We start from the raw sequence: 57671 nt of genomic DNA, 5'->3' as shown, positions 1-57671 counted from the left end.
ATGAAGTGGTACTTACGGATCTTGTGCAGAAAGCTTTGGAGGCTGGCAAAGAAAGTATTTATGACAGTCTTAAAACCATGAGGTCGATGGACATTATAGAGAAGGATGCTGGTCAATATATGTCTAGTTTCGAAATTACTACTTCGTTGGAACAAGCTGTAAAGAACTCTAAATTAGTTATCGAGGTTGTACCCGAAAGGATGGATATTAAAAAACAACTTTTCGAAACTTTAAATAAGCTATGTGATGAGGATGCCATTATAGTGAGTAATACGTCTTCATTGCCCCTTCCGGAGATGTTTCCGGATTTTCGGCCAGGAAAGTTCTTTGTAGCTCACTTTTTCAATCCCCCCCAGATTATTCCTCTTGTTGAACTGGTAAGGAATGAAAAAACAGATACAGAAGCAGTTGAATGGCTAAAGAAAGAATTAGAAATGTGCAGCAAAACACCCATAGTTGTCAATGGATTTATCAAAGGATTCTTGGTGAATCGTATGCAGTTAGCTATGACCAGAGAGGCCCTGTATCTTCTGGATAAAGGCGTAGTATCTGCGGAAGATTTGGACAAAACTAGCATGGCGGCAATTGGCTTCAAGTCAGCTTGGCAAGGGATGTTCAATACTATGGATTTTGTAGGACTTGATACGGTAGCTTTTGTGAATAATATAATTTTCCCGGATCTCTGCAACGATACCAGTACACCTAAAATAGTTACAGATAAAGTGAGGGAAGGAAAATTAGGTATCAAAAGTGGTGAAGGATTTTATAAGTACGATCAAGGGAAAGGAGAAGAAGTGACACAGAAAAGGCAGACAGTTCTGCTTGAGCAACTTAAGCTTTGGAATAAATACAAACCTTGTGATCAATAAGGGGAGTGACAGGTATGAACACCAAAGAATCTTCGGTTGTACTTAAGGAAAAGTTCAAAATGACGGACAGTCAGAAAAAAATGTGGCCGATATTGATTCTTGGAATATTCTTCGAAGGGTTCGATGACGCAGCCCTTAACTTTGTTCTGCCTTATATTACAAAAGAATTTCATCTGACAACCGAAATAGTAGGTTATGCTTTATCTTTAGTCGGGATAGGTGCATTATGGGCGTTCTTTATTGTCCGAATGGCGGATACGGTTGGGAGACGTCCGATTTTTCTTGGTTGTGTGTATCTGTACTCTATCTGCAGTCTATTGACAGTATTTGCACCAAATATTTATACAATTATCGCTGTACAGTTATTAGCAAGAGTATTCTTAATTGGTTGCTGGTCGGTTGGGTATACCATTTTAGCTGAGGAATTTTCCACAGAAAACCTTGGAAAAGTAAGCGGTATGTACCAGATGACAGCGGTTTTAGGAGCACTGACTATAGCCTTGCTTCTTCCCTTAGTCCTTAAGCTCGGTTTTACCTGGAGGGCTTTGTATCTTATAGGCGCCCTTCCACTAATTCCCGCAGTTATCTTTAGAAAGAATCTAAAGGAAACCCAGGCTTTCCAGGAGCTTCAGGAACAGAAAAAAGCGGGAATAAAACAGCCCAAGGAAGATTTTTTCGCCGTATGGAGAAAGCCTCATACAAAATATGTTTTGGTCATGGCTTTAGTATGGTTATTCATGTATTTTGGAATCAAAGGTTCATTAAATTTCTTAACCATGCGTTTGGTGATGGAACTTTCCTGGACACCCAGCATGGTTAGCATAACGATATTGTCCCAGACATTAGCAGGTATGGTTATTATTAATCTAAATGGAAGACTATTGGATAAGCTGGGTAGAAAAGGCGCTGCTCTAGTCATTATCACCGTAGGAGTAGTTGCAACTATCGTGCAGTTCAATGCTCAAAATTTCTACACAGTAATTATTTTTGGAATGATTGCTGCAGGTTTTGTTAACTCATTTCTTATAGTGGCTTCCACCCTTACCAATGAATTATTCCCTACGGAACTACGTGCTAATGCAACGGCTTGGAGTAACAATATTATCGGACGATTAGGTCAGATTCTTGTACCTAGTATGATAGGGTTACTAGCGGTGAGTATGTCAATTGGTCATGCTGTAAGTATTGCCATGCTTATGCCGTTAATATCTCTTATGTTTATCCTTGTATTCTTGCCTGAGACCAAAAAATGGAACAACGGACTGGTCAGCAGGAAGTAAAGATGTAACCAAATAATTAGCTTGAACTATTGTCTTAAACAAAATTAAGGAGGTTCTATCTATGAGTAACAAATGTAGAGCAGGTGCCCTCGTATCAGAGGTATTTAACAAAGAAGGGGTTAAATATCTTTTCGGAATCCCTGGTGGACATATCTACCCTACAATGGAGAGATGCGAAGAACTGGGAATTAAATTCATCGGCGTACGTCATGAAATGACAGCATCCTTTGCAGCTGAAGGGTGGGCGTTGACTACCGGTAAAATAGGAGTATGTACAGGAACAGCAGGTCCTGGGTTTACTAATATGGTGACTGGCATGGCTAACTCATTTGTCGGAGCAATTCCCGTAATGCATCTGGCAGGAAAGGCCAGAGTTACAGAAAATGACCGTAATGAACTCCAGGATTTTAACCAAATGGCAATTGTAGCAAGTATGACCAAACATGCCAGAGCAGTAACAGAACCGGAACGAATACCTGAATATGTAGGAAGAGCAATTGCTCATGCCACGAATGGCAAACCTGGACCAGTTTATCTAGAGATTCCGAGAGATCTGATGGATACAGAAGTTGACTTCTCCACAGTGGAATTTCAGAAAAACTACTGCCTAGATAGTAAACCGCAGGGAGATCCGGCAAGCATTAAAGGTGCACTGGAACTGATTCAGCAGGCTAAAAAGCCCATGATTATTGCAGGTTCTGGAGTTTGGTTTGCACAGGCTCACAATGAACTAAAAAAATTCGTTGAAAAATCAGGCCTACCATTCGCAACTCGTAATGCAGGAAGGGGTTGTGTCCCTGACAGCCATCCCCTGTTCGTAAGCCCTGGGTATAATCACCCTATTCTACAAGCAACCATGGTCGAAAGTGATCTGGCTATAGTAATTGGCACAAGACCTGGCTTCACCTTGAGTCGTGAAATTTTCCGTAAAGATATGAAAATTATCCGCATAGATATCGATGCTGCCGAGCTCAGCAATCAGCTAGATATTACCATCGGCATAAACGGCGATGCCCGAGAAGTTCTTAAACAGCTCACTGATAGAATCAGTCAAGGTGGTTACCCAGAATGGATTGGATATATTAATGCTGTAAAACAACAGTTTGCAGGTTTTTTTGTCCAAATGTGTGATGCAAAGCATACGCCCATTCATCCTGTACACCTGATGAACCAAATTGCACAGAGAGTTGACGAAAACACAATAGTGGTAATCGATGGAGGAGATACAGCTACTTGGGCAACCTTAGCTATTCCAGCCTATGGTCCTGGACAAACGCTTTCGATTGCAGGTACAAGTTATGGCCCGTTGGGAGTTGGCATGGGATATGCTATTGCGGCTAAACTGGCTCATCCAGAGAAGAAAGTAATCATGGTCACCGGCGATGGCGCATTCGGTTATGGAGCAATGGAATATGATACCTGTATGCGTTATCGTCTTGATATCACCACTGTAATCCTTAATGACGGTATGTGGGGAATGATTAAAAGAGGAGAAGCAAAAAAGTCAAATGGAAAATCAAAATTCGTTGGTGTACATCTCAGAGAACAAGTACACTATGAGAAAATCGTCGAGGATCTTGGTGGCTATGGCGAATTCGTAACGAACCCAGACGAAGTAGGAAACGCTATAGATAGAGCGTTGGCTTCCGGTAAGCCTGCCTGTGTGAATGTTGTCACAGATCCAGAAATTGGACCACCAAGATAAGGAAGCTATAATCAAAGAAAGAAAATATTACATAATAGACTGGAAAATGGAGGATTTTAAGTTGAGCGTAAAAGATGAGATATATGCATTTTGTGAGAAAATGAATGCGGATCCAGGTCATATGGAGTCAAAAGATTTAGCATTCCAGGTGAATCTAAAGGAAAGTGGACCCATACAAATGGTCATAAAAGATGGTAGTATTACAGTATTTGAAGACAATCCGTATACACCAGAAATAACGTTAATAATTTCTGATAATAATTACTCAAAATTGCTGAAAGGTGACTTGAATACTACAATGGCCTTTATGACAGGTAGTGTAAAGGTTGAAGGTAAATTAGATAAGGCGTTTAGGCTTCTAGAAGTAGTGAAGCAATATCAATAATAGTTTTGAGGGGCGTCTATTTTTCTCAACTGAAATACAGAGGTAATCTCTTTGGTGCACCCGTGATTGGTTGTCTATTGAATATCCGTTGTTTCCTCAATTGGAGCCCCCTGGAAGTAAAACTTGAATTTCGTATGATTTTCGGAATAAACCTCCATAATAAAAGAGAACCTCTGAAAGAATGTATATTCAGTGTTGACCTCTAAAAAAAGGTTAACATATTGAGGTTCCTGGCTTATTTTAAAGGAGGTTTAATCCATGCGTTCTAATGAAACGATATTACCAGAGGGAGTAAATAATAGTCCCTTATCTAATCTAAATGATTTAGGGCAAATTAAAATTCCTGATGCTACTGAAAGAATTTATTGTTTAACCATCATTGGACAAATTGAAGGGCATCAAATTTTGCCTCCCCAATCTAAGACTACAAAATATGAGCATATCATTCCACAACTGCTCGCAGTTGAGCAAAATCCAAAAGTCGAAGGGATTCTTGTCATTTTAAATACTGCCGGTGGAGATGTTGAAGCCGGGTTGGCGATTGCAGAAATGTTATGTAGCCTAAGTAAACCATCTGTTTCGTTAGTGCTTGGCGGAGGTCATAGTATTGGAATCCCAGTTGCAGTCAGTTGCACAAAGAGTTTAATAGCACCTACGGGAACGATGACTGTTCACCCGATTCGGTATACTGGGTTGGTGATCAATGGACATCAACAGTTTGATTATTTGCAAAAAATGCAACAACGGATTGATCAATTTATCTACTCGCACTCGGAAATAAGTAAAGAAAAATTAGAACAGTTCATGTTCAAGACTGGAGAATTAGCCCAGGATATTGGAACAATCCTTATAGGACAAGAAGCGGTTGATGCTGGATTAATCCAGGCTGTAGGAGGGGTGAAGGAAGCCTTTAAAGAACTCGATAACTTAATAACCTTAGGTATGGTAGAATAATTTCTCTATTGGAAAAAGCGGCGAAAGCCGCTTTTATCGTGATTAAACGTCGCTAAGTTTTTTGCGCGTATTTTTTTAAAAAAAAAGGTAAAACAGTCTCTTTTGTGGAATTTATACTATATAACTAAAAAATAATGTTTGGGGGATTGTTCTGTGGCGATCACAAAAAAACGCCGCAAGAAGAATGTGCTGGTGAATACGAGAGCAAGCACTTTAAAAGAGACCATACGCAATGAAGTCATTGGAGTTTTTGTGGTTGGAATGGCTTGCTTAGGGATAGTCGCGCTATACTCCGATAAAAGTGGCGTGGTCGGTGGAGAAATTAAACGGCTTTTGACAGTTCTGGCTGGGGGTGGAAAGGTTTGGATTCCCATTATGATAGGAGCTTGGGGTCTTGCTTATCTTAACCAGCGTATTCCCCGTTTGGGAGCCAAAGTTGTGGGGGCAATTTTGCTTTGGCTTGTTTTCCTTGGGATTCTTCATTTACAGTTATCAGGTATAGAGGGATTTTCTAGGACTGATATCTTTAATGAAGGAAAGCTTGGACACGGTGGTGGCATTGTCGGTGCTGGGGTGTTGGCTCTATTAAAAACAACGATTGGTATACCTGGGAGTTATGTTGTTTTAATTATGGGTGCTTTTATGGGAGCCCTAATGATCACAAATCGCTCCCTGATCCGTGGTGTACAGGAAGTTAGTCTTGTGGGAAAAGAATCAGGACTATGGATGAAACTCCAAATGCATGATTTCATTGATGTATTAAAGAATACTGAAGATGATGACAGTGGTGAGAAGGACTCTATTTCGCAGGTCAATCTTAAAGTAGAGGATAAAAATCCTAAGAAAATGACGACCCCATCAAAGGGGCAAACCCGTGCTCTAGACCCTGATGTTGTCGAACGACCGCTGGTCATCAAAACCCTTGAAGATCATCCTGATCTTCCGGCGGAAACTACCGCTCCGAAGGGTCAGTTAGGGTTTGAAAAAATGTTCGGAGGATCGCAAGCTAATACGATTGTTCCGACAGGAAAAGTGACAAGTACACCCATTTCTCGTCAGACCAGGGAAGATGGGAATTTTCAGCTTCCTCAAGTCTCGTTATTGAATAAAGCCTTGAAGCTGAAAAATCCCAGACTTAATAAGGACTTAGCCGATAATGTAAAAATACTAGAAGAGACGTTGGCTAGTTTTGGTGTGAAGATAAAAGTGACACAGGTTACTCAAGGCCCTGCCATTACACGTTATGAAGCGCAACCTGCTCCAGGTGTAAAAGTAAGTAAAATAACAAATCTGGCGGATGATATCGCTCTAAGCTTAGCTTCTGCAGATGTACGGATTGAAGCACCCATTCCTGGGAAATCAGTCGTAGGTATTGAGGTGCCCAATAAAGAAGTAGCCATGGTTCACTTTCGAGAAGTTTTAGAAACTCCGGAGTTTCAAGGGACTACGAGTAAGTTGGCGATGTGTTTAGGTAAAGATATTACGGGGACACCTGTGATCGCAGATTTAACGAAAATGCCCCATCTGTTGATTGCTGGGGCTACAGGTTCTGGAAAATCTGTGTGTATTAATACTTTAATTCACAGTATCCTGTTTAAGGCGCGCCCGGATGAAGTGAAGTTTTTGTTGGTTGATCCAAAAAGAGTTGAATTGGCTAATTATAACGGGATTCCTCATCTGATAGCACCGGTTGTGACAGATCCCAAGAAAGCAGCAGGTGCGTTAAAGTGGATTGTGACAGAAATGGAGACCCGTTATGAATTGTTTGCAGCAGCTGGCGTTAGAGACATCGTCCGATACAACTTTTTGCGCACTCAAGAAAAGAAGGAGGATCAGCCTCCGATACCGTATGTCGTAGTGATCATCGATGAGTTAGCTGATTTAATGATGGTTGCACCGGGGGATGTCGAAGATGCGATATGTCGACTAGCTCAAATGGCTCGTGCAGCAGGGATTCATCTGATTGTTGCGACTCAACGCCCTTCAGTTGATGTAATCACTGGAATTATTAAAGCAAATATACCTTCCCGAATTGCCTTTGGGGTCTCGTCTCAAACGGATTCAAGGACCATTCTGGATATGAACGGAGCGGAAAAATTATTAGGGCGAGGGGATATGTTATACTACCCGATGGGCTCGAGTAAGCCGCTGCGCGTACAGGGATGTTATTTAGGTGATAAAGAAGTGGAAAATGTCGTCACATTTTTACAGAATCAGGCCAAACCTGAATACCGAGAAATTCCTGACATAGAGCTAGGAAACGCCAAAACAGAAGATATGGAAGATGAACTCTTTTATCAGGCTGCTCAACTTTTCATAGAAGGTGGAACTGCCTCTGTCTCTCTTTTACAACGCCGCTTACGTATTGGGTATACGCGTGCAGCACGTTTGATGGACTTTCTCGAGGAGAAAGGGGTTGTTGGGGGATATGAAGGCTCTAAACCACGAGAGGTTCTTATGACAAGAGGGCAGTTTGAAATAAAGTTTGGCCAATGGGCCGATGAACTTACTCACTAGTTGCATAATCCTGCTGTAGCATTTATGATAGATATGTAGAATAATGCCAAATCGGAAGGAATTAAGCATGATTAAGGAGATCAACGTTCAAGATCTTAGAACTTTAGATAATCCAATTCTTGTCGATGTGCGCTCAGAGGGGGAATTTGCCGAAGCAACACTTCCGGGGGCGGTCAGCCTTCCTCTGTTTGATAACGTAGAACGTGCTCAGGTTGGTACCACATATACACAAACGACCCCTACTCTGGCTCGTGAACTTGGCTTGAGTATCATTAGTCCGAAACTTCCGCAATTAGTAAAAAAGGTAGAGGAACTATCAAAAAAGGGTCCTTTAGTGCTTTTTTGCTGGAGAGGTGGGATGCGGAGTAAGTCTCTGGCGACAGTTGTTGAATTAATGGGCATTCCTATATATCGCTTAATAGGGGGGTATAAAGCATACCGTAGCCAAGTTGTTGATTTTTTTGAAACTAAACTTCCCTATCAGGTTGTGGTGCTTCGTGGAAATACAGGGGTTGGAAAAACTGACCTTTTGAGACAGTTGCGGGCGGAGGGATATCCTGCGATTGACCTTGAAAAACTTGCCAATAATAGAGGATCAGTCTTTGGTGCAATGGGGCTAGGAGATCCTCCGTCCCAGAAAAAATTCGAAGGATTATTATATGAGGAACTTCTCTTGTTAAAAGAATTCCCTTATATTATTGTAGAATGTGAGAGTAAACGTATCGGTAGAGTTACAATACCCGCCAATTTCTTTGCAGCAATGCAAGAGGGAATACAAGTCCTTCAGTGCGATTCTTTGAAAAATAGAGTACAACGGCTGTTGAAAGAGTACACAGCTGTCCCCAATGCGCTTCATGAGATTAGGTTAGCTTTGGAAAGACTGATTAAAACTTTGGGCCATGTTAAAGTTCGAGAATTACGCATCTTGTTAGAAACAGGTTGCTTAGATGTCTTTACAGAGCGACTACTTGTTGAATACTATGACAAACTCTATGCCTATCCGAATGGACCAAGCTCAGAGTATGCTTTTTATTTAAATTATCAAGAGCCTGACAAGGCTTTAAGGGAGTTTGAATGCTATCTTGATGAAAAGGTGGCCCAACCAAGCGGAGAATCTGCTGTATCTGGAGTACGATATTCAGCAAGATAAACCGGGATTGCTTGGAGCAGTGACAACACTGATTGGGATGCTGGACCTTAATATTTTATCGGTCACAGGAATTGGGCAGACCCGAAGAGGACTTCTTTTGCAGGTTCAATCTAAGACCAAAGTAAGAGCGTTGCATGAAGCTCTGATAGAAGTGGGAGCGATAAGGGTAACGGCCTTCCGTCCGCCTACCTTGTCAGATCGTATCGCGTTACGCCATGGCAAGCGGTTGGACATGGTAGAGACGAATCCCCCAACCTATCGGTTCGTTCGTGAAGAACTAGGTGTGTTGGTTGACTTTTTAGGAGATACTTTAGTACAAGGCGGAAATCATGTTATCGGAATACGGGGAATGCCTCGTGTGGGAAAAACAGAAGCTGCTATTGCTGCCTGTGTATATGCCAATAAACGATGGATATTATTGTCGTCGACGATTATTCGTCAAACCATACGAACTGACTTATTACTTGACGAGTCAGAGAATTGTATTTTTCTGATTGATGGCATTACAAGCACAACGAGGGGAAGCAATGAACATTGGGCTTTACTAGAGAAAGTATTACAAATGCCAACTCTGAAGATTATTGAACACCCAGATGTTTTTCTTCGAGATGGACGTTTGGAAGTTGACTTTGACTTTATTATTGAAATCCGCCATCATGAGGATGATGTGATTCGCATAGAGGATATATCCATGAGTTTCACCGCATTTGATTTGAGCTGATGGCGAGAAAAGGGGGGGGCTTATCAATGGCAGGAGAAGGACAAATACTCCAGGCCGCTAGGGAAGAAAAAAGGTGGAGTTTTACGTATACTGAGGAAATAACTAAAATCCGTGTTCGCTACATTCAGGCACTTGAAGAGGAAAAATATGATATACTCCCTGGAACGACGTATGTAAAGGGGTATTTAAGAACGTATGCCAAACAATTGGGTTTAAACTCGGATGAAATTATCGATCTCTATAATGCCTCGGCAAAGCCTGAGACGATCACCGTTTTTGAAACACCTAGTAAATATGTGAAAGTCCGGCCTCTTTGGGTTAGGCCAGCCATCATAGCTAGTATGGCTGTTTTGGCAATCGTGTTGCTAATTGCTATTAAGGCTTTTAGTCAGTCAGGAAACAAACTCGATCCTCCGTACGTTCCAGCAGCCTTGCCAAGTGCACCGCAAACTGAGCAGACTACGCCACCACCCAATACCCCGGTAGTTACTGATCCAACGAATGTTGTAGCGAATACACAGGAGGGTTTAACCGCACAGCTTGTTTTCACTCAACCTTGTTGGATTGAGGTACGGGTAGATGGACAGCCTACTTTGCAAGGTACCTTTACAGCGGGAACCACTAAAGAGGTCAAAGCTACAAGCAAAATTGAACTGGTCTCGGTTGGAAATGCAGGAGGCCTTTCGATTACTTTGAACGGCAAAGCCTTGCCGAGTTTGGGAAAAGCAGGCCAAGTTCTTCGCAATGTCGTTTTAACCAAAGAGAACCTGAATTAATGATTAAGAAATTTATGGATAAAGGAGCGTTTTATTTTGGCTAAAGATTGTTCATTTGATATTGTTTCTAAGGTAGATATGCCGGAGGTTGATAATGCAGTTCAGCAGGCTCAGAAAGAACTCGCGAACCGATTCGACTTTAAGAACAGCAAATCGTCCATTAAACTTGAGACCGATAAGATCGTCTTAGTTTCAGATGATGATTTCAAGTTGACCAACGTTGTCGACATTCTGGAGAGTAAACTCGTTAAGAGAGGGGTATCCTTGAGAGCCTTAGAGTACGGCAAGGCGCAATCGGCTGCAGGGGATACAGTTAAGCAGGAAGTTAAACTGGTACAGGGGATTGCCCAAGAGAAGGCCAAGCTCATTAACAAGGTTCTGAAAGACAATAAAATAAAAGTAGTAAGTTCCATACAAGGCGAGGAGATTCGAGTGTCTGGTAAGAACAAAGATGATCTCCAAGCGGTTATTGCGCTTTTACGCAAAGAAGATTTTGGTATTGAGTTGCAGTTTATCAACTTTCGATAAGGGAGTTGCGACTCTTTCCTCTAGGGGTGGAATGGCTAAAATGCTTGGCATAGTTGCCAAGCATTTTTATGGAACGAGATAGCATCTCAAAGAAATTATGCTTGCAATAAAACGAGAATATTGCAGATAAATGTCGAACAAATATAGAGTGGTTGCTTAATTATCCGGTATTAGAAAGGACAATTCAGAATGGAAAAGTCAACCTATATTGGTTTGATACTAGCAGCAATTGCTGTCGGAGTGGGGATGGTTTTGAAAGGCGCTAGTCTTGCATCCCTACTGAACCCTGCTGCATTGCTAATTATTTTTGTGGGTACTGCAGCAACATTATTTATTGGTTTTCCAATGAACGAATTAAAAGCAGTTCCAAAGCTTTTTAAGATTCTGTTTACTACCCAATCATCAATCTCTAAAAGTGAACTTATTAACCAAATTGGAGATTGGGCAACAGTTAGTCGTCGAGAGGGCTTGCTTGCCCTAGAAAGTAAGGCGGAGGAGATTGAAGATGAATTCCTAAGAAATGGGATGCGCATGGTCATTGACGGGAATGACCCGGAATTTATTCGTGATGTGCTCACGGAGAACATTTCTGCTATGGAGGAACGTCATCGACAGGGTGCGCTCATCTTTACTCAAGCAGGTACTTATGCACCAACTTTAGGTGTACTGGGTGCTGTTGTTGGTTTAATTGCAGCCTTAAGTAATCTTAACGAGGTAGAAAAATTAGGACATTTGATTTCTGCCGCTTTTGTGGCAACCTTACTAGGGATCTTTTCCGGTTACGTCTTATGGCACCCCATGGCCAACAAATTAAAACAAAAATCTAAAAGAGAGTCACTATTGAAGACAATGATGGCAGAAGGCCTTCTAGCGATTCAAGGAGGCGAACCTGTATTATCGATTAACCAAAGGCTAGCCGTTTTTCTTTCTCCTTCGGAACGCAAAATCATGGAGGAAAAAGAGCTTGCGAAAACATAAGAAAGAGCATCATGAAGAACATATCGATGAAACTTGGTTGATTCCCTATGCAGACTTGTTAACGTTATTATTGGCATTATTTATTATATTATTTGCATCCAGTAAAGTAGATGAAAAAAAATATGCCCAGGTTATGCAGGGTTTGAACAGTGCCTTTAATGGAGGCGTAAGTGTTTTTGAAGAATCCGATACTATATCATTAGATGATGTTTCTGTTAATGATACAAAGAAAATGCAAGAAAGTATGCAAGACCAAAAGTTAAAGGACCAGATAAATAAAGAAAAACAGGATATGGAAGCGATTAAAAAAAAGCTTGATGTTTATATTAATGACAATGGACTGTCCCTGCAACTCCGGACAGTGGTCACAAACGATATGTTGAAAGTTACGATTCAGGATTATGCTTTATTCGATTCAGGAACGGCTGTAGTAAAACCAGAGGCCCAAAAACTTGCTGCGGTCATTTCGAACATGTTAAGCATGTATCCAGATTACAAAGTAGAGGTTGCTGGGTATACTGATAATATCCCTATTAGAACGAATGAATTTGATTCTAACTGGGATTTAAGTTCGAGACGGTCTTTAAATTTTATGAAGTATCTGTTGAAATTGGAAAGCATTAACCAAGCTCGATTTCGGTCTATTGGATATGGTGAGTATCAACCAATTGATACCAATCTAACGCCTGAGGGACGGGCGAAAAATCGGCGTGTAGACGTGAATATTATTCGGAATACAATCGAAGTCAAAAGTACTATTCCATAAGAGTGGTATTTGTATCTGCTACTAAAATAGTCAGTCATGTTTATCAATTAAGATTATATGATAAGCGTTATTTAAACTAGAAAGGTGAGATTATGCGTAAACGAAGTTTTTTACCTATGAATAGAGCAGACATGGAGGTTCTTGGTTGGGATGAACTAGACTTTCTTCTAATTACTGGAGACGCTTATGTAGATCATCCAAGCTTTGGAATTGCTATTATCGCCCGTGTCTTGGAAAAACATGATTTCCGGGTGGGAATTTTGGCTCAGCCTGATTGGAAGGATCTCCGGGATTTTCGAGCTATGGGAAAACCGCGTTTGGCGTGTTTGATCTCAGGCGGGAATCTCGATTCCATGGTTAATCACTATACGGCGGCCAAAAAGAAACGTCATAAGGACTCTTATTCTCCTGGAGGAAAGCCCGGGCTCCGTCCAGATCGGGCCACTATCGCCTATTCTAATCGCGTACGGGAAGTGCTTCAAGGTGTTCCTGTTATTATTGGGGGAATTGAGGCGTCCTTGAGGCGTTTTGCCCATTATGATTATTGGAGCAATGATGTTAAGCGATCCATTCTACTCGATAGTCAAGCGGACTTGCTGGTCTTTGGGATGGGAGAAAAGGCAATTGTGGAAGTTGCCGAACGACTAAATAGTGGTGAGTCGATTGATCAGATAACGGATGTTAGGGGAACTATGGTGCCTTTGACTGGGGATGTAGTGCCTCAAAATACTTTGGTTCTGGCAAGTTTCGATGACGTTACAACTGACAAGAAGAAGTATGCTGAGGCTTTTTGGGTGCAATATAATCAGCAGGACCCCTTTCGAGGAAAACCAATGTATCAACCTCATGGGCGTAAAAGTGTGATGCAAAACAAGCCAGCACTACCTTTGACACAAGCAGAAATGGATGCCATCTATGCCCTACCATTTATGGGAACATATCATCCGTCTTATGAAGACCTTGGAGGAGTCCCGGCTATTGAAGAAGTGGAATTTAGTCTTACCAGCGTCAGAGGATGTTATGGAGCATGCTCATTTTGTGCTTTAACGTTTCATCAGGGACGAATTATTCAAAGCCGAAGTGCTGAATCGATTATTCGAGAGGCTGAGAAGATGACTTGGAATGATCGTTTTAAAGGATATATTCATGATGTAGGGGGCCCTACAGCTAACTTTCGTCGACCGGCGTGCAAGGAACAATTAAACAGGGGGGCTTGTTCCCATAAACAGTGCCTTTTTCCTGAACCGTGTGATAAGCTTGAAAATGATCATGAGGAATACTTGGACCTTTTGCGCAGCTTGCGTAGTTTGCCAAAGGTCAAGAAGGTGTTCGTCCGTTCAGGAATCCGTTATGATGTCGTTTTAGCGGATCGAGATTCGGGGTTTATACGTGAGCTTTGTGAGCACCACGTGAGTGGCCAATTGAAAGTCGCTCCAGAACATGTCAGTAACGAAGTACTTCGTCTGATGGGCAAACCCGGTAAAGTCGTCTACGAAGAATTTGTGCAGCGGTTCCATGAAGCCAATGAAGAACTGGGGAAAGAACAATATCTAGTCCCCTATTTGATGTCTTCTCATCCAGGAAGCACTCTGAAAGAAGCAGTCGAATTAGCAGAATATGTTCGAGATATGGGGGTCAATCCTGAGCAAGTCCAGGATTTCATCCCGACGCCAGGAACACTCTCCACCTGTATGTATTACACTGGCTTAGATCCTCACACAATGAAGGAAGTATATATTCCCCGTAGCATGCATGAGAAGGCCATGCAGAGAGCTCTAATTCAGTATCGAAGTCCAAGAAATCATGCGTTAGTAGAAGAGGCCTTACGTTTAGCTCATCGGGAAGATTTGATCGGGTATGGACCTAAATGTCTTATTCGACCTAGAAAATATGTGCGATCAGATTCGTTAGAACAGGATGGTAAGCCAATGAAGTCAAGTAAGGGACCAGTGAGACGATCAGGTATGAAGAAAAAGGATACGCCTGGCAAAGAAACATCGTACAAAGGTGCACAGGGTAAAGAATTTCGGCCAAAAGAGTCTCAACGCGAAGATGCGACTCAAAAGGGTATGCAGAGTAAAGAACCACGTTACAAAGGGGTGCGAAGCATAGAAGCGCCGCACAAGGCTATACAGGGTAAAGCATCACGCTACAAGGATTCGCGAAGTTTAGAAGAAGCACCTAAAGGCGCGCCGGGCAAACCAGGTCGCTATAAAGATGCGCGAAGCGGTGAAAAAGCACCTTATAAGGGGGCGCCAGGTAAGGCGGGTGGCTACAGGGATGCGCGAACAGTCGAAAAAGTGGCGCGCAAGGGTGCTCCAAGTAGCGAGGAACGCTTCAAGGATACGCGAAGCATAGAAACACCAAAAGGTGCGCCCACAAAAGAGGGACGCTACAAGGGTTCTCAGGGTGCAGAAAAACCCCCTTACAAGGGAGCGCCAGTCGAAGAGGGTCGCTCCAGAGCTGAGCGGAGCCTAGTGACTCCTTACAAAGGTGCTCTTGGCAAAGCAGCACCACCATTTAAGGACGCACGAGGGAAAGAAGCGGCACCGTACAATGGTGGACAAGGTAGAGCGAGCGTTTATAAGGGTGCACGAAGTGTAGAAGCACCGTATAAAAGCGTACGGGACAAAGAAGTAGCGCATACAAGTCCGCAAAGCAAAGAGGCACCGAGCGAGGGTATTCAGGAAAAGGAAAAGGGACGATTTTGGAGAGGTGCCGATAATCAAATCCATAAGGGTAAGAGAAAACATCGCGGGGGTAAGAAAAAATAAGTAAGTAGGCGAAGGGTTCCTAACTTTCATAAATCCAAGAGAAATCGGAGAACTGCTTTAGTGCCAGTTCACAAAGAAGATAATAAATCACGGGCTATCCAAAATACAAAAATGAATTGTCCCTAGTACGTGAAGTCCAACAATCAGCATACCTGGTTGTTGGGCTCTTTCGTAATGGTACATAAACTCTAAGAAAGAACCCAACCCCGAATGTACTCTTATGTGTAATCTTGAAGATGTGATAATGCTGGATCAGTCAAGAAGTCATTCTCGCGATTTAAGTAATTTCGCGGCAGGTTATTTTTGTCTAAGTACGTAGTACCACTCGCAATTGAAGTGGGAGTCTATGATAGATAAATAAACTAGGGGCGTAGCGAAACTGAAGTTTCGTTACGCCCCTAGTTTATTTAGGAAGTATTCCCGTGCTTAGCGTTTATTGAGGAGGATGTTAACGTGGTATTGATTTGAATCCGTATCGAGGAATTTATGTTTGTTGTGGGGTTTTTTAGATAGGATGGTCTTGTATTATAGAGGATCAGTTAAGTTAGAGTGAGTAACAAAATTTTGCAAGAGCCTGGTTAAAGAGACGGATATGGACCTTTTCATCCAGAATAATGCGATAGAGTATGGCCTGGATGTATGGATCAGCGATCGAACGGATATGTTTTTGGTATTCTTCTATCGCTTTATATTCTGCGTTGATATCAGCTTTTAATTGTTCACAAAGATTTGTCCCATAATATATATAATTTCCTGTCCAGAACTTTCCTGCGGTACTATACGAACCTCGAATGACTGGGTTCCCGCCAAGTTTCTTGATGAGTTCGGCTAGGATTTCCATATGTAGCATTTCTGTGATTGATACATTTTCCAAGAGCTCTCCTAGTTGCTGATCGATATCTTTAAAGAAAAAATGATGGTAAATGTATTGGCTTATGGCCGTAAATTCACTGACAACACCGGCATAGTCATCCATTAACAGTTCGGCATAGTGAATATTAGGACCCTGAACTTTGATTTCGGGGTAGGGAGAGGGATCGGAATAACCTTCTCTTTTATGCATTCCGTGATTGGCTTCACTCATTAAAAATACCTCCCCAAATAGTATTCTTATACATGTATATTTGGCAAGAGGTATTTAATGAGTAATTAATATAAAACTTGCACATATCCTGTCACACAGCGCCTTTGTGTTTGAGTCTCAAACAGTCCCTCGTCGTAGCGTAGGATTAGTAACGCCGAAGGCGCAAACCCACACGAATAATTCTTTCTACTCCCATTCACCAAACTCGTCTGTCAGAGTATCTTCAACTTCGTCCAGAGATATGCGTCCTATTTCTTTAAGGTGTCCGTCTTCTGACCATACAAGAAAATCTTCGTAGATTAATTCTGGTTCATGATAGTAAAATTTCAGAAAAGAAAACCATACCCCCTCGGTGTGTCTGTTCTCCTCGTAACGAAGTAGGTAATATTCAGTCTCTTCGAGCGTGCTTTGAAAGAAAATCGCATGGCCGGGAACGAGTAGCACTACACGAGCATCTGCATACTCACGACCTCCAAATTGAAGGGTAAATGCCTGTAGGTTACTTTGATTATTTGCCTGTTGCAGTGGGTCGAGGGATTGCTCTCCAAGGGCAATCCAAGTGTAAACAGCGTCTGTCGCTTGGGTGTTTTCCATTTCTTCCGAAATATTGTCGAGGCGGCGCGCTACAATCGGGGGGAGTGTGTATTCTTGGCAGCTTTTAGAACGACAGTGGTAAATAGGTACATTTGCTATGTGCCCCACACCATGGACCAAGTCAACAGGGACGGTTCGAGTTGTCAGATAACCAGTATCTCCACAGCCGCACGTGTCCAGAGGATCTAACGTTTGATCAAACACAAATGACACCTCACTAATCTTTATCTACGTTCAGGAAATTCTATAAGTAGGAGTTCTATGTTTTGTTTCGGTAGGGGGTAAGGGATTAATTCTACAAGCAGTGAATATTTCCTTTTTATATTAATCTTTATACATTAAATGTAGCCAATTAACACAAACTTTACACAGAGATAATATAGGCTTAACGTTTGTATGGTACATTGGGTATAGAAAATAAGAATTTGATAGGGGAGAATTTAATGTTTGCTAAAAAAAGTAAATTCTTAACTGGCATATTGACAGGTGTGTTGGCACTTTCGCTGGTAGGGTGCGGTACGAGTACACCAAGTGAAGAGAAGGCTGAGAAGGTTAACCTCACTGGGGCAGGAAGTACCTTCGCTTATCCACTACTTAACCAACAAATCGAGGAATATCGCAAAAACAACCTAACGATTATGATTAACTACCAGGGGAATGGTAGTGGGGCTGGAATCAAGCAAGTTTCAGAGCAAACCATAGATTTCGGAGCAACGGATGGTCCCATGACCGATGAGCAGCTTAAAGCTGCAAAAGGGGGTAAAATTCTTCAGATCCCGTTAACGCTTGGAGCTGTAGCGGTCACTTATAATATTCCCGATGGCCCGAAAGATCTTAAATTAAATCCCTCGGTACTAGCTGATATTTTCCTTGGAACGATTACCAATTGGAATGATAAACGGATCGCGACCGATAATCCAGGGGTAACGTTACCAGATTTAAAGATTGCTGTTGCTCGTCGGTCAGATGGGAGCGGAACCACATATATTTTCTCAGACTATCTTAGCAGTATAAGTCCAGACTGGTCAAGTAAGGTCGGTAAAGGGACCTCTGTGAATTGGCCTGTGGGGATTGGAGGTAAAGGCAACGCTGGTGTTGCAGGTGCTATTACACAAACTCCAGGCTCTATCGGATATGTAGAACTCGCTTATGCTGTTCAAAACAACCTGTCCTTTGCTACTTTGCAAAACAAAGAAGGCAAATGGGTTGCACCATCGCTTAAAGGCGCTTCTGCTGCTGCAGATGCAACCAAAATCCCTGATGACATGAGAGTGTCGCTTGTCAATGCTCCAGGTGCTGACTCTTATCCAATTGCTGGATTCACTTGGGCTTTATTATATCAGGATCAAAAAGACAAAGCCAAAGGGGCAGCGCTTGTCAACTTCCTAAACTGGTCTATTCATGAAGGGCAAACAATTTCAGAAGGGTTACTTTACGCTAAGTTACCTGCGGATTTAGTAACTCGTGAGGAAGCAATTCTTAAGACTATCACCAATGAAGGACAACCTCTGCTAAAGTAGAGACTAACGAATAATGTCATTTATAGGTGGGGAGGGCTCAGCTGACGCTGGGCTTTTCCATGTGCCTAATGTATACTTATGGTAATCTTATTGAGTACATACTACTGGCACGTTTTATAGAGATGTAAATGAGGAAGGTGGAAGGATCAGAAGATATGGGTAAAAAGAACAGGCTCACAGCTTCCATGGGAGATACGACCTTGCGTTTACTGACACTGTTGATGGCCATCAGTGTTTTGGTTCTTATGGCTTGGATGGGGTGGCAGATGTATGACTCGGCACTTCTGAGTATTGAAAAGTTTGGCTTTAGCTTCATTACGGGTCGTGAATGGGATCCAGTCAAGGAACAATTTGGCGCCCTACCGTTTATCTATGGGACCTTAGTGACTTCCCTTTTAGCTTTAATTATTGCAGCTCCGATTGGTCTTGGAGTCGCAATTTTTCTAAATGAGATGGCAACCTCAAGAGTTCGTTCGGTGATTGCTTTTTTGGTTGAAATGCTTGCTGCGATTCCCAGCGTTGTTTACGGATTATGGGGAATTTTTGTCTTAGCACCATGGCTGAGAGAAACTGTCGAACCAGGACTCGCCAAGTGGTTTGGATTTCTTCCTCTATTTCAAGGTACGCCACTTGGCTTTGGTATGTTAGCGGGGGGGTTGATCTTGGCAATTATGATCCTGCCGACAATTGCCGCGATATCTGGGGAAGTAATGGCGGCAGTGCCGAATGAACAGCGGGAAGCTGCCTTAGCCTTGGGGGCTACGAAGTGGGAAATGATTCGGATAGCGGTTCTGCCCTATGCCAGATCAGGGATTCTAGGGGGAGTGATGCTTGGTTTAGGCCGAGCCCTGGGAGAAACAATGGCGGTAACTATGTTGATTGGAAATCGCCCAGATATTCTGCCCTCCTTGTTTGCCCCTGCTTATTCTATGGCAGCAGTGATTGCGAACGAGTTTACAGAAGCAACGTACGAACTTTATTTAAGTGCACTCGTTGAAATTGGCCTTATTCTGTTTGGTATTACCCTTATACTGAATGTCTTTGCACGACTCCTTGTTTGGTCTGTAGCACGTGGACCGAAGGGAGGAATTTCATAATGAATGATCGCCTACGTAAATATCGCAACCGCATCATGATGGGGATTTTTATCGTCGCGACACTAATTGCGCTTATTCCTTTATTCGGTGTTCTCGGTTACGTTGTTATTAACGGCTTTAGCGTTATGAACTTAGAATTTTTTATCAATTTACCAAAGGCAATGGGTGCGCCTGGGGGTGGGATGGCTAATTCGATTGTGGGAACCCTAATCATGGTGTTGATCGCGAGTCTCATAGGGATTCCAGTTGGTATTCTCGCAGCGATTTATTTGACAGAGTATGATCGGACAAGCTGGTTAAGTATTGCAGTCCGTTTTGCCACCGATGTATTGACAGGAATTCCGTCAATTATTGTCGGTATTGTAATATACACTGCCGTGGTTTTGAAAATGGGACATTTTTCTGCTCTAGCAGGAGGTCTTGCCCTTTCGATTATTATGATCCCACTGATTATCCGTTCGACAGAAGAAATGTTAAAACTTGTTTCCCATTCGATTAGGGAAGCGGGTTATGCCCTAGGGATTTCCAAAGGTAAGACTATTTTAAGAATTGTCTTACCTACTGCAGCGAAGGGAATTATCACAGGAGCAATGTTGGCAGTGGCCCGTGTTTCAGGGGAGACAGCTCCGTTACTGTTCACGGCGTTAGGAAATCAGTACTGGGCCCGTTCTCTAAATGAGCCGATTGCAGCATTGCCTGTACAAATTTATCAGTATGCTACCTCTCCCTATAAAGAGTGGCATCAGCAAGCCTGGGCAGGATCTTTAGTGTTAATATCAATGGTAGTGATTCTCAATTTGATTGCACGTTTCGCATTTCGCTCGCGGAGCAACTAGAAGGAGGTGGCTTTCTAAATGGGTCAGAGTTTAAGTGTTCGTAAGCTTGAAGCATGGTATGGGTCTAATAAAACCCTTAAAGGCATAAATATGGAAATCGACCCAAATCAAGTAACGGCGATCATCGGGCCTTCGGGGTGTGGTAAATCAACCTTTGTACGCTGTATTAACCGGATGCATGAGACCTTACCAGGGACAAAAGTCAAAGGTGAAATCATTTTGGATGGGGAAAGTATTTATGATCAAGATCCCGTGGCGTTACGTAAAATGGTTGGGATGGTGTTTCAGAAAGCGAATCCGTTTCCTTCAATGAGTATTTATGAAAATGTTGTGGCTGGGCTAAGGCTTAATGGAATGAAAAGTAAGCAAAAGTTACTAGAAAGTGCAGAGAAAAGTTTACGCATGGCGGCATTATGGGATGAAGTAAAAGATCGCTTGAATTATTCGGGAATGAGCTTGTCAGGCGGACAGCAGCAGCGTCTCTGCATTGCCAGGGCTCTTGCGGTAGAGCCGTCTGTACTGCTCATGGATGAACCAGCTTCTGCCTTAGATCCGATTGCAACAACGCACATTGAAGAATTAATCAGGCAACTAAAAGAAAATTACACCATTCTAATTGTCACGCATAATATGCAACAGGCTGCCCGCATCGCAGATTCTACGGCGTTCTTTCTGAACGGTGAACTTGTGGAACATGGACCGACCTCCGAAATATTTACGAATCCACACGATAAACGTACAGAAGACTATATTACAGGACGATTCGGTTAAAGGGGGATTATCAATGCGTCAGTCACTCAATGAAGGACAGTTAATTTTGAATAATCTACTTAAAGATATGGGGCAAGAAGTCGAAAGGATCCTACTAGGATGTATAGAAACCCTAAAATCTCTTGATCGGACTCAGGCAGAATTTTGGATTGCCGAGGATCAATTGGTCAACAATCTAGAGCAGCAGGTGGATGATGAATGTGTGCGTTTGATCGCCACGCAGCAGCCCGTTGCCAAGGACTTACGGAAGATTATTTCGGCCATGAAAATATCGACTGATCTCGAACGCATGGCAGATTTGGCCGTCGGTATTGCCAAAGTAGCGCGGAGAATTGAGGGACCTCTCTGTAAACCCCTTATAGACATCCCTCTGATGGCTGAAAAGGCACTTGGAATGATGCGGCAAGGCTTAGAAGCGTATAGTAACGAAGACATGCATCTTGCGCAAGGTCTTGCTGCGCAAGATGATGAGGTTGATCATCTGTATAATCAAGTTGTGCGGGATTTGTTAGTTATCATGACCAAAGCACCTGAAAACTTAGATCAAGGGATGTATTTGACTTTTGCTGGCCGCTATCTAGAACGTTTTGCAGACCATGCAACAAATATCGGCGAAAATGTGATCTATATTGCTACCGCCGAACGGAAAGACCTAAATAAGTGAACTGGTTCTGCTAAAGCTTAATATCAAAGACACTATTCTCAAAAGGAAACTTCAAGTAGCAACGAAGCTTTTACTTTTGAGAATATTTTTTGACCTTGTGGGAGTGTTGGTTTATACTATAATAGGTAAACTAGTTAACACGTTCAATCAAAGTTGAACATCGGGACTTCGATATAGGAGTCTCACCATGAATGATATGGGGTGTAAGGTTGTCGAAAAAAGTAGCGGTAGTCACTTTGGGATGTCCAAAGAATCAGGTGGACAGCGAAATTATGTCTGGGTTACTAGCCCAAGACTATATTTTTATAGATAACCCTGAAGAGGCAGATATTATTGTCGTTAATACATGTACCTTTATACAATCTGCCAAGGAGGAATCGATTGAAACTATCTTTGAGATGTCTCGCTTTAAGGAATCAGGTACTTGTCAGACCCTAATTGCTACAGGATGCTTGGCACAGCAGTATGGACAAGAATTAATGCAAGATATTCCAGAATTAGATGGTGTACTGGGAACTGGTAATATTGATGAAATTAGCAAATTAGTTCAAGCTTCCGAGGGGACACGAACGACGCTTATTAAAGAAGGAATACCAGAGTTCCTTCATAATGAGTTGATGCCTCGCAAACGATCTACGCCCGATTATTTTGCCTTTGTAAAGGTTGCGGAAGGTTGCGATAACTATTGTACTTATTGTATCATTCCGTATGTGCGCGGACATTTTCGCAGCCGTCCGGAAGAATCTGTGATACGCGAAGTCAAAGAAATGGCCGCTCAAGGGGTTAAGGAAATTATGGTCATGGCCCAAGATACGACGCGTTATGGACAAGATCTTACGGGAGAACTTCGCCTGCCTCAGCTGATTCATGAGCTTGCTCGTATTGAGGGTATTGAATGGATTCGATTAATGTATTGTTATCCTGAACGATTTACTGACGAACTGATTGAAACTATGCGCCAGGAACCAAAAGTTTGTAGGTACATCGATTTGCCGTTGCAACATGCGGATAATAAAATATTAAAAGAGATGAATCGACGTGGAACCATTGAGGAGGCTGAAATTCTAATTGGAAAATTGCGCGAGGCCATGCCGGACATCACCATTCGGACGACCATGATCACGGGTTTTCCAGGAGAAAGTGAACAGGAATTTCTCAATATGGTCGACTTCGTTAAGCGCGTTCAATTTGATCGTCTTGGGGTGTTTACTTATTCCCAAGAGGATAATACGCCTGCAGGTCAAAGGGAGGATCAAGTTCCGCTAGAAGTTCGTGAACAACGCCGAGATCAGATTATGCAGATTCAACAAGAAATTTCTCGGGTGAGACAACAACGCTGGGTTGGTCGGGTCACTATGGTGATGCTTGAGCAGAAACAACCAGATGGACGCTGGATGGGACGTACAGAAGGAGACGCTCCAGAAATCGATGGGCAGGTTTATATCAAAGGTACTCATACCTCACTTCAGGTGGGTGACCTGATCAAAGTTCGCATCCTTGAGGCGGATAGCTACGATTTAATAGGAGAGGTTGTTACGTGAATCTACCCAATCGCTTAACTATGGCTCGGATTATTTTGATCCCAGTGTTTATGACCTTTTTGCTACTGAAGATTCCTAAAGGTCATGAGCTTTTTGCGCATCAAGATCTTGTGGCAGCAATAATTTTCATTTTAGCGGCTGCGACGGATGGCTTAGATGGCTATATCGCTCGCAAGCGCAATCAGGTTACTAATTTGGGAAAATTCATGGATCCGCTGGCTGATAAACTATTAGTGTCCGCTGCCCTAATCTCCTTGGTACAGCTAGGAGAGGTGACGGCTTGGGTTGCTTGGATTATCTTGGCAAGGGAGTTTGCCGTGACAGGACTACGAGCCATAGCAGCTGTGGACAGAGTTGTAATCAGTGCTAGTCCACTCGGTAAAATAAAGACTGTTACCCAAATTATTGCGATTTCAGCAATATTATTACATGACTGGCCTCTTTCCTTAATAGGTATTCATATTGGCCAACCCTTTTTATATGTCGCCTTGTTTTTTACTGTCATTTCAGGTCTCGATTATTTGCTTAAATCACGAAAGTTATTACATAAATAGGGGGACAAATCATGAATTACTCCCTTCAAAATGAGACGGTTAGGCGTAAGGCGAAGTGCTCCTAATCGTCTCATTTTTGATCTCTATTACATTAGAAAAATAGATAATTTGTATATATTTGTTATTTATGGGTATAAGATCTTTTCTCAAATTGATGGCCTCCATGATATACTGTCGATATTGCATGAAGTATAGCAAATGGAGGAAGATGAGATGGTAAAACAGCGAATACTGCTGATAAGCCTAGTTGGTTTCCTGATATTTGGCCTGTTATTAGGGGGGAAGGTTGTCTATCAGAAAAACTGGCAGGATGTTTCAATTATGAATCAAAGTCAGAAAATCCCAGGCGTCGAATCTGCTAAAATTGTGAATATTGAGGGCCAGAAAGAGCTGGATGTCGTTACTAACAAGATAACCGATCTCCGTCTCGCTGGACTTGCCCTTCAAAAACTGACTGATAATTTACCAATTCGATTCTTGGACCAAAATAATGATGTTTTAAAGAAGGTATTTGGTCAAATGCAGTTTGCGTTACAAGAAGGAATTGCAACAGGTAATTTTACAGAAATGGAACAAACAGTTAGAGGGCAAGTAGAAAAGGCTGGAGTTCAGCTAGAATTAGAGATAGACAATGATGCTATTTACGTGATCTTGAATCAAGGAGATGCCCAACTTGTTGAAGTGATCGAACGGCATGGGCAAGTGAATTATTTACCAACTGAAAAACAATAGGGTTTTATAGATAGGAGGAGAGAGCGTGAAATTAGATATCATAATAGGCTCGGGGGTTGGAGTTTTCGCCTTTCTAATAGTCATGGGATACAACGTGCTTCCCGTGGGGTTACTCCTCGTGGGGGCTTATTTAGTATGGACTTTAGTTTTGTCGCGACAAGTTTTGAAAAATGGTAATGGGGTGTCTATAGCAACTACACAGATCAATTTTGAGGACATCGGGGGACAGAGCGTCGCGAAAAAAGAACTTCAAGAAGCCTTAGATTTTTTACGATACTCAGATCGGATGAAGGCCCTAGGGATTCGTCCGTTAAAGGGAATATTGCTGTCTGGACCGACAGGCACTGGAAAAACATTATTAGCCAAAGCTGCAGCAAAGTACACAGATTCTGCCTTCCTGTCAGTATCTGGAAGTGAATTTGTAGAAATGTATGCTGGAGTTGGCGCGGAACGTGTACGAGGTCTATTTCGGAGAGCGCGTGAAATGGTTAGAAAGGAAAAGAAAACGAGTGCGATCATTTTTATTGATGAGATGGATATCTTAGGTGCCAAGCGCGGAAGTAACGTTTCCCATCATGAATATGACCAAACCCTTAATCAACTATTAGTTGAAATGGATGGTTTAAAGGCTGAGCAAGGGGCCCATATTTTAGTCATGGCAGCCACAAACCGTCTGGAAGCCTTGGATGACGCATTACTTCGGCCGGGGCGTTTTGACCGGCAAGTGAAAGTTGATCTTCCGGATAAAGAAGGTCGAGTGGCAATTTTAAAAATCCACACAAAAAATAAACCGTTAGCCAAGGAGGTTAATCTCGAAGAAATCGCTCACGAAACCTTCGGATTCTCAGGAGCGCATTTGGAAAGCGTCACGAATGAGGCAGCGATTTTTGCCCTGCGTGAAGAGTCGAATGAGATTAATGAGCACCATTTACATGAAGCAGTTGAGAAAGTGATGTTAGGAGAAAAACTTGATCGGAAACCATCGATAGAGGAATTAAGGCGTGTAGCGATCCATGAGAGCGGACATGCAATGCTTGCGGAAAAGGTCCGACCTAACTCGGTCGCTCAGATTTCTATCCGATCACGAGGAAACGCTTTGGGATATGTTCGTCATTACCCTAAGGACGATTTATATCTATACACCCAGGCGATGCTGGAAGATCAGATCATGGTGGCTTTGGCAGGGGCACTGGCAGAAGAGGTGATCCTAGGCACCAAAAGTACTGGCGCTATGGGAGATTATGAACAAGCTCTTAATCTCGTTGAAAAGTTGCTTCTCGCTGGGATGTCTTCTTTAGGGGTTGTTGATGTTTCCCTCTTGAGCGCAGAACAACGCCAACCCGTGACGAGTGCCATTTTAACTGGTCTCGAAGAACGAACGATGGAGATTATTAAGGAAAATACAAAGGTTTTGTTAAGGCTTGCTGAGATTCTGGCAGATGAGGAAACTTTGACTGGAGATACTTTGCGAATATGTATAGAAGATGTAGCTTGAGTAGTTGAACCTCTAAAATAAGGGGTTCATTTTTTTTACTTTCTTTTATAGGAAGGAGGATAATGTTTGGTAAGATGAGAAATAACTAACCAGTGTGAATGTTTAGCAATTGCACGGATTATGGGAGAGTGATAAAATATATGAAGGCTGAAATTGTCTCTACTGGAACAGAATTATTACTTGGTGAAACCCTCAATACAAGTGCACACTTTTTGACAGGAAAACTGTCTGCGCTGGGCATTGAAGTAGACTATCATACGACGGTTGGGGACAATCCCGAACGTTTAGAGCAGGTTTTACGTCAGGCGATCGGGCGAACAGATCTCCTCGTTACAACGGGGGGGTTAGGACCGACAGTGGATGACTTAACGAAGGAACTTGTTGCAAAGGTTTTGGATCTTAAGATGGAGCTAGATCCCTCTAGTTTAGAACAGATTAAGAAATTCTTTGGTCGTCGTAAGGCCCCTATGCCTATGAACAACGAGAAACAGGCCTATTTTCCTGAAACATCCAAAATATTGCCCAATCCCATCGGAACGGCTCCAGGCGCCATTATTGAAAAAAACGGTAAGACCGTTATTATATTGCCGGGTCCTCCGTTCGAAATGACCCCTATGTACGAAAATTATGTGTACTCAGAGTTGCAAAAAATTATGGATCCAAAAGTCGAACGGATGAACGAACGTGTCCTAAAAGTGTTTGGTATGGGAGAGTCTGCAATTGAGGAAGTACTAGCAGATCTGATGAATCTTTCAAATATGTCTATGTCATTACTTGCCAAACGTGCTGAGATGCACATTCGCTTGGTGGCGAGAAGCTCAAAAAAGACGTCGGAAGAAGCTGGAGAGGTTTTGAATCGGGCAGAAAAGGAAATCCGACTCCGCTTAGGAGACAAAGTATTTGGGCGTGATCAGGAAACTATGATTGGAATAGTAGGACAACTCTTAAAAAACCAGAAGTTAACGATTGCAACGGCAGAGTCGTGTACTGGAGGGTTACTAGGTGCTGGCCTCACTCAAGAACCGGGAAGTTCTGAATTTTATGTGGGTGGGGTTGTTAGTTATTCTAATTCTGTCAAACAAGGGTTACTTGGGGTAAGTGAAGAAAGCCTTTCAAAATATGGTGCTGTGAGTGAAGTAGTTGCCAAGGAAATGGCAGAAGGTATCCGTTCTCAAGTTGGATCAGATCTGGGCATCTCAACGACAGGTATCGCAGGGCCAGATGGAGGTAGTGATCAGAAACCGGTTGGTCTTGTTTACGTTGGTTTAGCTACGCCTGAGGGTGTTCAAGTAGAAAAAATTCAGTTTTATGGGGAACGGGAGTCTGTTCGTCAGTTGACCGTTCAAGCTGCACTTAACAAGGTGCGAATGTATATGTTAAACCTCGAAAGGAGACTACAATTCGGTGATGGTTGAACGTTTACAAAATTTCGGTGATAACCAATTAAGTAAACAGGTTTTACAGGCATTGTCAGAAATGGGGTTTGAAGAGCCTTCTCCAATTCAAAGGGAAGCTATCCCAGTGGCATTGGAGGATCTTGACCTTATTGGGCAGGCCCAGACAGGGACTGGGAAAACTGCCGCTTTTGGAATTCCAATAATAGAAAAGGTAAACCCAAAATTTCAAGCGGTACAAGCGCTAATAGTGACTCCAACTCGTGAACTGGCGATACAGGTTGCAGAAGAAATAGCTAAAATTGGGAAGTACCGGCACGTCAAACTGCTTCCAATTTATGGAGGTCAGCCGATCGATCGTCAGATCCGTGCCCTGCGAATGGGTTATCAGGTGGTTGTCGGAACTCCTGGTCGCTTATTAGACCATTTAAACCGGGGTACACTCCGTCTTCAATATGTGAAAATGGTGGTGCTTGATGAAGCCGATGAAATGCTGGATATGGGTTTTATTGAAGACATTGAGAGTCTTTTAAGGGAAGTCCCCGCTGAAGGTCGGCAAGTTATGCTCTTCTCAGCTACCATGCCGCAGGGGATTCGCAAATTAGCTCAAACCTATATGAAAAATCCTCGTTCCGTAACCGTTAGTCGGGATGAATTAACCGTGCCTCAGATTGAGCAGGTTTTTTATGAGACTAGGGAAAGTGTTAAAGTCGATGCTTTGGGCCGAATTATTGATACGGAGGATATCGGGCAAGGAATTATTTTTTGTCGAACTAAACGGGGTGTAGATGAACTGGTAATGTCACTGGGAGCCCGAGGATATTCTTCGGATGCATTACATGGGGATTTGAGCCAACAACAACGTGATCGGGTTATGAAACGTTTCAGAGACGGGAAGTCGGAATTATTGGTAGCAACCGATGTTGCGGCCCGGGGCTTAGATATAAATAATGTAACCCATGTCATTAACTTTGACATTCCTCAGGATCCAGTTTCTTATGTGCACAGAATCGGACGAACTGGGCGGGTTGGACGTAAAGGTCGGGCTATAACTCTGATTTCACCGAAGGAATACCGACAACTTCGACTGATTGAAAATCTTATTAAGACGAGAATCCGTCGTCAAGAACTTCCGTCACTGGCGGATATCAGCGAGCGACAGGCAGAAAATCTTAAAAACCAACTGATTAAACTAATTCAAAGCGACCGCTTGGGAAATTATCGGGCGATTGTCGGTGAGTTGCTCGAGGAATATGATTCCACAGATGTGGCAGCCGCTGCCTTAAAGTTCGCGGTCGAGGGAGCGAGTGCCGAAGAAATCCCAGAAGACAGAGAACAAGAAGATATTCATTTTGCAAACACTGGAGCAGCAGCGGGAATGGTAAGGTTTTTCATTAACATCGGTAGGATACAGCAAATTCGCCCGCAAGATATAACTCGTTGGATCGCAGATGAAAGTGGAATACCTGGAAAGATCATTGGAATGATTAACATCTATGATAAATTTACGTTTGTCGAAGTTCCAGCGGAACATGCTTCTAGGGTTTTGAGTTGTATGCATCAGGCGATGATTAAAGGACGTAGGGTCAGTGTTGAACTTGCCAAAGCCCGTGAAAACGCTTAATTCTTTTGAAAAAAGGCTTTAATGGGTCAAAAAGCTAACCACTGGTTAGCTTTTTGATATGTAGGGATTCATGAATTGTCCTTGCGGGACTACGGGACCGAATGAACTCGTTCAACTAAAGTTGAACATCGAGGCTTGTGGGGAACGCTACCCCCACTGAAGTGGAGTATGGGGTCCAACTCCCACTTGTAGAAGTGAGAGTCTTACGATTGGATCAATGTAAATATATTTGTCAAATAACGCTTTTTACTGTCGATTGAAACATAAACAAATTGACAAGTATCAAGGGGTACATTTATAATAAACCGAACAGATGTTTTGCTAAAGCGCGAAAATGTGTAATTAATCAATATAGAGGAGGAGATCGGAATGGCCGAAACGAATAAGCTGAAAGCACTTGACATTGCACTTGCTCAGATTGAGAAGCAATTTGGCAAAGGCTCAATTATGAAACTTGGGGAATCTCCGGCGGGAATGGTAATCGATGTTATCCCGACGGGTTCATTGGCGATAGACCTTGCCTTAGGGGTTGGAGGGGTGCCACGCGGGCGAGTTATTGAGATCTACGGACCAGAGTCATCGGGTAAAACAACCGTGGCGCTCCATATAATAGCAGAAGCTCAAAAATTGGGCGGCGTGGCTGCCTTTATTGACGCTGAGCATGCTCTCGATCCTGTCTATGCAAAGGCTTTAGGGGTTAATATCGATGATTTGCTTGTCGCTCAACCCGATACAGGAGAACAAGGGCTAGAAATCTGTGAGGCTCTTGTGCGCAGTGCTGCTGTGGATGTCGTTGTCATCGACTCTGTCGCAGCTTTGGTTCCCCGTGCAGAGATTGAGGGTGAAATGGGAGACAATCATGTCGGTTTGCATGCTCGTCTCATGTCACAAGCCTTGCGTAAGTTGACAGGATCTATTAGCAAAAGCAATACTTGTGTGATTTTTATTAATCAAATTCGTGAAAAGATTGGCGTTATGTTTGGTAGTCCAGAGACAACCACTGGTGGACGAGCGCTTAAGTTTTATGCCACGATAAGGATGGACATACGTCGGCAGGAAGCAATAAAAAATGGTCAGGAAATAATCGGAAACAAAACCCGGGTCAAAATTGTTAAGAATAAAGTTGCGCCTCCTTTTCAATTAGCGGATTTCGACATAATGTACGGTGAGGGGATTTCTCGTGAAGGAAGTATCGTCGACATCGGTACGGAAATGGAGATTATTACAAAGGCAGGGGCTTGGTACTCTTATACTGGAGAGCGATTAGGTCAGGGGCGTGAGAATGTTAAGGAATACCTTAAGCTACATCCAGATATGGCTGACAAACTGGAACAATTGATCCGAGCGAACATGAATGCCGTTGCAGTCATTGCTGACGAAGAAGAAGATGATGATTCCCTTGACGAACTCTAAACCTCTTAAAAGCGCTCGAGAAGTCGCCTTGGATTGTTTATCACGTCGGGCACTGACCCATTATGAATTAGAAACTCGTCTCAAGGGAAAAGGGTATGAAAGTTCGGAAGTTAATGAAGTATTGGAAAAAATGGAGAAATTAGGTTACCTCAATGACCAAGAACTGGCTTTGACAGTTGCACAAAATAGGCTTAAACGATATTCACAGCGAAGGGTGCTCCAAGATTTGCAAAATCGAGGGTTAGCACCCCAAGTGGTGGAACATGCGTTAGAATCATCGTATTCAAGCGATGCTGAGTTTCAGCAGTGTGTAACCCTGGCAAGACGGTGGTGTGCACAAGAGGGCACACGTTGGGATCAAAGAATTCGTTATCAAGAAACAACAAAGAAGGCTCTGCCACGTGAACTGTCGCTTCAGCAAAAAGTTGCACGTAAGCTTATTCAACGTGGTTATACCTCGGATATGGTTAGAAACGTACTTCAAACCATCATTAATGAGAGTGATGAGATAGTAAACCCCGGTGTATAAAATGCCCCAGTTTAGGACAAGCTTGACATTGTTTGCAAATGATATTAAAATCTTAGCAGAGACCTGTCTCTGTTAAGATTTAACCTTTAAAGGTTTTCTTATAGATTTCGTAGTAGTCAGCTTTTGATATACGTTTTTTGACTAACGAGAGTTGTAGGAAACGGGGGAAGACTCCCGTCTTTAAGGTTATGCTTACTGTGACTGGTTTTGGAAACCAGTTTTTTTTATTTGAAACATATAATTTTGACAAACAAGGAGGTGTGCACGTATGGAAACAGTTATTACCGGGTTAGTCGCCATTTTAGTTGGGTTAGCTCTGGGTGCCTTAATGGGTTGGCATATTCGTAAAAATACTGCAGAAAAGGGTATTGGCTCTGCAGAAGAAGAAGCAAAACGTATTGTTGAGAGCGCTCATTCTGCAGCTGAAAGCAAGAAAAGAGAATCTGTCATAGCAGCTAAAGAAGAAGTCATGCATCTTCACAACGAAGTTGAAAAAGAAACTCGTGAACGTCGTAACGAACTTCAGCGACTTGAACGTCGCTTGCTCCAAAAAGAGGAGAGTTTGGATCGTAAAATTGAGTCCCTTGAACGCAAAGAAGAAAATCTACATCGCAAAGAAAACGAAGTAGAACATCAAAAAGAAGAGCTGAATCAGCTTGTTGGCAAAGAGCAAGCTGAACTAGAGCGCTTATCTGGTCTGACCTCAGAAGAGGCTAAACAGTTACTTCTGAAAAGAGTGGAAGAAGAAGTACGTTATGAGTCAGCAATCATGATTAAAGAAATTGAGACTCGTGCGAAAGAAGAAGCTGAAAAACGGGCTAAAAATATTATTGCCCTAGCTATTCAGCGGTGCGCAGCGGACCATGTGGCCGAGACGACCGTATCCGTTGTGGCATTGCCCAGTGATGAAATGAAAGGCCGAATTATCGGTCGTGAGGGCCGAAATATCCGAACTTTGGAAACTCTCACTGGAATCGATCTAATTATTGATGATACCCCTGAAGCCGTGATATTGTCAGGGTTTGACCCAATTCGACGTGAAGTCGCGCGTATTGCTTTGGAAAAGCTGATTGCCGATGGCCGAATTCACCCAGCCCGCATTGAAGAGATGGTGGAAAAGGCTCAGAAAGAAGTTGACCAAAAGATCCGCGAAGAAGGGGAACAGGCAACGTTTGAGACAGGCGTGCACGGGTTGCATCCTGAACTAATTCGTTTGCTTGGACGACTTAAATTTCGGACAAGTTACGGACAAAATGTTTTGAAGCATTCAACTGAAGTATCTCATTTAGCAGGGTTGATGGCCGCGGAATTAGGTGTCGACATTCAGCTTGCCAAACGAGCAGGTTTGTTGCATGATATTGGTAAGGCTGTTGATCATGATATGGAAGGGACCCACGTTCAAATTGGGGTTGACCTTGCCAGAAAGTACAAAGAATCCAGTGATGTTATCCATGCAATTGAAGCTCACCATAACGATGTAGAACCCAAAACTATTGTTGCAGTTCTTGTGGCTGCCGCGGATGCAGTTTCTGCAGCTCGCCCAGGAGCACGTAGAGAAACCCTTGAGACGTATATTAAACGTCTCCAAAAACTAGAAGAGATTGCTGAGAGCTTTGAAGGGGTAGAAAAGTGTTTTGCTATTCAAGCTGGACGCGAAGTTCGCATTATCGTTAAACCAGATAAGATTGATGATGTGCTAGCTCCACGAGTTGCTCGTGAGATTAGTAAGAGGATCGAAGAAGAACTTGAATATCCAGGACAAATTAAAGTTGTCGTGATCCGCGAAACTCGAGCAGTTGATTTTGCCAAATAGTTAATATTTGATGTTTAAACAGGCGATCCTGCGGATCGCCTGTTTCTTGTTAAGAATGAAGCTTGATCCCAGATATACCCAGCTTTATGTGGAGATCTTCGTGCAGGAGATTACAGCTTGATGACGAATAATTATCATGCTAAGGAGTGCAAACGAGAGGGCTGATAATACGGATGTTGGGTAACTTATTACATAAAGATGCAGATCGCGTACAAGAGGGAGTAGGACTACTGAGTTCAATTCTGATGAGATACGCTGAGGTGGGTTCAGTTCATTATTGGTGTGAGCAACATGCTCTCAAATTCACGTTTATGGTCCAGCACCACCAAGAGGTCTCTTCTCTGCGAGAGATCTTTAAACCTGCGTTAGAATTCTTTCATCAACTTGAAGGTAAGAACATGCGAATTTTTGATCTCACGTGTCATAATGAGGAAGACGTTTGTCTGATCACGATAACTAGGGATGTAGATAGTATGACCCAACGAGAAGTGGGTCTAATCGTTGAACTGATCAAGGGGAAATATAAGAAACAGTTGCTTTATGATGAACTGTATCTGCCTGAAGATGAGCAGATTTTCCAGGAAGAGATGATAACCCACATGTTGTATTCAATCCATAGTGATGATATGGATAAAAACGTGGTAGCCTTGCGTGAAGAAGGCCGAGTATTGGTTTTTAAGAGCTAATGTTCGAGATGCGAAGAGCGAAGTTACATTTGAGATGCTCGGCGGTCGAATATTCGATATTCAAAGTTCTAAACTCGAACGGATAATTTACATTGAAAAGCTGAATAATAACATTCTATGGATAAACGTTAGAATGCTAACTAAGAACCTCAATTTGAAGGGAGGGACGTATGTGCACGTTCTTTTTATTGGAGATATTATGGGCAAACCTGGAAGGGAAGCGGTCAAACGGTTTTTGAAGCCCATTCAATTGGAATATAAGATAGATGTGACAATTGCCAATGCAGAGAATGCCGCGGCAGGCAAAGGATTAACTAAAGTTATTGCCGAGGAACTTTATGATTATGGAATCCAATTTTTGACCATGGGAAATCATGTTTGGGATCAACGTGAGATTAGAAATTTTATCGATGCTGAACCAAGACTTGTTCGGCCCGCGAACTACCCAGTCGGAGCACCGGGCCAAGGATATGGTTTTATACGCACCATGGGTATCAAGATCGGGATTCTAAATCTTTCAGGACGTATTTTTTTGCCGCCTCTAGATGACCCATTTAGTGGCGCCATACGCTGTATCAATCAGATCAAACAAGAGACTCCTATTATTATTGTTGATTTTCACGCTGAGGCATCATCAGAAAAAGTTGCTTTGGGCTGGTTTCTCGATGGCTTGGTAAGTGCCGTTGTTGGGACTCATACTCACATTCAAACAGCTGATGCTCGTCTCCTTAATCAGGGGACAGCGTATATTACAGATGTTGGCATGACAGGACCTCGGGATTCAGTCTTGGGAATAAAAAAGGAAATTATAATTAATCGTTTTTTAACCCAACTACCTGCAAAGTTTGAGGTGGCGAGTGGTGCGTTTCAGCTTAATGCCGTGGTCATAGACATTGATGAAAAGACTGGAAAAGCTCGTCACATCGAAGCAATTCAACGGTTTGCCGAGGCTTAAAGCTGTAGGGTTAATTATACATTGTCTCTATGAGGTAAAGAATCTTATATGACACAATTGATAATACTAAGTGTACGGCGAATCAGTAGAGGGCACGATGCATCGTGCCCTCTACTGATTTATAGAAAGATCTGAAAAATAATTGTATTAATAGAGGATTTTGTCTGTTCGTTCTCGAATACATATATTCAAAGTTGTGGTAATACTTGTAAAATGAATTCGAGCAGGAGGATGTTTCTATGGATGTATTAAAAGTCTCAGCTAAATCTAGTCCGAATGCGGTTGCCGGTGCTCTGGCAGGAGTCCTTCGCGAAAGAGGCGGTGCAGAACTACAGGCTATCGGAGCGGGTGCTCTCAATCAAGCCGTAAAGGCAGTTGCGATTGCTCGTGGTTTTGTGGCCCCAAGCGGAGTGGATCTAATTTGTATTCCTGCCTTTACAGACGTCATCATTGACGGAGAAGAGAGAACGGCTATTAAGTTAATTGTTCAGCCACGTTAAGCGTCTTCAGAGAAGCGCCTGTTTGCTTTATTCAAAAGCGGGCAGGTGTTTTATTATGTTAAAATATAATGGCTTTAGAAATTAGAAGAGCAGAATATAAATAGTATAGAAGGAGGGCTAAACATGAAAAATCCCTATATAGTGGACGGACATTGTGATAGCTTAATTAGTTTTGTCAATAATGATAGAACGCTTAACAATCCTGCTGAGGGCGGGCAGTGGGATATCCATAGGGCAAGGCAGACTGGCGTAGCTCTTCAATTTCTAGCAGCCTTTATAGAGACAAAGTATAAACCTACCAGATCTTTACAGCGTGGATTACAACTCATCGAAGGAGCGCATCGATTTATAGCGAATCATCCAGACGAGGTTTTCCTGGTTCAGAAGAAACTTGACCTTGATAAGATACCTGACCCAACTCGTCTTGGAATCCTGCTAAGCGTAGAGGGTGGAGAAATTCTAGGAGAAGATCTCTTTATATTGGATATTATTTTTAAACTTGGGGTTAGAGCCTTGGGCTTAACTTGGAATCAACGCAATGCTTTGGCAGCTGGTGTAGGTGAACCGGATACTCGTCTAAAACTGTCGGTTTTTGGGCAAGAAGTTGTCCAACGAATGAATAAACTTGGGATGATTGTCGATGTTTCTCATCTCAATGAAACGGGATTTTGGCATGTCTTAGAGGTTTCGAAGGATCCCATTGCAGCAACCCACTCCTGTGCAAAAGCTCTGTGTGAGCATCCCCGAAACCTAACAGATCAACAACTCCGTGCTTTAGGAAGACATAAAGGGGTTGTTGGGGTGAACTTCTATCCTCAGTTTCTGAAAGAAACAGGTGTAGCGACTCGGGATGATGTGGTGCGCCATATTTGCCATATTGCTGAGGTCGCTGGTGTAGAAACGGTCGGGTTAGGTTCGGATTTTGACGGAATCGAGGAAACGCCAGATGGACTTGAGCAGGTCGGGGAGTATCACTATCTACAAGAGGATTTAATAAAAATAGGTTTTTCTAATCAGGAAGTTGAGCAGATTATGGGGCGTAATCTTATGCGTCTTTTGACGGACGTGTTAAAATAAGAAGTGAAGTAGATCCATAAGAAAAGGGGTTAGCAAGTGGATTCGGGATTGGACTTATACGAAGTAGATTTACATTGCCATACGACAGAATCTGATGGATCATTATCCCCGACTGAACTTGTTCAATTAGCTGCGAAGTTGGGTTTAAAAGGGATAGGTATTACTGACCACGATACAATACAAGGGTGGGAAGAGGCCGAGGATGCCGGCAAGACTTATCAAATACGGATTCTTAAAGGGCTAGAATTGAACACAAATTGGGGTGGTAAAGAGGTTCATATCCTAGGATACGAGGTGGATAGTTCTGCTACGTTCTTAACGGATAAGCTGGAAGATTTGCGCAAGGCGCGAGAAAAACGAATGGTGGAAATACTTGACCGTTTTAAAGAGATGGGGATAAATATATCAGTCGGTGAAGTTCAACAGTTTGCACACGGAGAATCTATTGGACGTCCGCATATTGCTCAGGCGCTCCTCGAACGAGGGTATATAAAGAACATTCAAGAAGGGTTTGACCGTTACATCGGGAAGGGGGGGCCAGCTTATGTTCCGCGCTATAATCTGACTCCAGAAGAGGGTATTCATTTAATACGAGAAGCGCATGGTGTAGCAGTTCTTGCTCATCCAGGAGTGCAACGTTTAGAAGAAGGAATTCCAACCTGGGTAAAAGCAGGTTTACAAGGGATTGAAGTTTTACATTCTCAACACAGCACAGACGATGAATTGAGGTATCTTGAGCTTGCGCAGGAGTATCATCTAATCCCAACAGGAGGATCTGACTTTCACGGAGAAGTATGTAAACCTGGAGTGAACCTCGGAGGATGGGGTGTGTCACTCGTTGTATTCCAGCAAATTCTCGATTTAGCTCAGCACAGTAAGTTGTGGTAACTAAGCGCTCCTCCATTCTACATCGTGGTCCTTCTCACCATCAAGGGGCACCAGCCATCCATGGCGGCGCTATTAACCTCTAACGACTTGTTTGAGGATTGGGAATAGGAACACTCGTTTATCCATCCATGGACAGCCACTAGCCAAGTTTTCTGCTTTATTAGGGTTAAAACGCGATACCCCGGCATAGAATACAAGGGTAAATAGAGTCGGGGGGCGTAAAAGCAATGGATCCTTTAGACGAAGTAAAATTACTAAGGGCTCGTGTTGGGGAACTGGAGCAGCGTGTTGAACATTTAAGAGTCAGTCGTCGAGTACTAATGAACCTGTTAGAGAAAGTAGAACGCGAGAAGGTGGTCCTAGTTCACCGCCTTGAAAAGGAAAACGTGCGACTACAACGAGATAATAAGAGATTTGCCAAATGGATTTTTTCGAAGAATAGGGAAATAGTGGAGCTCCAAGAGAAAATGGAATCATACCCGCAAAAAGCATGAGTCAGCCGCTTGGTGACTCATGCTTTTTATATTAATGTGCGTTATCGGCACTTTGTAACACTCGACCTAATTCTGTTTTAGGACTATGATGTTCACGGATCAAAAGACAGATCACGGGGTTTAAGCCCGCACTCTGGGCTAAATTACTGCCCCAAATAGCATGCTGGGAAGCGGTTAATAAGGGTGTTGCGAAAACAGTGTGGCTGCTTTCAAGGCGGGACCAGAAGGACGGGGGCATTTTCTGCATCAGGACAACAAATACTCGATGCCAGAGACGGGTGTTTACCTTAGATTTACCACAATCATGAAGGAGTGCAGCAGCGAGAAGGTTGCGAAAGTCAAAGAGAGTAAACGAGTTTTTATCTTTCATCAAACTTTGAGCCACATCAAGAGCGTGGCGCTGTTCGGGTTGTGACTGCTTAAGAAAAAGTGAACCTGCCTCAGGGGATAAGTTTTCTAGGGCCCAAGTGATTTCTGAAGATTCCACATGAGGCGCAATAGCATGGATAAATTGTTGTACGCGATAGAACAAAGCGTTACTGCCTCCTGTCTCCATTTATCATAATGAACTAACTCTATTTTACATGGTTTAAGAATAAAAATTCAAGCGAAGATATATGCTGTTCTTTTCCAACTAAATCTGCTATACTAATTAGAAAACTATTGTGAAGGGAGCTAATCATGCATTCCAATCGTATTATCAAAGAAGCAGCACTTACATTTGATGATGTACTCATTGTTCCTGCTAAATCCGAAGTTCTACCTCGAGATGTTGATGTCAGCACATATTTAACGAAAAGGATAAAACTCAATATTCCGCTAATGAGTGCCGGCATGGACACAGTCACAGATTCTCGCATGGCGATTTCCGTTGCGAGAGAAGGCGGAATCGGGATTATTCATAAAAATATGAGCATTGAGAAACAAGCATTAGAAGTCGATAAGGTAAAACGATCGGAACATGGTGTTATCACGGATCCTATCTTTTTGCATCCGGAAGACAGTGTCCATCAAGCCTTGAAGCTTATGGAACGCTATCGGATTTCAGGAGTTCCCATTACCGTCAAAGGAAAATTGGTTGGTATATTAACCAATCGGGATCTGCGCTTTGAGAAAAATTATGATCGTATAATTAGTGAGGTTATGACCAAGGACAATTTAGTGACAGCCCCTGTTGGTACGACACTTGAAGAAGCCCAAAAAATATTAGGCCATTATAAGATTGAAAAGCTACCTATTGTTGATTCTGAGGGGATGCTTAATGGACTAATTACAATTAAAGATATCGAAAAGACACGCCAATATCCGTATTCTGCTAAAGACGAAAGTGGCCGTTTACGAGTAGGTGCTGCTATCGGTGTCACTCCAGATACGTTGCAGCGTGCTGAAGCGTTGGTTAATGCCCGCGTTGACGTGCTTGTCCTTGATACAGCTCATGGACACTCCAAAGGGGTTATTGAAATGGTGCGGATCTTAAAGGACCGCTTTCCTGATACTCAGATTATTGCAGGTAACGTGGCAACTGCGGAAGCAACTCGTGATTTGATCGACGCAGGTGCAGATGCCATAAAAGTCGGGATTGGACCGGGCTCCATTTGTACGACACGCGTGGTGGCTGGTATAGGAGTTCCTCAAATTACAGCGGTTATGAATTGTGCGGAAGAAGCGGATAAATCAGGCATTCCAATTATTGCTGATGGCGGGATTAAGTTCTCTGGGGACATCGTTAAGGCTTTGGCAGCAGGAGCTCAAATTGTGATGATCGGAAGTCTCTTCGCTGGGACTGAAGAAAGTCCGGGCGATATGGAAATTTATCAGGGCCGGAGTTTTAAAGTGTATCGGGGGATGGGTTCAATTGGCGCGATGAAAGAAGGAAGTCGCGACCGTTATTTCCAAGAAAAAGACCAGAAACTGGTTCCTGAGGGCATTGAAGGTCGAGTCCCGTTTAAAGGACCCGTTTCTGAAACCATCTACCAAATGATCGGCGGACTCCGCGCTGGGATGGGGTATGCTGGAACAGAAAACATTGAGGCATTAAGGACAAAAACACATTTTATGCGCATAACTGCAGCAGGTTTACGCGAAAGTCACCCTCACGATGTGATAATCACCAAAGAAGCACCAAATTACAGCTAGTAAATTAATAACAGAAGGGGGAGAGTTTACTCTCTCCCTTCTGCGATAGTTTTCTTTAGTTAGGAGGAACGCATTGAATAAGACTTTTTGGCGCTATCTGCTTGTATTAAGCTTGCTCTACATTATTTGGGGCGAGTTTTTTGTTTCGGGTGGTGTACTCAGTCAGTTGGCCTTTAATTTTGCAATTTTTTATCCACTTGGATTTTTGGTAGGGTATCGTCCCCGGTTTGAAAACATAAGAGTTGCCTATATTTCAGCTTTTTCTTTTAACATTCTCTCTTATTTGATTGCTACTATTTTAGGTATTCCAATTGAAAGCTGGGCAATGGCAGTTTTAGACTTTATAAGTGTTGGTTTTTTCCTCAAGGCTGGAATGAGTATAGGGCAGCGCGCTCAATCTAAGGAGGGATAATATTGAGAATTGTTATTGCACCAGACTCTTTTAAGGGTTGCCTAAATGCTCTGAACGCTGCGCAGGCTATGCGTAGGGGGGTTCAACAGGTTTATCCGGATAGTATCATTGAGATGATCCCCATGGCGGACGGAGGAGAAGGTACTGTGGAAGCGATACTTTGTGCAGTCCGTGGAGAAAAAATCAAAATTGATGTGACAGACCCGCTTGGTCGGTCGATAGTGGCGACTTATGCTCTTATCGACGAGGGGGAGACTGCGATTATTGAAATGGCGGCTGCTTCTGGGTTAACCCTCTTGGGTAACCAGGAAAGAAACCCGAGTGTAACGTCGACGCAAGGAACTGGCTTGCTGATCAAGAACGCTTTGGATCGTGGCGTGAAGAAGATTCTCCTTGGAATTGGGGGAAGTGCAACCAACGACGGCGGGGCGGGGCTGGCTATAGCCTTAGGGGTAAAGTTGTTGGATGCTCAAGGTAACGTGTTGCCTCAGGGGGGAGCGGCACTTGCTAATCTTGTCAATATTGATATGTCGGGACTAGATCCTCGCCTAGCAAAGGTGCAGATTCAGGTTGCCTGTGATGTCGAAAATCCTCTTTGTGGTCCTGAGGGCGCAAGTGTTGTTTATGGTCCGCAAAAAGGTGCAAACCCTGAGGATATTCAGCTAATGGATAAAGCCCTGCAAAAGTTCGGAGAAGTATTGAGCAAAGTTGCGGGCATTAATCTGCTGGAGTTAGTCGGTGGGGGCGCAGCAGGAGGACTTGGGGCTGGAGTTGTCGGTTTCTTAGGGGCTAAATTACGACCTGGGTCACAAATGGTTTTAGATGTGGCAAATGCAGATGAAAAGATTAAGCACGCTGATTTGGTTCTAACGGGTGAAGGAAAGACAGACTTTCAAACGGCTTACGGTAAAGTGCCAGTAGGTGTCTCTGCTTTAGCTCTAAAATACTCTGTTCCAGTCCTTGCTATTTCTGGATCTGTGGAGGGGTCTCCGGATTTCCTCGCTGAAGCTGGGATTGCAAGCTGTTTTAGTGTTTCTGAAGGGCCAGCAACTTTGGAAGAGGCCTTCTTGAAGGCAGAAAAACAGTTAGAGAGGGCGGTTTGGAGGATTCTAACAGTCTGGAAACTCGGAGAAGAGTCTGCTGTTAAAAAAATGAATTGCAAAATACCATCGGAAATGTGGTAACAATATAAGGTTTGGTTAAAAAATATTTAATTAATAAAAAATCCCTAAAAAAAAGAAGGAAAAATATGGATATTAGAGAATGAATACATAAGTGTTCATTCTCTAAATTGGTATAAAGGGGGATTTAGGATGACTGATTTGTCCCGACGAGAACGCAAAAAGAAAGAAACTCGTGAAAAGATTTTCTCGAATGCTATGCACCTTTTTCGTATGCAAGGATTTACGGCCACTTCAGTTGAACAGATTACACAGTATGCAGACGTTGGAAAAGGAACCTTCTACAACTATTTTTCCACTAAAGAAGCAGTTATTTTGGAATTTTCGCGTCGTACCTGTCAAGACCTCATCATCAATGGCCGTCAAAAGGCCAGTCTGGGAACGCGGCAGCGCTTAAGAACCCTTCTCCAGGATTGGGCCGAATTCATGATGAAAGACCGGGAAATTGCCTGGGTTACAGTACGGAATCGCGAAGGAGCAGACTATGACATGAGTTTGCATTATGGTCTTTTGGCTATTTTAACGGTTGGGCAACAAAACTGCGAGATTAGTCGTGAATTTGACCCCGCTTTTTTAGCTGAAAGTTTAGAAGGTATGATGGTACAACATTTCATCCGCTGGTTTGTTTCAGGTGTGGGTGATTTGCACGAAGAGGTGAATCATGCACTTTCTCTCTTTTTAGACGGCCTCTCGGAAAAGCGGCAGGAGGCATAGCAAATGTTTTTCAGAATATGAATAGTGCAGGCTCAAAACCCCTCCGTTGCTTTATATGAGAGTGAATGGAGGGGCTTTTTGTATATCAGAGCTTTGACAACTAAGGCTTTGAGTTTTATTTGAATGTGTCATGATATCCCTCCTTTGTGCGTAAACATGCTTATAGAGAAAGCTAAGGGAGGTTCATTGTGAGTATCACTTGGAATATGATCTGGGAAGCTCATCCTGACATATTTATTGCTAGGAATTGGCTAGAATTCCCAGAGGGCAAAAAAAAGGAAAACCGCCTCTCCCCCCAGTTTTCCTATTTTATGGGCGGCGAGACGACTTTGCGAGTCGGTATTATTGCTAGTTCCTCTATAACGCGCGAAGAGGAATTTCTTTTAGCTGGTGTATTATGGGGGAATAGACTTAGTAATGGCGCTAAGACCGTGATCTACTATGTGGCACCTAACTTTTCATCAGGTTTCTTAAGTGGAGTTTCAAAAATTGGAGGAAATATCTCTGCTCGGGCGGTTTATTGGCGCGAAAAACTTACGCCTAGTTTATACCTGATTCCCGAAGGGCAGCATAGCAACCAGTCACGTTACGCCCTGGGCGAGCAACGGCCAGATTGGAACCGCTGGGGACAAAGTTTAAACCCAGTTGCTCAGCAACAACTTAGGATAGTAAGCTCGTTCTTTAATAGTTTGGCTTGTCGACGCGTTCGTATAGAAATAAAACCTCAGCACATTGCTTTCCTTTGGGGGAAATTTGAGATTGCCGAAGTTAGACGTAAGGGTAAAAAATTTGAACTAAACAGTAAAGTAAAGTGGCTTAAGAATAATGAGCAACTTTTGAAGTGGCAAAAACCTGGTTGGGTGGATGCTTCAGGCTCATTGAATTCGGAATTTTGTACTGTTATTTTGCAGATTCTTGACTATCTTGAATCCCTTGAGAAAGAGGGCAAACTACGCACGCAAGATCTCCTTGCTTTGTGGCTTCATGAAGGGGATGGAGTTGTTAAATCTCTCTGGGGGAGTCCTTGGGCTTGGCCCTGGCTACCAAAAGAACGCAGCGAAAACTCAGTACAAGAACTGGAGGATTGGTATTTCTTTCAAGGCAAAGGACAATTAAGTATCATATGTCCAATATTCGAAAAGCCGTTGTTGAAAGCGTCCCAGAGTATTTTATTGGCATGTGTGTTAGAAAAGAGCCTCCTCTTAGTTTGTGCAAAAGATGAACAAGGGAATTCTTTAGTTTGGGATGGCCGAGTTCATTGGCTTACGACACTTGGCATGGAAGAGGATCTTCGACGTTGGTATTGCTGGCTACATGATATGGATAAGTTCCCGATCTGGACGTTACCAGAAAACTGGCAGGATATAGGAATTCATGAGCTCAATTGTCGAACTCTTATGAGCCCTTCCCTCATGCAGAAAGGCTATTCGTGAACTTCGACAAACTTGGTAAATCAATCATAGCTTCTGTTCCACCTGGAGGTATTGATTCAGAAAAATGTAGCTTGCCATGATGAGCGAGAATGATTTGTTGGGCAATGGTTAAACCAAGCCCAGTGCCGTCTTCTTGTGTAGTAAAGAATGGGTCAAGGACCCGTTGATGCAGGCTTTTAGGAATGCCAGGGCCGTCATCTATTACACTTATCCTAGCATGGGATTCGTATTCAGTTAATCGAATAATAACATTACCTCCTTTGGGGGAGGCTTCAATCGCGTTATTGAGAAGGGATAAAAGAGCCTGAAGAAGCTGTTCATGGTCACCCATGACATAGACGGAAGGAGAAGGAAAGTCTAGATTAAGGGTAATGTCTTGCCTTAGTTCAAACGGTTTGATTAATTGTAGAGTAGCCTCAATGGTTTCAATAAGATTAAGTTGTTGCATTTGAGGGGCCGAAGGGCTTGTTGACATGACGAATTTACTCAAGACTTTATCAATGCACTGAATTTCATCAAGAATAATTTGTTGATACGGACGGAAAGACTCAGGCCATTGTTCAGGTGTTATCAGTTGCATAAAGCCTTTAATTGTTGTCAAAGGGTTGCGGATTTCATGTGCTAAGCCAGCTGAAATCTCATTTATAATGGCAAACTTCGCAACTTCTACATTTGTTTCTAAACTTCTTTTTAATTCGCTGATATCGAAAAGAGTTAAAAGCATGCCTGATGGAATGTCATCGTCTAGTAAAGGTCGTCTTCGAAACTTGATGTACTTTACTATTTTTTCCGGTGTTTCCCATTTGAATTCTCCGCTCTGCGGCGAGTGGGTCGGATCATAATTATGGAGGATACCTATAAACTTGGATATAGGTTGACCAGTTAAGCATGATTCACCTAATGACAAGAGCAGGGACGATTGAGCATTCGATTCTATAATTACTCCGGAATTATCCAATATGATAACGGCTTCGCAAGAATAGTCGACGGTATGAATTGCTGGGATATTTCGCCGAAGCATCAAACGCATCGCTGTTAGATGACGATCTTGACGTAGTTGTGTTTTTAGTTGTTGTTTGTCATAAAAAAACACCATTCCAAGAAGAAATAGCAGGAAAAGGAAAAGGCTATGAACTAAAAGCAAAGGAACAGAAGGATAATTCGGATATGCTAGTGAAGCAACTATGAGTAAAGTCATAGATAGGATCCATGCTTTACCCCACATGCTTGACCAAAGATCGAAACAAAGAGTAATATAGATTAATGGGAAAATGAGAACCATGCGGAGGAAAAAAGGAAGGGGTACGGTATTGATTAAACCTATAACTATGATGAGGACGAGAGATGAAAATAGTAAGACACCTTGTCGATGGAGAGATCGCAATCGTAATTTTAGGGCAATCACCGGAATTAATCCCCTTCCCAAAACTCCTAAAAGCAAATTATTACTGATCTAGTGTACCATAATATGCCGCAGAAAAATGTAAGAAAAAGGAGATTTTTTTAAAGGGAGAATTTGCCTTAAGTTGGCGTGAAGCACCTAGAAATAAGGCTTAAATAACATAACTTACCCTAAGAAAAAAACGACAAATTAAGCTAAATTCTAAAAAACGCTTTTTATGCGCTTAAAAAGTTACTGACTTAAAAAATATGATGCAACAATATAATAAATGATGTATAATTATGCAAAACTCAAAAGGAGAATAATAAATGAAATTGCGTAAGGCTCGAATATCAGACGTTGAAGAAATGATGGTATTGATTAACAATAATGCAGAACAAGGACTCATGCTCCCCCGATCAAGAAATATGTTATATGAAAATATACGCGAGTTCCTACTGGCAGAAGTAGACGGTCAATTGGTAGGGGTTGCGTCACTGCATATCCTTTGGTGTGACTTGGCAGAAATACGGGCATTGGCAGTTTCTTCCGAATACAAACGACGAGGCATCGGAACACAGATCGTTAGAGCGCTTGAAGAAGAAGCTAGGGAATTGGGCTGTTCTAAACTCTTTGCGTTAACGTATCAGCCAGAGTTTTTTAAATACTGTGGTTACGAAGAAGTCAGTAAAGATCAAATGCCGCAAAAAGTTTGGACAGAATGTATTAATTGTATCAAGTTCCCAAACTGTGATGAGATAGCTGTCAGTCGCATGCTGTAGAGAAGGTCCGCGACACACGTCCTCGGCTCCGCATTCATCGTGCCAAACTAGGGCTGTAATCCTTATGTAAGAGGCAGGATACCCGGCCAAAGTGGCGTCCGTGCCGCATGGCCGGCGGGAAACATCCTTGTTTCCCGTCCTGCTGAAGAATAGGATTAAAGTCGAGTTTGGCTACGACGAACGCAAAGGCGTCGAAGCGTGTGATCGCGGACCTTCTGGCTTAGGAGATTACGCCAGGATGGGGACGGTTCTTCGACTTGCATTCTCTCACTTAAGAGACTCCTCTAGCATGACCACCCGTGAGAAGACCGGCGGTTGAACCGCTAGAGCAGCTGTTTCGTCTATGACGTAAAGGCGCGAGTGCAGACAAGGGGACGGTTCTTCTGTCTTTTTCAGACAGAAGAACCGTCCCCTTGTCTGCTTTGTCTGAGTTAAAAGAAACGTCGAACTGATCGTTCGACGTTTCTTCGTTATGGAACAATATTCCTTGGTCTATCATAAATCATAGTATGGCATTCGCTAAATATATGGACGGAGACGGTGCTATGGAGTTAAATAAAGAAGTTCAAGATGGTCTTGAGAAAGCACGCAATTTTGTTGTGGAGGGCGTGGAACAGATTCTTTCTGGAAATTCTGATGAACTACACAGTGTATCTGCATGCCCGGGGGCAACTGCACTGGCTGCACTTGCTTTGCTGGCTGTTGGGAGAGGGTTTGAGACCGCTCAGCTGCGAGGAATACAATGGCTGAAGGTGCAACAGCGAGGTGGATGGGGTAAATTTCCTGGTGACCAACCTGATGAAGAGGTAACACGAATCGTCGGAATGGTTCTTCAGGGTAGTCAAGGTGGATGGAAGGCTAAGCTTAAGCTCTTATCACAGTTGCGTTATTTTTCCTCCTTGATTTTATCAATAGGAGAAGGCGTAGTTCCTGGTCTGGAGGGTCCGACAAAGGACGAGATATTGCTTCCGACGATTCTCGAAGAGAGGGTTTTAGGTAAGTTGCCAATTTATGGTCGGCCGGTTATTGTTGCAGCGTCACTTCTTGCTTCAAACTCTCAAGGTGGAAGTCAAGAAGGGATTACGTATCTTCTGGAAACACAAATGGCGGATGGTTCATGGGCGGAGGATGTTGTCGCCACGAGTTTGTCAATTCTTGCGCTTTTGAGTAAGGGAGACTTTGCTGAGCAGGTACAAAGAGCTGGATTATGGTTGGTAGAGAAACAGTATAAAAGCGGTGGATGGCCTGCTTTTGACCAACTTAAAATATGGTCTATGGGCTGGGCGACTTGTGTCTTTGGAGAAACAGTTCAAAAGGCTTCGGATGCACCATGGATTTTGCGTGCGGTAGAGTGGTTAAAGAGGGGGCAAAATGCTGATGGGAGTTATGGAAGTACACCGCCGTTTACTCATCCAGACTTGGATGACACAGCTGTTGCCTTGATTGGATTGCATCAGGTGCTCGGAGAAGAGAATAAGTTAGGATCTAATCTCCTTAAACAGTTACAAAACACTGACGGAAGCTGGGGAACGTTTCCCAGTTTTCAAGGTATACCACCTCATGTTACCTCGGAGTTTCCAGTATATATTGCAAGTGTTGATGTCAGTATTCATGTCCTTGAGGCATTATGGCGTCGCTCCCGTATTCAAGATGAAAGTATATGGCGGGGATTAACTTGGGTTCTGACCCAGCAGAACGAGGATGGGTCCTTTCCCTCATCTTGGTTTGAGGGCGCTGTCTATAGCACTGCCCAGGTTTTAGAACTGCTCAGTAAGTGGAAGTTTAGCTGGAAAAGGTGGAACATCGCACGCCATATCCTTGGATCAAGAACAAAAGCACAAGAGTATTTAATTAATGCACAGAATAGTGATGGGGGCTGGGGATCTGTTGTCGAAACTAGCTTGGCCCTTGCAGGTTTATGGCGTTATGAAAAATCGGTTCCCAGAGAGGTTTTGGATAGAGGTATAAGAAACCTTCTCACAGATCAGAGCAACAATGGTTCATTTAAACCTTCTTACGGAGGGGTTTACGCTAAAGGCTGGAATTATGAAGAACCATTAACTACGGCACTGACAGCTATTCGGGCCTTACAACGCTATCAACGCTTGTACAAGGCATCGTACTTTAAATAAAGCAAGGGGCACGATGCATCGTGCCCCTTGCTTTACTATTCATATAGTTTGTTTCGTAGCATAAAGAATATTGCGTTGAGAATTTTTGGGGTTCTGCTCTGCCTGTTGGTTAAGTATAGTATGGAGAAAATTCCACTGTAAGTCGAGATATGCGTTTGTCATCTCGTTTTCACTGAAGCCTTTTGATTGGAGATAGTCACGAGAGGATGATTCAAAATCTCGTATAAATACCAAAATATCTTCACCATGAGTTGAAATACCTTCACCATGAGTTGACAGCATTTTTCACCCTCCATTTCGAAAACATTAGGTTGAGTATCGTCTATTTTGTAAGTATATACTGGCTTAATACTTATTATAGGGAATCACAGTTGAGAAACCTGTTGGAATAGGGAGGTTATCTCGGGATTAAAAGAAGAAAGATTGGTGAACTAAAGAGATTTATTTGTTTTCCTCGCACCAAAGATCACATCAGGGCAGTGACGCCAAAGTGAAAGGTCAAATAGGAGTATGTTACCGGAGCGGTACTGTCGTTTAGCATTTGGTAAATCTTCGAGAAGAAGATAGCAATCGGCTAGTGTGTGATGAATACTGGCCTTATAGCTAATGCTGAGGAGCTTTTGAGTAAACCAGTGGGCCCCACTGTGGGGAAATCCATTCTGCTTAGCAAGGCATAAACTCTGTTCGAACATATATACGGCTTCAGGGACTTTGCCGATACGTTTAAGAACATGTCCCTGAGTTGCAAGCAGAAGTGGATCGACTAAAGCAAAGGGATTAGCGTGCAAAATATGGAGTGCCTGTTTTGCCTCGCCTTCTTTAAGTAGTATGTCCCCTAGTGTTATGCAAAGTAACGGATCATGGCTTGGAAGGAATTTTTCTAGGAGCGATATGGCTTGAGCGGATTCGTTAAAGTAGTAGTAAAGCTGGCATGCAAAACGAGCAATTGAGACAGGACTAGTGTCTTGTGATATTTGATGTGCCATTCTCTTAGCGGTAACGTTCTTTGCAGGAGGGTCAAAGTTTTTCTTCTTAAGCATAGCGATATAGGAAATACTTATGCCGATTCCTTGAACGATAAGAGCACATTCTAACCCAATGAAGCAAAAGGTGATCAAACAGGTAAGTGTCGTAAACGTTGCTAAGAACATAAAATAATAGATTTTCTGAACATATAGGATTTCTGGATCGAATTTAACCCCTTGCAAATTCCATCCCCCCATTCATGTTACTACGGACAGGGGAGAATTAGAACATTGTCATCTCTAACAATACTGGAAAAACTGTTAAGACTGACTGAACAAAACCTATAAAAATAAACAAAAAGGGCTTCGGTAGAGCTAATACTCTCGAAACCCTTGATAATTCATAGTTCATTATCTTATATTGCAAGTCTCTTATAATTACGAAAGATGATTTTTCGGAGGATTTCCGCGTCCAGAAATCCTCCTATGCGCAATGCCTAGAAATCTGACTACTAGGCTTTACTTATTTATACATTAACGCAAAGTTTGTCGAAAATCAATGTGTAATTTATAGGAGATAAAGTTTAACTTTAAAATGTAGTTTAATATAATGTAGCGTTATGATCAACCTATTGTAGACAATGCCCTTTGCATATATACTAATAGCTATAGATGCAGAGAGGGTGTAATTATGCGAGGAACCACAGTGATAAACAGCAGGGGGGCCGTGGGAGTAAACCAAGCCAATGGGTGTGAGGTAAGACTAAATCAAGTGAGTAAACAATACACCCAGGGCAAGGAGCAGATCGACGCTCTGGACAAAGTAAGTTTAGACGTAAAATCCAGTGAATTCCTGACTGTCATGGGGGCAAGTGGGTCCGGCAAGTCTACGTTGTTAAATCTAGTGGCTGGCTTAGATAGGCCAAGTCAAGGGGATATATTCCTTAACAATCGGATAATTTCCAGTTGGAATGATAATCAGCTAACTCTGTTTCGCCGCCAGGAAATTGGATTTATCTTTCAATTATACAATCTGATCCCTACCTTAAGTGCCGAGGAGAATGCCGCTTTGCCGTTACTTATGGCTGGTCACTCGCGCTCAGTTTGGCAACCTCAAGTAAGTGACTGGTTGAGGCGAGTAGGTCTCGAAAGTCATCGTAAACACTATCCGGTAGAATTGTCAGGAGGCCAGATGCAAAGGATAGCCATCGTCCGGGCTCTCATTCACCGGCCTTCCCTTATTCTGGCCGATGAACCTACGGGTAACCTGGATTCAAAAACCGGGGATCAGATGCTTTTTATATTGAAAGAAATTACTGAAGATCTAGGAGTTACAGTCATCATGGTCACCCATGACCCAATGGTTGCCGCGTATGGTCACACTCTGATCACCCTGAAAGACGGACGAATCCTTGATTCGACGGCGAGGTGAATGAGTTGTTAATTATAAAGTTAGCTCTAGCCTATTTTCGCCGTCGAAAACTGCGGGTGATTTTAAATACGCTGAGTGTAGCGGTTGCGATAGCGGCGTTGGTGGCTTTACAAGGGTTGAATAGTAGTATCGATTTTGCGAGCGGAGAGTTTGCTAGTTTACTAGGGGGAAATGCCCACTTGCAGGTGAAAGCTCCTCAGGGTGGCATGAGTGATACTTTACTAGCAAAAGTTCAAAAGACGGCAGGGGTACAAGCGGCAGTTCCTTTTGTGCAGAGCTCTGTGCAAGTGAAAGGATTGCCGGGATTTACAACGCTGATGGGCATTGTGCCCGGAGAAGATGAAGCAATCCGTAACTATCGGATAACGCATGGCCGCATGCCAGCACAGGATCACCGAGAAATCGCTGTACCGAAGGAATTGTTACGGGGAAAGCCGGTAAAAGTGGGGGATATCTGGCAGGTCCAGACTATGCTGGGAATGCAAGACTTTACCCTGGCCGGAATCTTAGAAGACCGCGGAGTGGCCCAGACCAATGGCGGTGCCGTGGTCTTTATGCCCTTGACAACGGCTCAGAAGGCTTTCGAGTTAGAGGGTAAATTATCGTACATTAGCATTATCCTGCAAAAACCGGACAATGTACTGGTGGTGCAAAAAGCCTTACAGGAAAGCTTGGGTAATAGAGTAGAAGTGCTTATACCCTTGGGACGAGACGGGAATCAAGACAAAATGTTGGGTTTCATTAAGAGCCTTAATAATGTCTATGGGTTCATGGGCCTGTTCCTGGCTTTGTATGTCATGTATAACTCCATGAGAGTTGCGGTATCCGAACAGCGTCGTCAACTTGGAATCCTGCGTGCCTTGGGTTGGCGACGCTGGGAAATCCATAAATTAATCATAGCCCAATCAATATTAATCGGTGTAATTGGCAGTTCGCTGGGGCTCCTCTTAGGAACATACTTGGCTCAAGGTTTGCTCAGTACAGTGAGCGATACTTTGAGTGAAGTGTTCAAGGTTTCTATTACCCGCATTAGGTTTACTATGCTTGATTACGCCATGATATGGCTGACAGGCGTGCTGACATGCCTTTTCTCTGCTTGGCTACCCGCTTGGAAGGCTGCCAATATCGCGCCGATCGAAGCCATGAACAGCCGATACTCTAAAATCGAACTTGGTTACGCTCGATGGCGGATTGTAGTCGGTGCTATTCTAATTCTTTCGTCATGGTTGATTCTAGTCTTCGTGAATAACATGTCCTTATTATTCCAAGCTGCGTTAACAGGTATAGTGATAGGAGCAGCTGTTTTGATGCCACCTTTTTTAATTATATTTTTAGAGAAGTTAGAACCTATGGCTGAAACGATGTTCGGCTTGACTGGTCGCCTAGGGTTAAGCTCCTTTCGGCGCACTCCAAGACGTTCAGTGGCAACTGGGATGCCCATACTTCTTGGTTTGGCTGTAGCTTTTGGCTTCTTAGGAATCCTCGCCAGTGTTAATCTGACATTTGCCAACTGGGTTAATACCTTAATTTCGTCAGACATTGTGGTTACCCAGGGATTACAGACTTTCTCCAGTAATCAAGTAGGCTTACCTGAATCGTTGCTGGAACGGGTCCGTAAGGTAGACGGGGTAAGAGTCGCTGCCGGATTACGTACCACCGGTATTCAATGGCACGGCAATCCCATCGATCTTCAAATGTATGATGTCTTAGATAGTCGTCAATTAGCCACTCCCCATGTGCTTGAGCCGGGGAGGGATGAAGCGTGGAACGCCATCAAACAAGAAGGAAATATATGGATTTCCCAATCGATGGCTTTAAAATACGGCGTGCACAGAGGAGAAAAGCTGGATATTCCTACCCCTACTGGAACTATTGAGTTTCCGGTTGTGGCCATTGTAAAGGATTTCTATAGCTATAACGGCAGTGTGTATATGAATCGCCAAGACTATGTTCGCTATTGGGGTGACCACTCGATTGATCATATCTACTTAACCCTAGAACCAGGCGTATCACCAGGCTTGGTGCAGGATCGGTTGGAAGCTAATTTGCAAAATGATTTTCGGGTGCAGGTAGTCTTGGCTTCAGATTTTCGGGACAGCATGATCAAGTTAAACCGGAGTATATGTGATATTTTCAACCTAGTAATTATTGTTATACTCCTAGTGGCAGCGGTTGGGACTGCCAATTCAATGCTGATTTCTGTACTGGAGCGGGTCCGTGAAATCGGTACTCTTCGTTCTGTAGGACTGACACATAGACAAATCAGAAGTGTGTTGTTTATTGAAGTGGGGTCTTTGTTTATTGCTGGAATAGTCCTAGCCATTCCAGTGGCAGCTGGTATTCAGGTTGGAGGTATCATATTCGATAAAAATGTAAATGGTTGGGTTTTGGATGTATCGATCCCTTGGGCACAGAATATCGGCGTTGCCATCGGCATGGCTTTGGTCGTTAGCCTCAGTACAGTGTACCCCGCTTGGTTAGCCTCCAAGGTTGACCCGGTCACAGCGTTGCGTTCAGAGTAAAATATTTAGGATTGTTTAAACTTTTACTTAAAAGAATAAACAAAATAATAAGGAGAGTAGTTAGTCATGCCGGTTAAACACGCCATCTTAGGTATTTTGAAAGAAGCCCCACGCCATGGATATGAACTAAAAAGTATTTTTGATGCGCGAATAGGGAACTTCTGGAACCTTAATTACGGACAAATCTACACCACACTAGACAGGTTGGATAAAGAGGGATTCGTTAGTGGAATTGAAGAAGAGCAAAGTTTCAGGCCAGACAAGAAAGTGTACGATATTAGCCCGAAAGGGGTCCAAGAGTTAGAGCGTTGGCTACAGGAACCGGCCGTTAAACCAAGACCTTTACGAGATGAACTTTTTGTCAAACTATTGTTCATTAGCAGGGAAAATCCGGAGCTTGCACTCCGACTCCTTGAACGACAGACTCAAATATATATGGAGCAAATGAGAGAACTGACAGAAACTAAGTATCGCCTGACCAAAGACGGCATTAACAGGGATAATATGATAACTGACCTTCTCACGGATGCCGCATTGTTTCATGCGGAAGCTGATGTTCGGTGGTTGAGCCATGTTGAAGCCAAGATCCTTGCGTATGCTAGGACGTAGTTTGTTTCCCTCTTGTACAGAGGTGAAGATAGAAGGTAAAAGGAAATGTGTAGTTGCACTAATGAGTGGAAGCCGAGTGTGGTTCTAATTACACGACTCCCTGACATAGTGCTTCATAGGGAGCGGTGTATGGACAATTAACGGGCCAAGACTGATTTGGCAGGTGTATTAACATTTTCGGAGAGGAGGGAAATAGAAAAACGAATGTGAATATGAAATTAATCACAATGAGTAATAGAAAGGAGGGGGAAAATGTCAGATAATTTTGCTGCAGTAGGATTATTACTTGCATTTGCCGTAGTTTTACCAATCGTAGTTATGGCAGTTGTTCATTTATTAGCACCTAACAGGCCACATAAGGAAAAGCTGACAACCTATGAATGCGGTAATGAGCCAATTGGTAAGGCGTGGATTGGGTTCAGGAGTAACTATTTTCTTTATGCTATTGTCTTTGCCGCCTTTAGCATAGAAACTATTCTTTTATATCCTTGGGCATTGACGTTCCGTAAACTAGGAACCTTTGCTTTTGTTGAAATGTTTGTCTTTATGATCATTCTCATCGTCGGCTTTTGGTACGCTTGGAAGGAAGGTGCTTTGGAGTGGATGTAAAAAAGGAGAAAGAGCTGCGTGAAGCTGAGGCTACGGCAGAAAAAAATTTTCTGCGTCATAGCATTGAAAAGTTTCTGAATTGGGGTCGAGTCAATTCATTTTGGCCGGCTTCCTTCGGTCTAGCTTGTTGTGCTATTGAGATGGCATCAACAGGCGGGGCTAGATATTGCTTAGCGCGTTTTGGTTATGAGGTGTTCCAGGCTTCACCCAGACAAGCAGATTTGATGATTGTGGCAGGAACTTTGACAAGGAAGATGGCACCAGTAGCACGGCGTGTATACGATCAAATGCCGGAGCCCAAATGGGCTATTGCCATGGGTAATTGTGCCTGCTCAGGGGGGCCATTTGCAGATTCTTATGCCGTGGTACCGGGGGCGGATAGTATTATCCCGATAGACGTCTATATACCAGGCTGCCCGCCAAGGCCAGAAGCTCTGATTTTTGGGATGCTGCAACTTAAGCAGAAGATACAAAATCCCTCAAAAGTGAGGTTAATTAAGTATGGTAAGTGATATGTTGAGAGCACAAGTGGGTGAGTTGGCAGCCAGGGTAAAAGGAAAAGTTGAAGAAAGTCTCGGCGAACTCGAATTAACTGTTAATTATCCTCAGGCATTAGAAGTGCTGACGAGTGCTAAGAATTTCGCGGATGTACCTTGTGATTTCTTGCATGACCTTGCTGGAATGGATATAGAGGATCACTTCGAGGTTGTTTACCAATTATCCAGTCTTCGTGGTCCACAGCGTTTACGTATTATAGCCAGAGTTGACAGAAATAATCCCGTAATTAACTCAGTAACTAGTCTCTGGAAAGGGGCGGACTTTTTAGAGCGTGAAGCTTTCGACATGTTCGGCATTCAATTCAGAGGACATCCCAATTTGAAACGGATCTATATGTGGGATGATTTTGAGGGATATCCAATGCGGAAAGATTATGTGATTGAGAGTCATGAACAACGTGCGATTATGCGAGTAAGAAAAGAAGGGGAATAGGTGGGGAACTATGACGATTGAAGGAACTCAAGAATACTCAATTAACATGGGCCCCCAACACCCGAGTACGCATGGCGTGTTTCGCATGGTGGTCCATCTGGATGGAGAAGTTGTAACTAAGGTTGAACCAAAAATTGGATATTTACATCGTGGTTTAGAGAAAATGGCAGAAAGTCGCACGTATACTCAGTTTATTCCGTACACTGATCGCTTAGATTATTTAGCTGGCCCGCATAACAGTCTCGGTTACGTTCAAGCTGTTGAAAAATTGATGGCTATAGAAGTTCCCGAACGGGCGGAGTATCTCCGCGTTATATTTGCGGAGTTGGGCCGAATTGCTAGTCACTTGGTCATGATCGCGAGTGGGTCTTTAGATATCTCAGGCTGGACACCCTGGAGTTATTGTTTCCGTGACCGTGAGCGGATTCTCGACCTTTTTGAAATGACTGCAGGCAATCGCATGACGCCGAATTACTTCCGAATCGGTGGGGTCAGTCATGATGTGCCAGTCGAATTCATACCTGCACTTAAAAGCTTCCTCGATGATATGCCAGAGATGTCTGAGGAGTACTACGGTATCTTTTTCGGAAATGAGATTGCTCAATCTCGCATGAAAAGTGTGGGTATTCTCCCGAAGGAATTGGCGGAAAGTCTGTTGATAACGGGGGCAAATTTACGGGCCTCTGGAGTCCAGTATGATGTACGCAAGGCTGAGCCATACGGTATCTATGACAGGTTTGCTTTCGAGGTCCCGGTGTTGTATGGCTGCGATACCTATGATCGGCACTTTATCCGGCTGCTTGAGATTCAAGAGAGCAGAAAAATTATCCGACAGGCACTGAGAGACATCCCAGAAGGGCCAGTTATGGCCAAGGTGCCGAAGGTGATTAAGCCTCCTGCCAGCAAAGTCTATCATCGAGTTGAGAACCCTAAAGGAGAAATGGGTTGGTATATTGTCAGCAATGGGACGGTGAAACCGGCTAGGGTACGGATACGTGCCGGAGCATTTGTTAACGTTCAGATGCTCTCTGCTATTGCAGTCGGCTGGAAGATACAAGACCTTGTGACAATTTTCGCCTCCATGGATCTTGTCTTAGGTGAAGTTGATAAGTGAAAATTTGTTTGAAGGGAGAAGAAGGATGGACGCTTTAAACGATGTGTTTGTAAATATTGCGGCTGCCATCCGTGGGCTGTTTGCAGATTCCCACTCGTTTAGTGCTGACTTGACGATTAATATTATCGTGTTTATTATGCTCTTTTTGATAATGGTCGTCGCAGCGTTGTTTCTAAGTTTGGTGGAACGCAAATTTGCCCACTGGGTATCACAGCGACCAGGTCCCAATCGAGTAGGGCCACATGGTTGGTTCCAATTTATTGCCGATGCCGTTAAAATGCTGGGTAAGGAGGATATCACTCCTGCCAATACCGATAAACTCCTCTTTAAAATTGCTCCCATGATTCTTGTAGGGGTTACCCTAATGGCCTTTGGTGTTATTCCCTTCGGTGAGGGAATGGTGGCAATTAATCTTGATTTGGGTATCTTTTACTTTATAGCGATTTCTTCGCTTTCAACGTTGGCCTTGTTGATGGCCGGGTGGGCATCAAATAATAAATTTTCTCTCCTTGGGGGATTGCGGGCGGTAGCCCAAATGATTAGTTATGAAATTCCATTGGTCTTTTCTTTGCTAGGAGTAGTCATGATTACTCAGACTTTCAATCTCTCCTCTATCATCGAAGCACAGAATACCATCCCCTTTATTTTCCTGCAACCTTTGGCGTTTGTAATTTACCTGATAGCCGGGATTGCAGAGACAAACAGGGCTCCTTTTGATCAAATTCAAGGGGAACAGGAGATTGTTGCTGGACCTTTTACGGAGTACTCAGGACTGAGGTGGGGACTGTTCATGCTTGCCGAATACGGTAATGTGGTGGCCACATCTGCAATTGCGGTTACGATGTTCTTGGGTGGGTGGTACGGCCCTGAATTTCTTCCTGGATGGCTATGGTTTATTCTTAAAATATGGGCGATTATTTTCTTGATGATGTGGATTCGCTGGACCTTTGTTCGGATGAGAGTCGATCATCTTATGCATTTTGCCTGGAAAATATTGCTTCCATTATCTCTAGTGAACATTTTCATAACAGGGTTTGGCATATATTTGTACGACCTGATCATTTTGCGGATTGGAGGGTAAAAACTTGTTTGGTGAAGGTTTATTAAAAGGTATGAGTATTACACTTAAACGTTTCCTCGGACCCAATCTTGCAGAAGCTTATCCTGAAGTAAAGCCGAATCTTCCTCCTCGTACGCGGAGTTCCATGGTTCTTGAACCTAGTAAGTGCATCGCTTGTGGGCTTTGTGTCAACGTCTGTCCGAACCAAGTTATTAATTTAACCAGCGAGAAAGATGAGAACAATAAGAAAGTATTAAAGACGTACGAAATGAACATTGGGCGTTGCCTTTTGTGTGGCTTATGTACGGAAGTCTGCCCGACCAAAGCCCTTGTACTCTCTCAAGAGTTTGAAAATGCAGTTTACCATCGCGAAGCATTACTTTGGGATATGATTGAGCGTTCCAAGCACTCGAACTTGCCTAGCGGAAAGGTGGGGTAAGTGTGAGCACAGTAGTTTTCTTCATTTTTGCAATCTTGGCGATTGCAGCAGCCTGGGGTGTTGTCACCTCGAAGAATATTATGCATAGCGCGCTCT

The 57671-nt window shown here is 43.1% G+C and carries 55 protein-coding genes and 2 pseudogenes (1 of these 57 running past the window's edge); 51 read left to right on the top strand and 6 right to left on the bottom strand.

Annotated features, from left to right (window positions below; all coding sequences use genetic code 11):
- The 13 genes and pseudogenes from E4K67_RS26760 to E4K67_RS26700 form a co-directional block, all read left to right on the top strand.
- Positions 1 to 869, top strand: the 3' portion of a protein-coding gene (locus E4K67_RS26760) for a 3-hydroxyacyl-CoA dehydrogenase family protein (protein WP_135552370.1). It extends 70 nt beyond the left edge of the window; 869 of the gene's 939 nt are visible here — the last part of the coding sequence; the start codon falls outside the window, past its left edge; its stop codon occupies positions 867 to 869.
- Between the two features lie 14 nt (positions 870 to 883).
- Positions 884 to 2149 carry an MFS transporter gene (locus tag E4K67_RS26755; RefSeq protein WP_135552368.1) on the top strand — a complete coding sequence of 422 codons (1266 nt, stop codon included), beginning with the start codon at positions 884 to 886 and terminating at the stop codon, positions 2147 to 2149.
- A gap of 61 nt (positions 2150 to 2210) precedes the next feature.
- The gene (locus E4K67_RS26750; protein ID WP_135552366.1) at positions 2211 to 3854 is read left to right on the top strand and encodes a thiamine pyrophosphate-binding protein; all 1644 of its coding nucleotides are present in this window, start codon (positions 2211 to 2213) and stop codon (positions 3852 to 3854) included.
- 61 nt (positions 3855 to 3915) lie between these two features.
- Positions 3916 to 4239, top strand: coding sequence for an SCP2 sterol-binding domain-containing protein (locus tag E4K67_RS26745; RefSeq protein WP_135552398.1), 324 nt, complete (start codon positions 3916 to 3918; stop codon positions 4237 to 4239).
- A 258-nt stretch (positions 4240 to 4497) separates the two neighbouring features.
- Positions 4498 to 5193 carry a ClpP family protease gene (locus E4K67_RS26740; RefSeq protein WP_135552364.1) on the top strand — a complete coding sequence of 232 codons (696 nt, stop codon included), beginning with the start codon at positions 4498 to 4500 and terminating at the stop codon, positions 5191 to 5193.
- Positions 5194 to 5346: 153 nt separating this feature from the next.
- Positions 5347 to 7710 (top strand): FtsK/SpoIIIE family DNA translocase, encoded by a 2364-nt coding sequence (locus E4K67_RS26735; RefSeq protein WP_243454643.1) that lies wholly within the window; start codon positions 5347 to 5349, stop codon positions 7708 to 7710.
- Between the two features lie 67 nt (positions 7711 to 7777).
- Positions 7778 to 8860: a tRNA 2-selenouridine(34) synthase MnmH gene (gene mnmH, locus E4K67_RS26730; protein ID WP_135552362.1), complete on the top strand. Its 1083-nt coding sequence runs from the start codon at positions 7778 to 7780 to the stop codon at positions 8858 to 8860.
- Entirely contained in the window at positions 8796 to 9581 is a 786-nt protein-coding gene (locus tag E4K67_RS26725; RefSeq protein ID WP_135552395.1) for a DUF3388 domain-containing protein, read from the top strand. Before mnmH ends, E4K67_RS26725 begins: the two co-directional genes overlap by 65 nt.
- A 26-nt stretch (positions 9582 to 9607) precedes the next feature.
- Positions 9608 to 10357 (top strand): helix-turn-helix domain-containing protein, encoded by a 750-nt coding sequence (locus E4K67_RS26720; RefSeq protein WP_135552360.1) that lies wholly within the window; start codon positions 9608 to 9610, stop codon positions 10355 to 10357.
- Between the two features lie 36 nt (positions 10358 to 10393).
- Positions 10394 to 10885 carry a YajQ family cyclic di-GMP-binding protein gene (locus E4K67_RS26715; protein ID WP_135552358.1) on the top strand — a complete coding sequence of 164 codons (492 nt, stop codon included), beginning with the start codon at positions 10394 to 10396 and terminating at the stop codon, positions 10883 to 10885.
- A 189-nt stretch (positions 10886 to 11074) separates the two neighbouring features.
- A complete protein-coding gene (gene motA, locus E4K67_RS26710) occupies positions 11075 to 11863 on the top strand; it encodes a flagellar motor stator protein MotA (protein WP_135552356.1) in 789 nt (262 codons plus the stop codon).
- Positions 11850 to 12629, top strand: a complete 780-nt coding sequence (locus tag E4K67_RS26705) for a flagellar motor protein MotB (RefSeq protein ID WP_135552354.1) — start codon at positions 11850 to 11852, stop codon at positions 12627 to 12629. Before motA ends, E4K67_RS26705 begins: the two co-directional genes overlap by 14 nt.
- A 92-nt stretch (positions 12630 to 12721) precedes the next feature.
- Positions 12722 to 14626 (top strand): annotated as a pseudogene (locus tag E4K67_RS26700) (YgiQ family radical SAM protein); the annotation flags it as partial.
- A gap of 1321 nt (positions 14627 to 15947) precedes the next feature.
- On the opposite strand, the gene E4K67_RS26695 reads toward E4K67_RS26700, so the two are convergent.
- Positions 15948 to 16487 (bottom strand): ferritin-like domain-containing protein, encoded by a 540-nt coding sequence (locus tag E4K67_RS26695; RefSeq protein ID WP_135552393.1) that lies wholly within the window; start codon positions 16485 to 16487, stop codon positions 15948 to 15950.
- 186 nt (positions 16488 to 16673) lie between these two features.
- Positions 16674 to 17285, bottom strand: coding sequence for a hypothetical protein (locus tag E4K67_RS26690; protein ID WP_135552352.1), 612 nt, complete (start codon positions 17283 to 17285; stop codon positions 16674 to 16676).
- Positions 17286 to 17524: 239 nt separating this feature from the next.
- On the opposite strand from E4K67_RS26690, the gene pstS reads away from it, so the two are divergent.
- The 20 genes from pstS (at position 17525) to E4K67_RS26590 (ending at position 37664) form a co-directional block, all read left to right on the top strand.
- On the top strand, positions 17525 to 18601 hold the full coding sequence (gene pstS / locus E4K67_RS26685) for a phosphate ABC transporter substrate-binding protein PstS (RefSeq protein WP_135552350.1): 1077 nt from the start codon (positions 17525 to 17527) through the stop codon (positions 18599 to 18601).
- Positions 18602 to 18729: 128 nt separating this feature from the next.
- Positions 18730 to 19698, top strand: coding sequence for a phosphate ABC transporter permease subunit PstC (gene pstC, locus E4K67_RS26680; RefSeq protein ID WP_243454642.1), 969 nt, complete (start codon positions 18730 to 18732; stop codon positions 19696 to 19698).
- Positions 19698 to 20534: a phosphate ABC transporter permease PstA gene (gene pstA / locus E4K67_RS26675; RefSeq protein ID WP_135552348.1), complete on the top strand. Its 837-nt coding sequence runs from the start codon at positions 19698 to 19700 to the stop codon at positions 20532 to 20534. Before pstC ends, pstA begins: the two co-directional genes overlap by 1 nt.
- Before the next feature lie 18 nt (positions 20535 to 20552).
- The gene (pstB, locus tag E4K67_RS26670; RefSeq protein WP_135552346.1) at positions 20553 to 21305 is read left to right on the top strand and encodes a phosphate ABC transporter ATP-binding protein PstB; all 753 of its coding nucleotides are present in this window, start codon (positions 20553 to 20555) and stop codon (positions 21303 to 21305) included.
- Positions 21306 to 21318: 13 nt separating this feature from the next.
- The gene (gene phoU / locus E4K67_RS26665) at positions 21319 to 21969 is read left to right on the top strand and encodes a phosphate signaling complex protein PhoU (protein ID WP_135552344.1); all 651 of its coding nucleotides are present in this window, start codon (positions 21319 to 21321) and stop codon (positions 21967 to 21969) included.
- Between the two features lie 209 nt (positions 21970 to 22178).
- Positions 22179 to 23510 (top strand): 30S ribosomal protein S12 methylthiotransferase RimO, encoded by a 1332-nt coding sequence (gene rimO / locus E4K67_RS26660; RefSeq protein WP_135552342.1) that lies wholly within the window; start codon positions 22179 to 22181, stop codon positions 23508 to 23510.
- Positions 23507 to 24064 (top strand): CDP-diacylglycerol--glycerol-3-phosphate 3-phosphatidyltransferase, encoded by a 558-nt coding sequence (pgsA, locus tag E4K67_RS26655; RefSeq protein ID WP_135552340.1) that lies wholly within the window; start codon positions 23507 to 23509, stop codon positions 24062 to 24064. The genes rimO and pgsA overlap by 4 nt, the downstream gene beginning before the upstream one ends.
- A 213-nt stretch (positions 24065 to 24277) precedes the next feature.
- Entirely contained in the window at positions 24278 to 24796 is a 519-nt protein-coding gene (locus E4K67_RS26650; protein WP_135552338.1) for a hypothetical protein, read from the top strand.
- A gap of 25 nt (positions 24797 to 24821) precedes the next feature.
- Positions 24822 to 26291 carry an AAA family ATPase gene (locus tag E4K67_RS26645; protein WP_199242663.1) on the top strand — a complete coding sequence of 490 codons (1470 nt, stop codon included), beginning with the start codon at positions 24822 to 24824 and terminating at the stop codon, positions 26289 to 26291.
- A gap of 140 nt (positions 26292 to 26431) precedes the next feature.
- On the top strand, positions 26432 to 27706 hold the full coding sequence (locus tag E4K67_RS26640; protein WP_135552336.1) for a competence/damage-inducible protein A: 1275 nt from the start codon (positions 26432 to 26434) through the stop codon (positions 27704 to 27706).
- A complete protein-coding gene (locus tag E4K67_RS26635) occupies positions 27696 to 29309 on the top strand; it encodes a DEAD/DEAH box helicase (RefSeq protein ID WP_135552334.1) in 1614 nt (537 codons plus the stop codon). The genes E4K67_RS26640 and E4K67_RS26635 overlap by 11 nt, the downstream gene beginning before the upstream one ends.
- Positions 29310 to 29678: 369 nt before the next feature.
- Positions 29679 to 30722: a recombinase RecA gene (recA, locus tag E4K67_RS26630; RefSeq protein WP_135552333.1), complete on the top strand. Its 1044-nt coding sequence runs from the start codon at positions 29679 to 29681 to the stop codon at positions 30720 to 30722.
- Positions 30700 to 31251, top strand: a complete 552-nt coding sequence (locus E4K67_RS26625; RefSeq protein WP_135552387.1) for a regulatory protein RecX — start codon at positions 30700 to 30702, stop codon at positions 31249 to 31251. The genes recA and E4K67_RS26625 overlap by 23 nt, the downstream gene beginning before the upstream one ends.
- 268 nt (positions 31252 to 31519) lie before the next feature.
- Positions 31520 to 33064 (top strand): ribonuclease Y, encoded by a 1545-nt coding sequence (gene rny, locus E4K67_RS26620; protein WP_135552331.1) that lies wholly within the window; start codon positions 31520 to 31522, stop codon positions 33062 to 33064.
- Between the two features lie 173 nt (positions 33065 to 33237).
- Positions 33238 to 33750 (top strand): hypothetical protein, encoded by a 513-nt coding sequence (locus E4K67_RS26615; protein WP_135552329.1) that lies wholly within the window; start codon positions 33238 to 33240, stop codon positions 33748 to 33750.
- A gap of 172 nt (positions 33751 to 33922) precedes the next feature.
- Positions 33923 to 34705: a TIGR00282 family metallophosphoesterase gene (locus E4K67_RS26610; protein ID WP_135552327.1), complete on the top strand. Its 783-nt coding sequence runs from the start codon at positions 33923 to 33925 to the stop codon at positions 34703 to 34705.
- Between the two features lie 239 nt (positions 34706 to 34944).
- Positions 34945 to 35205: a stage V sporulation protein S gene (locus E4K67_RS26605; protein ID WP_135552325.1), complete on the top strand. Its 261-nt coding sequence runs from the start codon at positions 34945 to 34947 to the stop codon at positions 35203 to 35205.
- 123 nt (positions 35206 to 35328) lie between these two features.
- A complete protein-coding gene (locus E4K67_RS26600) occupies positions 35329 to 36282 on the top strand; it encodes a dipeptidase (protein ID WP_135552323.1) in 954 nt (317 codons plus the stop codon).
- Positions 36283 to 36318: 36 nt separating this feature from the next.
- Positions 36319 to 37170 carry a PHP domain-containing protein gene (locus E4K67_RS26595; protein ID WP_135552321.1) on the top strand — a complete coding sequence of 284 codons (852 nt, stop codon included), beginning with the start codon at positions 36319 to 36321 and terminating at the stop codon, positions 37168 to 37170.
- 227 nt (positions 37171 to 37397) lie between these two features.
- Positions 37398 to 37664 (top strand): translation initiation factor 2, encoded by a 267-nt coding sequence (locus E4K67_RS26590; protein WP_135552319.1) that lies wholly within the window; start codon positions 37398 to 37400, stop codon positions 37662 to 37664.
- A gap of 31 nt (positions 37665 to 37695) precedes the next feature.
- On the opposite strand, the gene E4K67_RS26585 is transcribed toward E4K67_RS26590, so the two are convergent.
- Positions 37696 to 38196 (bottom strand): HD domain-containing protein, encoded by a 501-nt coding sequence (locus tag E4K67_RS26585; RefSeq protein ID WP_135552317.1) that lies wholly within the window; start codon positions 38194 to 38196, stop codon positions 37696 to 37698.
- Between the two features lie 149 nt (positions 38197 to 38345).
- Here E4K67_RS26585 and guaB point away from each other — a divergent pair, with 149 nt between their 5' ends.
- The 5 genes from guaB to E4K67_RS26560 all read left to right on the top strand — a co-directional run bounded on the left by guaB (position 38346) and on the right by E4K67_RS26560 (position 43540).
- Positions 38346 to 39800, top strand: coding sequence for an IMP dehydrogenase (guaB, locus tag E4K67_RS26580; protein WP_135552310.1), 1455 nt, complete (start codon positions 38346 to 38348; stop codon positions 39798 to 39800).
- Between the two features lie 73 nt (positions 39801 to 39873).
- Positions 39874 to 40212: a hypothetical protein gene (locus tag E4K67_RS26575; RefSeq protein ID WP_135552308.1), complete on the top strand. Its 339-nt coding sequence runs from the start codon at positions 39874 to 39876 to the stop codon at positions 40210 to 40212.
- 2 nt (positions 40213 to 40214) lie between these two features.
- Entirely contained in the window at positions 40215 to 41396 is a 1182-nt protein-coding gene (locus E4K67_RS26570) for a glycerate kinase family protein (RefSeq protein WP_135552306.1), read from the top strand.
- Between the two features lie 129 nt (positions 41397 to 41525).
- Positions 41526 to 42107: a TetR/AcrR family transcriptional regulator gene (locus E4K67_RS26565; protein WP_135552304.1), complete on the top strand. Its 582-nt coding sequence runs from the start codon at positions 41526 to 41528 to the stop codon at positions 42105 to 42107.
- Positions 42108 to 42295: 188 nt separating this feature from the next.
- Positions 42296 to 43540, top strand: a complete 1245-nt coding sequence (locus tag E4K67_RS26560) for a hypothetical protein (RefSeq protein WP_199242662.1) — start codon at positions 42296 to 42298, stop codon at positions 43538 to 43540.
- Here the strand turns inward: E4K67_RS26560 and E4K67_RS26555 are convergent.
- Positions 43518 to 44738 carry a two-component system sensor histidine kinase NtrB gene (locus E4K67_RS26555; RefSeq protein WP_243454641.1) on the bottom strand — a complete coding sequence of 407 codons (1221 nt, stop codon included), beginning with the start codon at positions 44736 to 44738 and terminating at the stop codon, positions 43518 to 43520. The two genes, E4K67_RS26560 and E4K67_RS26555, sit on opposite strands and share 23 nt — an antisense overlap.
- A 512-nt stretch (positions 44739 to 45250) precedes the next feature.
- Here E4K67_RS26555 and E4K67_RS26550 point away from each other — a divergent pair.
- The 3 genes from E4K67_RS26550 (at position 45251) to E4K67_RS26540 (ending at position 47835) form a co-directional block, all read left to right on the top strand.
- Positions 45251 to 45703 (top strand): N-acetyltransferase, encoded by a 453-nt coding sequence (locus E4K67_RS26550; protein ID WP_135552300.1) that lies wholly within the window; start codon positions 45251 to 45253, stop codon positions 45701 to 45703.
- 100 nt (positions 45704 to 45803) lie between these two features.
- Positions 45804 to 46022, top strand: coding sequence for a hypothetical protein (locus E4K67_RS26545; RefSeq protein ID WP_135552298.1), 219 nt, complete (start codon positions 45804 to 45806; stop codon positions 46020 to 46022).
- Between the two features lie 226 nt (positions 46023 to 46248).
- Complete coding sequence (locus E4K67_RS26540) at positions 46249 to 47835, top strand: prenyltransferase/squalene oxidase repeat-containing protein (protein ID WP_199242664.1); 1587 nt, start codon at positions 46249 to 46251, stop codon at positions 47833 to 47835.
- A gap of 39 nt (positions 47836 to 47874) precedes the next feature.
- On the opposite strand, the gene E4K67_RS26535 is transcribed toward E4K67_RS26540, so the two are convergent.
- Positions 47875 to 48117: a hypothetical protein gene (locus tag E4K67_RS26535; protein ID WP_135552297.1), complete on the bottom strand. Its 243-nt coding sequence runs from the start codon at positions 48115 to 48117 to the stop codon at positions 47875 to 47877.
- 149 nt (positions 48118 to 48266) lie between these two features.
- Positions 48267 to 49043 (bottom strand): tetratricopeptide repeat protein, encoded by a 777-nt coding sequence (locus tag E4K67_RS26530; RefSeq protein ID WP_135552295.1) that lies wholly within the window; start codon positions 49041 to 49043, stop codon positions 48267 to 48269.
- A 448-nt stretch (positions 49044 to 49491) separates the two neighbouring features.
- On the opposite strand from E4K67_RS26530, the gene E4K67_RS26525 reads away from it, so the two are divergent.
- From E4K67_RS26525 to E4K67_RS30875, 10 genes and pseudogenes are all read left to right on the top strand, one after another.
- On the top strand, positions 49492 to 50232 hold the full coding sequence (locus E4K67_RS26525) for an ABC transporter ATP-binding protein (protein ID WP_135552293.1): 741 nt from the start codon (positions 49492 to 49494) through the stop codon (positions 50230 to 50232).
- On the top strand, positions 50229 to 52754 hold the full coding sequence (locus E4K67_RS26520; protein WP_243454640.1) for an FtsX-like permease family protein: 2526 nt from the start codon (positions 50229 to 50231) through the stop codon (positions 52752 to 52754). Before E4K67_RS26525 ends, E4K67_RS26520 begins: the two co-directional genes overlap by 4 nt.
- Before the next feature lie 66 nt (positions 52755 to 52820).
- A complete protein-coding gene (locus E4K67_RS26515) occupies positions 52821 to 53363 on the top strand; it encodes a PadR family transcriptional regulator (RefSeq protein ID WP_135552289.1) in 543 nt (180 codons plus the stop codon).
- Between the two features lie 252 nt (positions 53364 to 53615).
- Positions 53616 to 53972 (top strand): NADH-quinone oxidoreductase subunit A, encoded by a 357-nt coding sequence (locus E4K67_RS26510; RefSeq protein ID WP_135552287.1) that lies wholly within the window; start codon positions 53616 to 53618, stop codon positions 53970 to 53972.
- The gene (locus E4K67_RS26505) at positions 53963 to 54484 is read left to right on the top strand and encodes an NADH-quinone oxidoreductase subunit B (RefSeq protein WP_135552285.1); all 522 of its coding nucleotides are present in this window, start codon (positions 53963 to 53965) and stop codon (positions 54482 to 54484) included. Before E4K67_RS26510 ends, E4K67_RS26505 begins: the two co-directional genes overlap by 10 nt.
- Entirely contained in the window at positions 54474 to 54962 is a 489-nt protein-coding gene (locus E4K67_RS26500; protein WP_135552283.1) for an NADH-quinone oxidoreductase subunit C, read from the top strand. The genes E4K67_RS26505 and E4K67_RS26500 overlap by 11 nt, the downstream gene beginning before the upstream one ends.
- Before the next feature lie 10 nt (positions 54963 to 54972).
- A complete protein-coding gene (locus E4K67_RS26495) occupies positions 54973 to 56076 on the top strand; it encodes an NADH-quinone oxidoreductase subunit D (protein ID WP_135552281.1) in 1104 nt (367 codons plus the stop codon).
- A 25-nt stretch (positions 56077 to 56101) separates the two neighbouring features.
- Positions 56102 to 57157 (top strand): NADH-quinone oxidoreductase subunit NuoH, encoded by a 1056-nt coding sequence (gene nuoH, locus E4K67_RS26490; RefSeq protein ID WP_135552279.1) that lies wholly within the window; start codon positions 56102 to 56104, stop codon positions 57155 to 57157.
- Between the two features lie 4 nt (positions 57158 to 57161).
- Complete coding sequence (locus E4K67_RS26485) at positions 57162 to 57575, top strand: NuoI/complex I 23 kDa subunit family protein (protein WP_135552277.1); 414 nt, start codon at positions 57162 to 57164, stop codon at positions 57573 to 57575.
- Positions 57576 to 57577: 2 nt separating this feature from the next.
- Positions 57578 to 57671, top strand: a pseudogene (locus E4K67_RS30875) (NADH-quinone oxidoreductase subunit J family protein); the annotation flags it as partial.

Source organism: Desulfosporosinus fructosivorans (assembly GCF_004766045.1).
GTDB lineage: Bacteria > Bacillota > Desulfitobacteriia > Desulfitobacteriales > Desulfitobacteriaceae > Desulfosporosinus > Desulfosporosinus fructosivorans.
The sequence above is the reverse complement of the archived record's forward strand: the minus strand, read 5'-3'. Positions and strand labels throughout refer to the sequence as shown.

What these genes read in the sequence shown, in the direction of transcription:
- E4K67_RS26535 (WP_135552297.1), bottom strand. Translation starts at nt 48,117, where the DNA reads ATGCTGTCAACTCATGGTGAAGGTATTTCAACTCATGGTGAAGATATT.
- E4K67_RS26540 (WP_199242664.1), top strand. Translation starts at nt 46,249, where the DNA reads ATGGAGTTAAATAAAGAAGTTCAAGATGGTCTTGAGAAAGCACGCAAT.
- pstS (WP_135552350.1), top strand. Translation starts at nt 17,525, where the DNA reads ATGTTTGCTAAAAAAAGTAAATTCTTAACTGGCATATTGACAGGTGTG.
- E4K67_RS26640 (WP_135552336.1), top strand. Translation starts at nt 26,432, where the DNA reads ATGAAGGCTGAAATTGTCTCTACTGGAACAGAATTATTACTTGGTGAA.
- E4K67_RS26590 (WP_135552319.1), top strand. Translation starts at nt 37,398, where the DNA reads ATGGATCCTTTAGACGAAGTAAAATTACTAAGGGCTCGTGTTGGGGAA.
- E4K67_RS26625 (WP_135552387.1), top strand. Translation starts at nt 30,700, where the DNA reads ATGATTCCCTTGACGAACTCTAAACCTCTTAAAAGCGCTCGAGAAGTC.
- E4K67_RS26555 (WP_243454641.1), bottom strand. Translation starts at nt 44,738, where the DNA reads ATGACTTTACTCATAGTTGCTTCACTAGCATATCCGAATTATCCTTCT.
- E4K67_RS26550 (WP_135552300.1), top strand. Translation starts at nt 45,251, where the DNA reads ATGAAATTGCGTAAGGCTCGAATATCAGACGTTGAAGAAATGATGGTA.
- E4K67_RS26650 (WP_135552338.1), top strand. Translation starts at nt 24,278, where the DNA reads ATGGTAAAACAGCGAATACTGCTGATAAGCCTAGTTGGTTTCCTGATA.
- E4K67_RS26500 (WP_135552283.1), top strand. Translation starts at nt 54,474, where the DNA reads ATGGTAAGTGATATGTTGAGAGCACAAGTGGGTGAGTTGGCAGCCAGG.
- E4K67_RS26605 (WP_135552325.1), top strand. Translation starts at nt 34,945, where the DNA reads ATGGATGTATTAAAAGTCTCAGCTAAATCTAGTCCGAATGCGGTTGCC.
- E4K67_RS26565 (WP_135552304.1), top strand. Translation starts at nt 41,526, where the DNA reads ATGACTGATTTGTCCCGACGAGAACGCAAAAAGAAAGAAACTCGTGAA.
- rny (WP_135552331.1), top strand. Translation starts at nt 31,520, where the DNA reads ATGGAAACAGTTATTACCGGGTTAGTCGCCATTTTAGTTGGGTTAGCT.
- E4K67_RS26720 (WP_135552360.1), top strand. Translation starts at nt 9,608, where the DNA reads ATGGCAGGAGAAGGACAAATACTCCAGGCCGCTAGGGAAGAAAAAAGG.
- phoU (WP_135552344.1), top strand. Translation starts at nt 21,319, where the DNA reads ATGCGTCAGTCACTCAATGAAGGACAGTTAATTTTGAATAATCTACTT.
- pstA (WP_135552348.1), top strand. Translation starts at nt 19,698, where the DNA reads ATGAATGATCGCCTACGTAAATATCGCAACCGCATCATGATGGGGATT.
- nuoH (WP_135552279.1), top strand. Translation starts at nt 56,102, where the DNA reads ATGGACGCTTTAAACGATGTGTTTGTAAATATTGCGGCTGCCATCCGT.
- E4K67_RS26525 (WP_135552293.1), top strand. Translation starts at nt 49,492, where the DNA reads ATGCGAGGAACCACAGTGATAAACAGCAGGGGGGCCGTGGGAGTAAAC.
- E4K67_RS26510 (WP_135552287.1), top strand. Translation starts at nt 53,616, where the DNA reads ATGTCAGATAATTTTGCTGCAGTAGGATTATTACTTGCATTTGCCGTA.
- E4K67_RS26615 (WP_135552329.1), top strand. Translation starts at nt 33,238, where the DNA reads ATGTTGGGTAACTTATTACATAAAGATGCAGATCGCGTACAAGAGGGA.
- guaB (WP_135552310.1), top strand. Translation starts at nt 38,346, where the DNA reads ATGCATTCCAATCGTATTATCAAAGAAGCAGCACTTACATTTGATGAT.
- E4K67_RS26755 (WP_135552368.1), top strand. Translation starts at nt 884, where the DNA reads ATGAACACCAAAGAATCTTCGGTTGTACTTAAGGAAAAGTTCAAAATG.
- E4K67_RS26695 (WP_135552393.1), bottom strand. Translation starts at nt 16,487, where the DNA reads ATGAGTGAAGCCAATCACGGAATGCATAAAAGAGAAGGTTATTCCGAT.
- E4K67_RS26750 (WP_135552366.1), top strand. Translation starts at nt 2,211, where the DNA reads ATGAGTAACAAATGTAGAGCAGGTGCCCTCGTATCAGAGGTATTTAAC.
- E4K67_RS26600 (WP_135552323.1), top strand. Translation starts at nt 35,329, where the DNA reads ATGAAAAATCCCTATATAGTGGACGGACATTGTGATAGCTTAATTAGT.
- E4K67_RS26725 (WP_135552395.1), top strand. Translation starts at nt 8,796, where the DNA reads ATGAAAAGGTGGCCCAACCAAGCGGAGAATCTGCTGTATCTGGAGTAC.
- E4K67_RS26740 (WP_135552364.1), top strand. Translation starts at nt 4,498, where the DNA reads ATGCGTTCTAATGAAACGATATTACCAGAGGGAGTAAATAATAGTCCC.
- recA (WP_135552333.1), top strand. Translation starts at nt 29,679, where the DNA reads ATGGCCGAAACGAATAAGCTGAAAGCACTTGACATTGCACTTGCTCAG.
- E4K67_RS26515 (WP_135552289.1), top strand. Translation starts at nt 52,821, where the DNA reads ATGCCGGTTAAACACGCCATCTTAGGTATTTTGAAAGAAGCCCCACGC.
- mnmH (WP_135552362.1), top strand. Translation starts at nt 7,778, where the DNA reads ATGATTAAGGAGATCAACGTTCAAGATCTTAGAACTTTAGATAATCCA.
- pstC (WP_243454642.1), top strand. Translation starts at nt 18,730, where the DNA reads ATGAGGAAGGTGGAAGGATCAGAAGATATGGGTAAAAAGAACAGGCTC.
- motA (WP_135552356.1), top strand. Translation starts at nt 11,075, where the DNA reads ATGGAAAAGTCAACCTATATTGGTTTGATACTAGCAGCAATTGCTGTC.
- E4K67_RS26495 (WP_135552281.1), top strand. Translation starts at nt 54,973, where the DNA reads ATGACGATTGAAGGAACTCAAGAATACTCAATTAACATGGGCCCCCAA.
- pstB (WP_135552346.1), top strand. Translation starts at nt 20,553, where the DNA reads ATGGGTCAGAGTTTAAGTGTTCGTAAGCTTGAAGCATGGTATGGGTCT.